A 57457-nucleotide genomic window follows, 5' to 3' on the forward strand; every position below is an offset into this window, starting at 1 on the left:
GCACGTTCGCGTCCGAGGTTACCCGCGTGGCGCGTGAAGTAGGAACGGACGGACGCCTTGGCGGACAAGCCCAGGTTAAAGGCGTTGCCGGAACGTGGAAGGACCTCACGGAAAGCGTAAACGACATGGCGAGCAACTTGACCGATCAGGTACGGAATATCGCCGACGTGACGACGGCGGTTGCGAAGGGTGATCTGTCCCTCAAGATTACCGTTGACGTTAAAGGTGAGATGCTGCAGCTCAAGAGCACGATCAATACGATGGTGGATCAGCTCAGCAACTTCGCTTCCGAAGTGACGCGCGTGGCGCGCGAGGTCGGAACGGAAGGGAAGCTCGGCGGCCAGGCGGATGTAAAAGGAGTTTCCGGTACGTGGAAGGATCTTACCGACACGGTGAACTACATGACCGGCAACTTGACCAGCCAGGTGCGGAACATCGCGGCCGTTACGACCGCCGTCGCCAACGGCGATTTGTCGAAGAAGATTACGATCGACGTTAAAGGCGAGCTTCTGGAGCTCAAGGAAACGATCAACACGATGGTGGATCAGCTCAGTTCGTTCGCCTCGGAGGTTACTCGGGTAGCCCGCGAGGTAGGAACGGACGGCAAGCTGGGCGGCCAGGCGCATGTGAACGGGGTCGGCGGAATCTGGAAAGATTTGACCGACAACGTTAACATTATGGCGACGAACCTGACCAACCAGGTGCGGGGCATCGCGAAAGTCGTGACGGCCGTCGCCAACGGTAACTTGAAGCAGAAGCTGATGGTGGATGCGGCGGGCGAGATCTACGATCTGAGCGAAACGATCAATAACATGATCGACACGCTCGATACGTTTGCCGACCAGGTTACGACCGTGGCCCGCGAAGTAGGGGCCGAAGGAAAGCTGGGCGGCCAGGCGCATGTGCCGGGGGCCGCCGGAACGTGGCGTGACTTAACCGATAACGTAAATTACATGGCGTCCACGCTGACGACTCAGGTGCGCCAGATTACAAACGTCGCGACAGCGGTGACGAAGGGCGACTTGTCGCGGACTATCGATGTCATCGCGGCGGGCGAAGTCGGAACACTCAAAGATAACATCAACGAGATGATCCGCAACCTCAAGGAAACGACGCGGATCAATACCGAGCAGGATTGGCTCAAGACCAACCTGGCCCGGTTCAGCCGTCTCCTCCAGGGTCAGCGCGACCTGTACGAAGTGTGCCGCATGATTATGTCGGAGCTGGCTCCGCTTGTTTCCATGCAGCACGGCGTGTTCTACATGAACGAAGCGAACGGCGAGGAGCAGGTGCTGCGCATGTTCTCCAGCTATGCTTACCAGCAGCGCAAGCACTTGTCGAACGAGTTCCGTATTGGCGAGGGCCTTGTCGGCCAGTGCCTCATCGAGAAGCAGCGGATTCTGCTGACGAACGTGCCGGAAGATTACGTGATGATCGGCTCGGGACTCGGCGAAGCCGCGCCGCTTAACATCGTGCTGCTGCCGATCATGTTCGAGGATCAGGTGCTGGCCGTGATGGAGCTGGCGTCCTTCCGCCGATTTACCGAAATCGACATCGCGTTCCTCGACCAGTTGACCGAGAGTATCGGAATCGTGCTGAACACGATGCAGGCAAATATGAGAACCGAAGAGCTGTTGTCGCAGTCGCAGTCTCTCGCGGAAGAGCTCAAGAAGCAGCAGGAAGAGCTGCAGAACACCAACGACGAGCTGGAAGACAAAGCGAAGCTGCTTGTCATTCAGAAAGCGGAAGTCGAAAGCAAGAACAACGAAGTCGAGCAGGCGAAGCGCTTCCTCGAAGAGAAAGCGGAGCAGCTTGCGCTGACGTCCCGGTACAAATCGGAGTTCCTGGCGAATATGTCTCACGAGCTGCGGACACCGCTGAACAGCCTGCTTCTGCTGGCCGAGCAGCTTTCCGAGAATCCGGACCATAACCTGACCGACGATCAGGTGAAATTCGCGCGTACCATCCATGATTCGGGTCTTGACCTGCTCAACTTGATTAATGACATTCTCGATTTGAGCAAAATCGAATCCGGTACGATTACACCGGACTTCACCGAAATGAAGCTTACCGAAATTACCGATAATATGGAGCGGACTTTCCGCCATATTGCTCAAGATAAGAAGATTGATTTCAAAATCAAGGCGGAAAAAGCGCTGCCGGAATTCATTATTTCCGATTCCAAGCGTCTTCAGCAGATCTTGAAAAACCTGCTCTCCAACGCCTTCAAGTTCACCGAGAAAGGCGAAGTCGTTCTCCTCATGCGCCGGGCGAGCAGCGGCTGGAGCCAGGACAACGAATCGCTGAACCGTGCCCGTATGGTGCTGGCCTTCTCCGTCGGAGACACGGGGATCGGCATCTCCGAGGACAAGCAGCAGATTATTTTCGAAGCGTTCCAGCAGGCGGACGGCAGCACGAACCGCGAATACGGCGGAACGGGCCTGGGCCTTGCCATTTCCCGCGAAATCGCGGGCATGCTCGGCGGGGAGATTACGCTGTTCAGCGTAGTCAACGTCGGCAGCACCTTCACGCTCTTCCTGCCGGTCGACCTCGATCCGGCTATGCTGGAAGCGGCCGCCGCTTATGTGCCGGAAGTGATCGATGTACCGGCTGCGCAGCCTAAAAAGCACGAATACGACCGGTTCGATACGACACAGCTCGTAGATGATCGGGCGAACATTGAAGCGGGCGACCGTGTATTCCTGATCGTGGAAGACGATATGAAATTCAATGAGATTCTGCTGGATATGCTTCACAGGAAAGGCTTGAAGGCGATTATTACGCCGAAAGGCAACAAGGCGGTTGCCCTCGCCAAGAGGTATAATCCGGTTGCGATTACGCTTGACCTGCGTCTGGAGGACATGAACGGGTCCTCCGTTCTGGATCAGCTTAAGGACGACATCGAGCTGCGTCATATCCCCGTAACGGTGATGACGATCGAAGACGATGCGACCGAGCTTCTGCAGAAGGGCGTGTTCGATTTCCTCTGCAAGCCGATCAAGAACGAAGATCTGGAGAACGCGATCGACAAGCTGAATGCTTTCGGCACTAAGCCGTTCCAGCAGCTTCTGGTCGGCATGTCCGATTCGGAGCGCCGCAGACAGACGGTGGATCTCGTGAAGAACAGCGACATTAAGGTCAGCGCGACCGATACCGGCCGCAAGGCGCTGAACCAATTGAAATCCAAGGATTTCGACTGTGTACTCGTCGATACGGACCTGCCGGACATGGGCCCGGCCCAGTTCGTGAGAGAGATGCAGAAGAACGCCAAAAACAAATACAAGCCGGTTCTGATCAACCGGACCGAGAAACTGACCAAAGAGGAAGAGGACGACCTGGAGGAGCTGCGTTCCATCGCGGTCATCAAGGAAGTGAAATCTCCGATTCAGATTGTGGACGAAACGATGCTGTTCCTTCACCGCAAGCTGGAAAACCTCAATGACAGCCAGAGAGATATTCTGATTAAAAAGCACCAGTCCAACGAGATGATCGATTCGAAAAAGGTGCTGATCGTCGACGACGATATTCGTAATATTTTCGCTCTGACGACCATCCTGGAACGCCAGAACATGAAGGTTATATCCGCCGAGAACGGCCATGACGCCATCGAGATTCTTGAACAAATGCCGGATATCAATATCGTTCTGATGGATATTATGATGCCGGTTATGGACGGATACGAAACGATGCGGGAAATCCGCCGCAGACCCCAGTTCCAAGACCTGCCGATCATTGCGCTTACGGCGAAAGCGATGAAAGGGGACCGCGAACAGTGCTTGGAAGCGGGAGCTTCGGATTATATCACCAAGCCGGTGAACAGCGCCCAGCTTCTCGCTATGCTGCGGGACTGGTTCCTGGCCCAGGACGGACTTCAGCCGAGTCCGGCCGAGCTTCCGGGATCCGAGCCTTTCGGATGGATGAAAGGGCAATAACGTCATTTTAAGCCTTGTGCGTAAGCACAGGGCTTTTTTTATGACCGGGATACTTCCGGATGGAACTCTGCATAAAGCCGCTTCTCAGCCAGGCGAAAAGTCAAAAAAATGCGGAATAGGTAACTTTTTGTTGGAAATATGTGTCTATAAAAGTGAACAGGTATAGAGCCGGGAGCACGGAGAGGAATCACGAGGAATTAAAAATAAAGAAAATTTACTCCAAAATTATGTTGAATTACGGATAATTACTTCATATAATAAAGTGACGGGTTCTCTTTGAAATGCCGGCAGCGGTGCCGGACGGTTATAACTAACGGAGGTACAACTATGGATAAACACAGCCTATTGGAAGCAGTCAAGGGAGGAATTATCGTGTCCTGCCAGGCGTTGCCGGATGAACCTTTGTTCGGAAGCGAGATGATGGTCAGGATGGCGCTGGCCGCTGAGGCCGGGGGAGCTGTCGGCATAAGGGCCAATACACCGGTCGATATCGCCGCGATTAAGTCGAGAGTAAAGCTGCCGCTTGTCGGGCTCTGGAAACGTGACTATGAAGGCAGCGATGTATATATCACTCCTACCTTGGAAGAGGTAGAAGCCGTGTGGCGGGCGGGAGCCGATATAGTCGCGCTGGATGCGACGATGCGGCCGCGTCCCAAAGGAGAAACGCTGAAGGAAATCGTGTCCGGAATCAAAAAGCGGGCCGGCGTTCTCCTCATGGCGGATATCTCTACCGTCGAAGAAGGGCTTCATGCCCAGGAAGCCGGTTTCGATATCCTGTCTACGACGATGTCCGGGTATACGCCGTACAGTCCTCAGCAGGAAGGGCCGGATTTCACGCTGGTCCGTGAGATGGCGGCGCAGGCCGATATTCCGGTATTCGCCGAAGGGCGTATTCATACCCGGGAAGATGCGATTGAATGCTTCCGCAGCGGTGCGCATACCGTCGTTATCGGGGGCGCTATCACAAGGCCTCAGCAGATTACCAAACGTTTTGTCGACTTCGTGCGTATACACGTTTAATCCGGCGCCTGCCGGACGATTGGCGCAATTATCACTTTTTCTGTTCAGGGGAGATCAATGGGATGACGAAAATCGTATTTGTACCGCTCGACGAGCGGCCGTGTAATCTGGAATATCCGCAGCGCCTGGCCGAAATGACCGATTTAGAGCTTACCGCTCCGCCTATGTCCATTCTGGGCCGCAAGAAAACACCGGGAGATACGGAGGCGCTTGGAAACTGGCTGCTGCGGGAAGCGCAAGGGGCGGACTATGCTCTGGTGTCGTTGGATATGCTCGTTTACGGAGGCATCGTACCTTCCCGGCTGCACTATTTGACCCGTGAGGAAGCGCTTAAGCGCCTTGAGGTGCTGCGCGAACTCAAAAGAAATAAACCGGACCTGCGGATCCATGCGTTTAATCTGATTATGAGGGTGCCCGCCTATTCCAGCAGCGAAGAGGAGCCGGATTATTACGCGGATTACGGCCGCGAGCTGTTCCTGTACGGCTGGTATACGGATAAGAAGGAGCAGGAAGCGCTGACGGACGAAGAAGAGCGGATTTTCGCCGGCATTCTGGACAAAATCCCGCAGGATGTGCTGGAGGATTTTACCGGACGGCGCGAAATCAACGCTTTTATCAACCGGACGGCGCTGGAGCTTGCGGAAGAAGGCATTATCGACTATTTGATCATCCCCCTCGACGATAATTCCCAGTACGGCTTCTCTCCGCTGGAGCAGAGGGCGCTTGCGATTCTCTCGGAAGAGCTGGACTTGACGGACCGCGTTGCGATATACCCGGGGGCGGACGAAATCGGCTGTACGTTGTTTGCCCGGATTTTCTGCGAAAGCAAAGGATTCCTTCCAAAGCTGTTTGTGCGGTATTCCTCCACGAGGGGACCTTTCTGCATTCCGAAGTACGAAGACCGCAGCTTGAACGAAAGCATCAAGGCGCACCTGACGAGTGCAGGCGCTTTTATGGCGGACAGCTCGCAGGGGGCGGACGCCGTGCTGATGGTCAATTCGCCGGCCGTGGGCGAATCGGACATGGCGGAAACGTCGCAGGCGTGGAGCCAGCGGCACCGGTCCTACTTCTCCGAGGTGAATTTGCGCGAGTTCGCCCAGGCGATGCGCGTGTATCTCGGAGAAGGACGGACCGTAGCCCTGGCCGACGTGGCGGTCTGCAACGGCGGCGACACGGTGCTGCTCAAGCTGCTTGCCCGCCAGGGCCAGCTTAAAGGGCTGTCCGCGTATGCCGGGTGGAACACCTCCGGCAATACGCTGGGCACCGTCATCGCGCACGCCGTCATTGAGGCGTACTACGCGGGCGCGCGGGAATCCGCCGGCGGCACCGGGGCTGAAGCGTCGCCGGAAGGCCGCTTGCGGAGCGAAGCCCAGGAGCGGAGCAGCAGGGCCTTCTACTTCTACCGGCTCGTAGAAGACTGGGGCTACCAGGCCCTCGTCCGCAAGGATGTGAAGGCGAACGTGCTTCCGGCGTTCGGAGCGGGGTATTTTGAGCTGGCCGGCAAGCAGCCTGAAATCGAAGCCGTTATCGCGGAGAAGCTGCGCTCGTTTGCCAGTGAACGCCTCGCCGGGCTGACGTCCGGGCAGATCCGGCTCACCAACGTTCATCTGCCGTGGAACCGGATGTTCGAGGTCGGTTTTGATCTGGATCTGGTCGATGGAAACAGCCCTCGGCCCTGAACCCTGAACCGTCTCGCGAAAGTAAAGAGACCGCCCGGAGCTGATTGGGAGCGGGCTTGTTTTGCAGATATCTCTGTGTATTACATACCGGATTCGAGGATGGGATCTCGGGATGCCGCAAGCGCCTCGGCCTTTAAGGGCCGGGGCGCTTTTTTGTACAAGGGAAAGCGAGGAGGGGGCGCGATAAGCTTTGCAAAAGAATAGCCGTCCGGGGGCCTTATTCTCGAGAGAATGCGGTTCATCTGCCTATGCGGATTTTCCGCCGTCCGGTTGACGGCCTGACCCACCGGCGGCAGCGCTCCCCCCTGCAAATCGCTTCCCAATTGGACTGGGAAATTTGGCGGATTTCGTTCATTTCCGGGGCAAGTTCAGGGTAAGCCGGAATTGGGTGTCCTTTTTTCCGGAAAGGTCCCATACACTATAACGGAGGCTACATTAGCGCATCCAGCGGGAAACGGGTATAATGGGGGTATTATAAAAGTCAGATTGTGCCCATGCAATCTTAACATCAAGGAGGTACCCTATGTCCGGATTTATCGGGAAGATTAAACAGGGCGCAGCCGAAGCGGGGAAAAAAGCGCAGCAGACGATCGAAGTTAACCGGCTGAAACTGCAAATTGCGGCGAAGCAGAGAGATATGCAGAAACTGTACACGCAGATCGGCGAATTCGTCTACGAAGCGGGCAAGCAGAAGCAGCCTTACCCGGAGACGCAGGTCGCGGCCGTAACGGCTGAGCTTCAAGCCATCGAAGATGAAATCAAGGCGATGCAGAACCGGATCTACAGCCTGTACGACGAGAAATCGTGCGAATGCGGTCACGTGGTCGCGGTGGATACCCGGTTTTGTCCGAACTGCGGGCGGAAATTCGAACCGATTCAAGAGCAGGCGGATTTTACGGCCATCATGGAATTGAAGCCTTTCTGCCCCCAGTGCAAAGAAGACATAGAACCCGGTATGCAGTTCTGCACGACCTGCGGATACCGGCTGACGGAAGAAGAAAGCTAGACTGCGGCCAACCTGCGGAAGGCGTTATACATGCCATAGGATAAAGACGATTATACGGGCGACATGCCAAAAAGGATGAAGGGATTCTTCGCGAATGCCCCATCCTTTTTTTGTGCCCGACTACTTCTCGTCTTCGCAATCGTCAGCGGGTTCCTTCGGCTGAGCGTTTCCCGTCCTACGGGTATCCGAACTGTTGCCGTATTCTTCTACCGTCTTCCAGGCGTCCGTATCATCGATTTCGGTGCGGCCCCTATCGTCATCGTTCGGAGACTCAAGAATAGGTTCGAGAATTTCTTCTTCTACCGGCCGGTCTACGGGATCGCCCTCGGTACGTGTCTGCGAATGTTCAACACAGGTAGAAGCCCACGGAATCGCTTCGAGGCGCTCGAACGGAATCGGCTCCTTGCATACTTCGCATACGCCGTAAGAACCGGATTCAAGCCGTCCGATCGCATGTTTAACGTCTGTAAGCTGCTGTTCCATATTTTCATCCACCGCCTGATCCCGGCCTCGTTCGAACGCTTCGGTTGCGATGTCGGCAGGGTGATTGTCGTATGAGGATAGTTCTCCGGTAGAGTCTCTTAGGGAATCTTCTTCCCGATCGGACTCAAGCACGTGCTCCAGCTCGTCTTTTTCCTTGTAAAGCCGCCGCTCCAGCTTGTTTCTTTCTTCTTCGGTCAGCGCTGTCATCGGACATTCCTCCCCTTCGGATACGTGGTTGGGACGGTTTCTCCTGAAGAGAGGAGCACCGCCCGATTCGTATTTTTTTATTACCCGAAGATCCCTTTCTTTGACGCAAAAGCGAAGAGTGGAAACATGCGGAAGCGGGTGGTTAGGGCTTGACGGAAGTAGACGAATTCGGTTTCGGGCGCATTTTACGGGAAAATTTAGCTTGTAATTGGAAAAAGGATAAGGTAAGGTTAAGTTAAGATAACCTTATATGTTTCGGGAGCTGGATGAAGTCCGGCTGAGAGTGTGACCGCGAATGTCACTAACCGTATCTGATCTGGGTAATGCCAGCGTAGAGAGAATAACCCTGCCGACCAAGGCCGCACGGTATATTCCGTTCGGTCTTTTTTAGTTCATTGCAAGCCTGAGGCTCCTGCCGGTTGTTCCGGAAAATCTTGTCCGCTTACGAACCGCCCGGCGGCCGTAGGTGCGAGAAGACCGGAATTGGAGAGATGCCGGTAAGACCGGCCGTTTCCGCCATTCGGCGGAGCGGCGTCCAGGCTCGCGTGCAACGGTGTACGGGAAAACCACTTTCTGCGGGAAGTGGTTTTTTTGCGTTTATTGCCGTCTAGTCCGTCAGAAAGCGGGCTCTGCCCGAGGATAGATGGTAAGCCGCTCTATACATACCGAGAGGAGAAGAACGAGATGACCCCTTATCCCGCCGGACCGGAACTTCACGCCATCTCAACCGGAAGGCAGAAACCCGAGGAGCTTATACGGATTGCCTCCGCCATCCATCCTTACGTAACGGCCATTCATGTGCGTGAAAAAAAGCAGTCTCCGCGGGAGCTGTGGGCGCTGCTCTCGGAGCTTGCCGCCTGCGGGGTCCCGCCGGGCAAGCTTGTCGTCAACGATCGCGCCGATGCGGCCCGGCTATCCGGAGCGGCTGGAGTGCAGCTTCCGGGAAGCGGTCTGCCTGCCTCCGCCGTGAAAAAGGGGTTTCCCGGCCTGCGCGTGGGCGTATCCGTTCACGAGCCGGAGGAAGGTGGCCGTGCCGCGAAGGAGGGGGCCGATTATGTGATATTCGGCCATGTATTCGCCACAGGCTCCAAACCCGGAGCGGCCCCGCGTGGCACGGAAGCGCTGCGGGAGACAGTGCTGGCTTGCGGAGGCCTCCCGGTGATCGCGATCGGAGGGATTCTCCCGGAGAACTGCGCCAAGGTAATCCGCGCGGGAGCGGCGGGCGTGGCCGTAATGAGCGGCATATGGGAAGCGGAGAATCCCGCGGAGGCTGCGGAGCATTACCGGCTCGAATTGGAAATTGCCCTGCAGCCGGAGAAAACAGGAGGAGAGCTGAGATGAATCGGGATACGGATATTGTCGTGATCGGAGGAGGCGTTATCGGCTGCTCGATCGCCTATCAACTGGCGAAGCGGGGAGTCCGAGTGACTCTGCTGGAAAAAGACCGTATTGCCGGGCAGGCGTCCGGAGCGGCAGCCGGGATGCTCGGGGCCCAGTCCGAAATGCACGAGGCGGGGCCGATGTTTGATTTTGCCCGCAGGAGCCGGGATCTGTTCCCGGATCTGGCGGAAGAGCTCAAGGAGCTGACGGGCCTGGACATCGGCCTGACCCGCAGGGGGATGCTTAAAGCCGCTTGGACCGATGCCGAAGCGGCGGCGCTCAGAGCGGACGGCCGTTTCCATCAGGAGGCCGGAGGCCGGGCCGAATGGCTCAGTCCGTGCGAGACAGGCTGGCTGGAGCCCGGGCTGAGCAAGGAGCTCCGCGGGGCGCTTCACCTGCCTGACGAGGGGCACGTGCTGGCGCCGGAGCTGTCGGCCGCTCTGGCCGCCGGCGCCGCGCGGCTTGGCGCGCGGATCATGGAGCACGCCGACGTGACCGGACTCCTGACGGAGGCGGGCCGGGTGATCGGCGTGCAGACCCGCGAAGGGAAGATCCGCTGCGCCGGTACGGTGCTGGCGTCCTCGCTTTGGAGCGCCCAGATTCTGGCGCCTCTGGGCGTGGAGCTGCCCCTGTATCCGGTGAAGGGAGAATGCTTCTCCGTCACCGTACGGCAGCCTCTTCTCGCGAAGACGATCGCTTCGGGCGGCTGCTACATCGTGCCCAAGCCGGGCGGGCGGATCATCGTGGGAGCCACGGCCCAGCCCGGCTCCTTCGACCGCAGTCCGCGTCTTGGCAGCCTGCTTTCGCTGGCCGCGCAGGCGCAGCGTCTTGTCCCGGCGCTTGCGGATGCCGAGTGGGAGCGCGCCTGGGCGGGGCTGCGGCCTCAGACGCCCGACGGGATGCCTTACATCGGCGAGATAACCGCCTGCAAAGGACTTTTCGCGGCGCTCGGGCATTACCGCAACGGCATCTTGCTGTCGCAGGCGACCGGTGTGCTTGCCGCTGCGGTGCTCACGGGCGGGGCTGCCGCTGCCGAAGCGGCTCTGCCGGGGGCGGGCGAGCTGCTCGAAGCGTTCCGGCCGGACAGAAAGGCGGCAGCCGCGGCTGTAAGGCAGTAGGCTCCGCCGGCTGGGGAGCATCGCTCTGTGCAGCAGCCGAGGCTGCATTTTGCAAGTGAAGGAGGCATTTGACGAAAATGAAGCTGCATGTAAACGGAGACGACATTACGGTGCCGGAGACGGTACATACCGTAGAAGGGCTGATCCGGCACCTTGGATTAAAACGCAATCTGCTTATCGTGGAGACCAACGGGCATATTTTGCAGGCGGAAGAGCATGCGGATGCCCCGGTGGCGGAAGGCGACCGGATCGAAATCGTTCATTTTGTAGGAGGAGGCTGACGATATGCTGAAAATCGGACCTTACGAATTCAACTCCCGGCTGCTGCTGGGAACGGGGAAATTCCCGGATTTTACGATTCAGAAAAAGGCGGTCGAGGTTTCCGAGGCGCAGATTTTAACTTTTGCCGTGCGGAGGATGAATATTTACGACCCGGAACAGCCGAACTTTTTGTCCATGCTCGATGTAAGCAAGTTCAAGCTGCTGCCGAATACGGCGGGAGCCAAGACGGCAGAAGAAGCGGTGCGCATCGCCAAGCTGGCGAAAGCATCCGGACTCTGCGACATGATCAAGGTGGAAGTGATCGGCTGTGACAAGACTTTGCTGCCCGATCCGGTAGAAACGCTGAAGGCCACCGAAATGCTGTTGGCCGAAGGATTTCTTGTCCTGCCGTATACGTCGGATGATGTGGTGCTTGCGCGCCGTTTGCAGGAAATGGGCGTTCATGCGATCATGCCGGGAGCATCGCCGATCGGTACCGGTCAGGGTATTATCAATCCGCTGAATCTCAGCTTCATTATTGAAGAAGCGCGCGTACCCGTCATCGTGGATGCAGGCATCGGGGCTCCTTCGGACGCCGCGCTGGCCATGGAAATGGGAGCGGACGGAGTGCTGCTGAACACGGCGGTTTCCGGCGCAGCCGATCCTGTGCGGATGGCGTATGCCATGAAGCTGGCCTTGGAGGCCGGAAGGGCCGGGTATGAAGCCGGACGAATCCCGCGCAAGCGTTATGCGACCGCGAGCAGTCCTTTGGAAGGAGTCAGCGTAGGTTGACAGGTATGGTGTGGGGGCGGCGGGAACTAGCCTTAAAGGCAACGAGTAAGAATGAGCTGAACAGGCGAGAATCACGCAACCCCATCGAAAGCCCGTGATCAAACGTAACAGTCTGCTTCAAGAATTTTAAGAACCTGCTGCTGACTGTGTGACTACTTATATCTGTATAGTCGTGTAGACCTATGCGAAAAAGAGGAATTATGTCGGCCACTGCAAGTTAATGGAGGTGCAACCTGATGAACATGTCCTTAAACAAACAGCAGCATCCGCCGGAGTCTTCCCGCCAAGCCCCGCTCGTTCCTGCGGCGGCCACGATTGCCGGTTCCGACAGCGGAGGTGGGGCGGGCATCCAGGCCGATCTCAAAACGTTCCAGGAGCTCGGCGTATTCGGAGCAAGCGCTTTGACGGCCGTAACGGCACAGAACACGCTTGGCGTTCACGGAGTGCATCCGATCCCTCCTTCTATGGTGACGGCTCAGATCGACGCGATTGCCGGAGATATCGGGCCAGCCGCCTGGAAGACGGGCATGCTTTTCAGCGCGGAGATCATTGAAGCCGTAGCAGACCGCGCGTCTTTCTACAAATGGTCCCGTCTGGTCGTGGACCCCGTTATGATCGCCAAAGGCGGAGCAAGCCTGCTGCAGGAGGATGCCGTGCAGGCGCTTAGGAGCCTGCTGCTTCCGCTGGCGCAAGTCGTGACGCCGAATATCCCGGAGGCGGAAGCGCTGACGGGAATGCGGATCGAAGCTATGGCAGACCGCAAAGAAGCCGCCCGCCGGATTCATGCGTGGGGAGTGAAATACGTGGTGCTGAAAGGCGGTCACGGAGGGAACCGCGCCCAATCGCTGGACCTGCTGTACGACGGCCGCGTGTTTACGGAATTTGCGGCTCCCTGGGTAGAGACGCGGCATACTCACGGCACCGGCTGCACCTTCGCCGCCGCTTTGACGGCGGGGCTTGCCTCCGGATTTCCTATGGACGAAGCGGTGCTGCTTGCCAAACGCTTTATCCAGGCGGCTCTTGCGAACCCTCTGAACCTGGGAGCGGGGCACGGTCCGACCAATCATTGGGGGTACAACAGACCGGAGACGGCAGGCGCTGTCTTCCAAACGGCGCCTGCCGCGGCCGGAGAAGGCGAGGGATGGCTGCGATGACCAAAACGGATGCCGGCAATCTCATGGAAATGTTAAAGGTTTATCTCGTGATGGGAAGCCCCAACTGCGGGGGCAGAGACCCCGCTGCCGTATTGCAGGCGGCCATAGAAGGCGGCATTACGCTGTTCCAGTTCAGAGAGAAAGGCTCAGGCGCCCTGCAGGGCCAGGAACGGACGGAGCTGGGGCATCGGCTCCTCGGCGTCTGCCGTCAGGCGGGAATCCCGTTCATCGTGAACGACGATCTCCGCCTGGCGGAAGAGCTGGAGGCCGACGGAATTCACGTCGGCCAGGAAGATCTGGCGCAGTGGGACCGGGAGGGACTGCGCCAAAGATTTAAAGGGCGGATACTCGGTATATCCGCCCATGACCCCGCCGAGGCGCGGGAGGCGGTCCGCTGCGGCGCCGATTACCTCGGCGCGGGCCCGATGTACGCCACGGCGACGAAGCCGGATGCCCGGGCCGTACAGGGCCCGGGCGTGATTGCCGCCATGCGGGCGGGCGGCATTTCGCTGCCGCTGGTGGGCATAGGCGGCATCACGCCGGAGGGCGCGGCCGCCGTATTGGCGGCCGGAGCCGACGGCGTGGCGGTCATCTCGGCCATCAGCGGTGCCGACGACCCCCGCGAAGCGGCTCGGCGGTTCTCCCGCCCGTTTCGGGGATAAGCCGGCTGCCGGCAGTTATTTTACCGGTCGGCTGTAAGCAGTCTATCCGCTAGTTCATATACGCGTTCGAAACGGTGCGTCAAACCGCCGTTTAAGCCACAAACGTCCATTAATTCAGCTTTCAAAACGAGCCAATAAAGTTCGGGAGGGATTTTTAAAATGACCAAGAGTACAGAAATCCAAGAGCCTAACGTATCCGCTTTTCCGGGAAGCCGCAAAGTTTATGTGGAGGGCTCCCGTCCGGACGTGCGCGTAGCGATGAGGGAAATTCAATTGAGCCCGTCTTCCGGGCGTTTTGGCGAAGAAGAGAATGCCCCGGTCCGTGTCTACGACACGAGCGGTTTGTATACCGATACCGAAGAAGCAACCGATATCCGCCGGGGTCTGCCTGCGAACCGGTACGGCTGGATTACGGAGCGGGGCGACGTGGAGGCTTACGAAGGCCGCACGGTGAAGCCGGAGGACAACGGGCTCCGCAGCGAGGAAGCGCTGGCGAATACGGAAGTGTTTCCCGGCCTTGACCGGAAACCGCTTCGTGCCAAGCCGGGCGGCAATGTGACCCAGATGCACTATGCGCGCAAAGGGATCGTGACGCCGGAGATGGAGTACATCGCCATCCGCGAAAATGTGGCGCCCGAATTTGTCCGCGATGAAGTGGCCCGGGGCCGTGCCGTTATCCCTTCGAACATCAATCACCCCGAAAGCGAGCCGATGATTATCGGGCGCAATTTCCTGGTAAAGGTGAATGCGAACATCGGCAACTCGGCCGTAGCTTCTTCGATTGAGGAAGAGGTGGAGAAAATGACTTGGGCGACCCGCTGGGGAGCCGATACGGTCATGGATCTGTCCACGGGCAAAAACATCCACACGACGCGCGAATGGATCGTGCGGAATTCACCGGTGCCGATCGGAACGGTGCCGATTTATCAAGCGTTGGAAAAAGTGGGAGGCAAGGCCGAGGAACTCACGTGGGAGATCTACCGCGATACGCTTATTGAACAGGCCGAGCAAGGGGTCGATTACTTCACGATTCACGCGGGCGTGCTCCTCCGCTATATTCCTTTGACGGCCAAAAGAACGACGGGAATCGTTTCCCGCGGAGGCTCGATTATGGCCGCCTGGTGCCTGGCGCATCATAAGGAAAACTTCCTCTACACCCATTTCGAAGATATCTGCGAAATTATGAAAGCTTACGATATTTCGTTCTCGCTCGGAGACGGCCTGCGTCCCGGTTCGATTGCGGATGCGAACGACGAAGCGCAGTTCGCCGAACTGGATACGCTCGGAGAGCTGACCCGGATTGCCTGGAAGCATGACGTCCAGGTCATCATCGAAGGCCCCGGACACGTTCCGATGCATCTCATCAAGGAGAACGTCGACCGGCAAATGGAAGTTTGCCAGGAGGCGCCGTTCTACACTCTCGGTCCGCTGACAACGGACATCGCGCCGGGTTACGATCATATCACGTCCGCAATCGGTGCGGCGATGATCGGCTCGTTCGGCACGGCGATGCTCTGCTATGTAACGCCGAAGGAACATTTGGGTCTGCCGAATAAAAACGACGTGCGCGAAGGCGTAATCGCCTATAAAATCGCTGCGCATGCGGCAGACCTGGCCAAAGGCCATCCGGGAGCGCAGGACCGGGATAACGCCCTTTCCAAAGCGCGGTTCGAGTTCCGCTGGCGCGATCAGTTCAACCTTTCGCTTGATCCGGAACGGGCGATGGAGTACCACGACGAAACGCTCCCTGCGGAAGGGGCCAAAACCGCCCATTTCTGCTCCATGTGCGGTCCGAAGTTCTGCTCCATGAGGATTACGCAGGACATCCGCGAATATGCCCGCGAGAACGGACTCGGCGAACAGGAAGCGGCGGAAGCGGGCATGGCCGATAAAGCCGCCGAATTCCGGCGTGAAGGCAGCGTGATTTATAAGTAGGCCTGCGCGCATAACAGCGAGTGACGGTGCATGGCAGTGCATGGAAGTGCATGAGAGTGCGTGAAAGCGAATGACAGTGCATGACAGCCTGTCCGTTTGTCCGCAAAGCTTGCAGTGCAATGTGCGGCCGTAAAAACAAAAACCGTATTCCTCCTTTTTATTGGAGGAATACGGTTTTTCTTATGAGCGAAATTTCGAGAGAATGATCATGCTGCGGGAAGCCCGGCAACCCGTCCGAAGCGGGCTGAAACGAACTAAAGCGAGCGCTAGCCGTTTGGCTGCTTCTGCTCCGAAGCGGCTTCCGAACCGGCACGCAATTGAACAGGCTGCCGGCTGTGTATTCCATCCGTTCGGGCGCTACCTACTTCTGCAGTCGCCCATTCCTTGACGGAGGCGCTGTCCGGCCCCGGTTCCGCCATCCACTCATGATGGGCTGCGGACGTGTGCTCTTCCTCTTCGTAATCAAAGGATGACACGCCGTATTGGTCCCGGGCGCCTTGGATACTTTTTATGAAAACGGTTACAACTAAAAAGCCGAAAATGAGCAATGTTAATGTTCCCCATAAGGCTGTCATTTGAGCTGCCTCCTTGAACGTACGAATCGACTGCGGAAGAAAAGAGCCTTCCTACCATATGTACGCGTGAGATCCGTAGAAGTTTCTGCTTATAACCAGGAAATATAATGTTTTTTTAGAGCATATTTGTGTGAGGGAAAAAAGAATGAAAATTATTTAAAGTTTTTATATCGAAAAAAAGCTGAGGACCGAATGACGGCGGCCAGCTTCCCTGCAAAGCTCTCTGCGGTCTCCCCGAAAAACGGAAGAAGCCTCCTCCGCCCGGGGAAGAGGCTTTTTCCGTTTTTCTTAGTTCGTGTGTTGCGAGATTCCGAAATCCTACATCGTATAGTGCTGCTGTGCTTGTCCCGCCTGAGTATAAGAAGGCTGTATGTAAGAGTAGCCTTGGTGCCGGCCTCCGAAAGACAGGTAGGGAGCAACGAGCTGCTGGGTTTGTTGTCCCGATTGCTGGGAATGCTGAATTTGTTTGTCGATGTCCTGACGCAGAGCGGGAGAGGGAGCGGAGTACATGTTGTGTTGTTTCATAAACGTGTACAGTTCCCCTTGCAGGTGCAGGGTATCCAGCGTGAGCTGGTTAAACAACTGGCGGATCGCCGGGCAGTTGGATTCCGTCGCAGCCGTTGCATATTCTCTGACCACGCGCTTATGATCGGCAAGAATTGTGTTGAGGAGATCCTTGTCGCTTAAGATGGAGCCGCTTTGGAGGTTGTGCTGCTGGTTCTGATGTTGATTTTGCTGGAAACCTTGGGAGTACGGATATGCGGACTGCTGCTGGAAAAGCTGCTCCAGCTGCTGCTGGCGCTGGTTATGTTGCTGCTGCTGTTGGTAGGACAGCTGCCGGTTTTGGTTGTTCGGTTGCTGGTTCACAGGAATCCCTCCTTTTGTCGGGTTTAAATCAAGTTATTGCTGCTGCGGTTGGTTCGGGGCAACCTGAGCGTGCTGCTGAAGAGCGGACAAAATTTGTGCGTACTGCTGCTGATGACTCTGGATCAGATGCTCCGCGATCTGCCGGATAGCCGGGTTTTGAGCATGGGTGATGGCGTTCGCCGCCTGTTTGACCAGCAGATCCTCATTGGTCAGGGAATCGGCCAGGTAGTCCAATTCTTTACTGGTTATCGGTTGCATGGAAAATCCTCCTTTCCGTTCCTTAGTAATGTAACCTGATTTTATGGAATTATTCGGAAAAATGTTTGGCGGAAAATTCCGGAACGAGCAGCCGGTCCCGCGCAGCAAAAAAAGAACCCCGCTTCTGCGAAGGGGGCCGGGAAAGTAGGAATGTTTACTTGCGTGGAGGCCGTTTGGCGATTTCCTCCGTCACCACAAAGGCAAGCTCTTCATTGCCGAACATGGAGAGCACGCCGAGAAGAGTGTCGTCGGGAATTTCTCCGGCTTCATCCTTGGAAACCGTAAGCTCCAGCGCCTGTTGAAGCTCCGTGTTGTTCCCCTGCTGGGGATAGGCCTGCGCATACAGAACGGCCGGGTCGAGTCCGTGATTGATGCACCACTGGGCAAAAATCAGAATCATCATTTTTTCGTCGCGCTGATAGTTCTCGATGATGCGTTGTTCCATTTCCTGCTGATTCCTGTTCATAACGTAATGCCTGCTCCCTTCGATCGTCTGAATTAAAGTACTTGAAGTTTAAAAGCTGCCGGGGAGTCTCATCGCCCGGTTATGCGATTTGCCGAGAAGAAGCAGAGAAAGGACGGCGCCGATCAGAGCGCACATCATGTCCCATTGGGTGTCCCACACATCGCCTTGAGTGCCGAGGAAAGATTCCGCCGCCGTTCCGGTCAGCTTGGCTACAGCGAACTCCAGGAGTTCATAGAAGGCGCTGAATCCCAGGCAAACGCTGAGTGTCAGAAAAACAAGCCAGCCTCCGGGCTGTAAGGGAACTTTGCGGATTAAAATTTCGCGTGTGAGAATGGCGGGTACAAAGCCCTGCATAAAATGACCGAGCCGGTCGTAATAATTCCGCTCCAGATCGAAGGTATCCCGAAGCCAGTTGAAGAGGGGAACCTCCGCATACGTGTAGTGCCCGCCTACAAACAAAAGGATGACGTGAGCCCACACCAGCGTATACGTGAGAAGGGTAAGCGGAGTCCGCCGGTAAATGCCGATTAATACGGCTATCAGAATCAGACCCGGCGTCACTTCCAGCAGCCAGGTGAAATAATCGTGAGGCCGTATGCCGGACCAGATGAAGACGGCCGCCAGGCTGCCCAGCAGAGCGTAATAGCTCCGGACGGGAACACGGGAAGATTTCATGGGATGGAAGAACCTCCTGTAATTATTGTGCGCGCTTCCTGCGTTTCGTCCAATCTTTGCGTCTGAGTTCGTGCGGTATCCTCTATGCGGAACCGGGGCGGTAAGCTATACTGACTCTATCCTACCATGAAAGCGGGAAAGGGAGGTAGACCATGTCATCTGTGAACCGAAAAATACGCTGGGGCATCCTTGGATGCGCTTCCATCGCTCTCCGGGCAATCGTGCCTGCCATTCAGGCATCGTCTACGGGGGAGCTTGCCGCTATTGCCAGCCGCGATGGGTCCAAAGCACGGGAAGCGGCCCGGCGTCACGGAATACCGGCCGCCTACGGAAGCTATGAAGAATTGCTTGCCGATCCGACCCTGGAAGCGGTGTACATTCCGCTTCCGAATCATCTGCATTTCGAATGGACGATTAAGGCCGCAAGAGCGGGAAAGCACGTGCTCTGCGAAAAACCGCTTGCTCTTACGGCCGCCCAGGCGCAAGAAATGGTCGCGGCGTGCAGGGAAGCGGGCGCCCTCCTTGCGGAAGCTTTTATGTACCGGCACCATCCCCGGTACGACCGAATCCGCGAGATTCTCGCGGCCGGGGAGCTGGGCGTTATACGCGCGATGCGCGCTTCTTTCACGTTCGACAACTCCGCGGATACGGGAAATGTCCGCTGCCGCAAAGAGTGGGGCGGCGGTTCGCTTTACGATATCGGCTGCTATACGCTTAACGCGGCCCGTTATTTGCTTGGCGGAGAGCCGGAAGCCGTTACGGTGCAAGCGTTCTTCTCGCCCGGGCACGGCGGGGTAGATATGATGGCGTCCGGGCTTGCGGAGTTTCCGGGCGGCGTTGCCTTGACGTTCGACTGCGGCATGTGGGCCGCCTCCCGCAATACGATCGAAATCGTCGGGACGGCGGGCACGATTGAAGTGCCGAGTGCTTTTGTCGCACCGGAGGGAAGAGAAGCCGACTTTACCGTCACGGTAAACGGCACATGCCGGAAGGAGCCCGCGCCCCCCGTAAACCAGTACGCCGTGCAGATCGACGACTTCGGGCGGGCCGTTCTGGGCCGGGAGCCCTACCGTTTTCCGGCCGAAGATGCCATTAACGGCATGAAGGTCCTGGAGGCCTGCCTTCTTTCTGCGGAAACCCGGGCAAGAATAAGCCTCTAGCTAGCAAAAAAAGGATGGCGCCCGGAAACGTTTTGTACTATGATGGTACTAACAGGGACTTGGAGACTAGTCGGCTAGTCTTACATCCCGAAAACCAAGCCAGGCGCCTATCTTCGGAATAGCGGCGCACAGTGGAGCGAGGAAGTCACATGGGGTCTGTGGCCGCGACACTGCTATGAGCTTGGTTTTTTTGCGTTTTTTTGCGCGCGGCTGCTGCTGCTCGTACAATAGGAGATAAAGGAAAATGGAGCGGCCGGATCGCTGGGCTGCGGGCAATCGGAGGAGGAGCATACGATGAGCAGGAAAAGATATACGAACATGGACCCCGCCGCGGGGCTGAGCACATTCTCGGATCTCCGCAAATGGCGTAAGGAAAGAAGCGGCAAAGTGAAGGATCTTTCCTTCGTTGTAAAAACGAGTCCGGATAAAGATCCCGGCTACTTGAAGGCGAACCGGAGCGAGACGACGATCACGTGGATCGGCCATTCCACCTTTCTGCTTCAGAAAAACGGCATAAACCTGGTCACGGACCCGGTATGGGCGAGCCGTATGGGGTTCGACAAGCGGCTGGCGGAACCTGGACTTGCGCTCGGCGAACTGCCCTCGGTGGATGCGGTTTTGCTCTCGCACGGACACTACGACCACCTTCATATCGGCTCCCTGCGAGCCCTTCCCGGAAATCCCAAGCTGCTGGTCCCGGAAGGACTGGGAAAGACGCTTCGACGCAAAGGCTTTAAGGATATAGAAGAGCTTTCCTGGTGGGGAAGCTATGAGTTCGCCGGCCTGCTCTTTCATTTCGTTCCGGCGCAGCACTGGACCCGCCGTTCGCTGACGGATACGAACACCTCCCACTGGGGAGGCTGGATCGTAGAGGATGCCGGCAAACCGGGGGCGGACCCGGACAGTCTCTATTTCGCGGGCGACAGCGGGTATTTCCAAGGCTTCCGGATGATCGGGGAACGATTTCGCATCGGCTACGCCCTGATGCCTATAGGTGCTTACGAGCCCGAGTGGTTTATGTCCACTCAGCACGTTTCCCCGGAAGAAGCCGTGCAGGCTTTTCTGGACACTCAAGCGGAGATCTTCGTGCCTATGCATTACGGCGCGTTCCGCCTTGCCGACGATACACCGCAGGAAGCGCTGGACAGACTGCGGCTGAATTGGGAACATCGGAAACTCGATCCTCAGCGTCTGCAAGTGCTGCTGCACGGACAAACATTGAAAACCGCTTTAGGCGGAACAGCCAATAAAATTTCCCGCTGAATAAGGACAAACCCGTCTTTTTCCGCTTCCGGACGGCATATACATCATGAAGGACCCTGAAGACAAGATGCGGTCCGAACGAATACCGAGGAAGCGGGGGAGGAAGATGAAGAACTGGAAAGTCGTGCTGATCCTCGGGTTTGCCGTTTATGCGGCTGCGGTAGGATTTTATTTCGGCAGGGGGGACATCTACAGTCTGCCGTCAGGCTCGGCGGGCACCAGTATAGATCCGCACACATTTATGAGCGAAGGAGAGATTGGCCGTGCAGAAGTGTTGTCGCGCATCCGCTCGATTGTGTACTTTTTGCAGACTCCCTTGCAGCTTGTTCTGCTGATTTTGCTTGTGGGCACGGCTATCCGGTTCAGAGACCGCATTGAAGGCTGGACCCGGCGCTATCTGCTGCGGACAGGCTTGTTCGTTTTTCTGTTTCTACTGGTCGTGTATGTCCTTATGCTGCCGTTCGACTACTTTATGCTTAGTGTGGAGAGACATTACGGAGTTTCCAATGTCAGCTTAGGCACCTGGCTGGTTGACCATGCGAAGAACCTCGGGATCGAATGGCTGACCACAACGTTCGTTCTCCTGCTTGTCCTTGCCTTGATGAAACGAAGCCCCCGGAAATGGTGGCTGTGGCTGTGGGCTTTTTCCGTACCGCTCCTGCTGTTTCTCCAGTTTATCCAGCCGGTGATTATCGAACCCCTATACAATGAATTTGCGCCGCTGCGGGCGGGGGAACTGAAAAAAGAACTGCTGCATCTGGCCTCGCAGGCCGGAATCGCGGCGGATGACGTATACGAGGTCAACATGTCCGAGAGGACGAATCAGCTCAACGCCTATGTGTCCGGAATCGGGTCCAATGCCAGAGTCGTTCTATGGGATACGCTTTTGCAAAAAATGGACACCCGTGAAATTCTGGTCGTCATGGCGCACGAGATGGGGCATTATGCGGAGCGGCACGTCTTCTGGGGAAGCGGACTGGGGCTTGTCATGAGCTTCGGCCTCCTTTGGGGCGGGAGCCGAATTTACGAGATAGCGGTGCGCAATTGGGGCAGAGCGAAAGGACTTCGCGGTCCGCGGGACATGGCCGGACTGCCGCTGCTGCTCGCCATTGTCACTCTGCTGACCCTTGCGGTAACTCCTATAGACAACGCCGCTTCGCGGCTGATGGAATCCAGGGCCGATTCGTATGCGATGAAAATGACCGGAGACGGCCAGGCAGGCGTGAGCGCTTTTCAGAAACTCGCCGCGGCGAATTTGAGTCCGGTCACGCAGCCGGCGCTTCTGCAGTGGTTTCTCGGTTCCCATCCCACCATAGAGGAACGGATCCGGTATTTCGGCGAATTTGCCGCGCAAAAAGCCCGTTAAACTAAAAAAGCGTGCCGTTTTCCGCTTCGCAAACAAGTTTTGCGAAGCGCGGAAAGGCACGCTTTTATCATATAGGGAGAGCTATAGGGCCCCCTCGTCCAAGCAGAGTGATCTTCACAATGGGGTAAGAGACCGCTTTAGTCCTGCTTAGGCGCGTCGGTTCCCTGGCGGCTGCGCGTCATTTGCTGCCAGACCGAGCCTTCCGCGGCATGTCCGCCCTCGATACGGGCAATAGCCATCTGGACCTGCATGCTGATCTCGAATTCCGGATCGTCCGCCGCTTCGCGCAAAGCCTCCAGGCAGGAATCGTCACCGACTTCATACAGAAAACGGGCGGCACGCCAGCGGACCAGCTTGTTGGAATCTTTCAAGGCTTTCGACATGGCCGGGATGGCTGCCGGATCGCCGAGATCGGACAACGTGTCTCCCGCGGTACGGCGGACGGCCGGGGTACGGTCCTCCAGAGCTTGGAAAAGATAAGGAAGCACTTCCGGCTCCTTGATATCGCCTAGATAAACCGTCGCAAGTCTGCGGACGGACGTTTTCTCATCTCCGAGCGCTTTGGCGAGCAAAGGCAGCGTCTGGGGAGTGGCTTTGACGCTTTGCAAAGCGGCGTACCGTTTTTTCCAATCGGGATCGTCCAGGAGCCGGCCGATTTCCTCTTCGGTCAATTCGGCCGGACGCTGGGCTTCGGAATAGTCCGCTTCCGACAGTCCTTTAGCGGCCTGTTCCGTCAGAAGGTTCAGTCTATTATCGTCGTAAGACGCATCCACTTCCTGCACAACCTCGTTCAGCACATCCTGAAGCTCTCCGTATCGGACATCCAGCTCTTGCAGTTTCCGCTCTTTGAGCAGGTGTGGTGAATTTTCGGTCGCTTTCATCGCAGCTTGTGTAAAACGTTCCGGAAGAGCCGCACGCGCTTCTTCGCCGCCTGCGTTTACCCGGATTTGCATGGGGATGCCGCGGAAAGTCTGGAGCAGCACCTTAACCCCGCCGAAACCGGACCCCGCTTCGTCTTCGCCGGGAAGAGAGGCTTGGGATCCGCCGCTGCCCAGCAGTTCCCGGGCCTGTGTAAGAATCTGCTTCCAGTCTCCTTTGGGGGAGCGGTCAAGCGCGATAAAATCGGCTACCTGAAAAACGCTTGTTACTCCGGGGATATCCAGGAGCTGTTGAATATAACCGGGAGCATTATCGCGCTGTTTCCGGGTAAAAGTCAGGCTGCGGCCCTTAGGCAGCTCCTTATCTAAGTTAAGCTTCATGGTATTGGGACTCGGGGTTGGTTCAATCGATACTAAATTCACTGGATCACCCTCCTTTGTTCCTCTTTATGATACCACATTTTTGCTAAAAGACCTTTCGGACCGAATTTCTGTGAGGAAAGTCACTGCGTGCGTATAGAAATTACCTATAATTAACTAAAATGGAATTTAAGTCGTCTCCGCTTCGTTGAGTTTCTTCTATATAATAAGCTGCTTCTGAACCCCAATGAACCCAGGTAAAAAAGAAAACCGGAACATGAAGTTCCGGTTCCTTGCAAAACATTTCCGATCAGCCTCTTTCCGCAAGGCGGAGGGTCTATCCGAGGCGAAACTTAAAACGTGGGTACTCTGCCGTTAGCCAGCCGCTGATAAAAATGCCGGCTCAACTCGCGTCGCTGACTACCTGCCGCGCTTGGAACCGCCCCGCGGAGCAGGTCCGCCGCTTCGCGAACCGCCACTGCGCGGGCCTGCTCCGCGGCCGTTAGAGCCGCCGCTGCGTGATCCGCGTCCGGCGCCGCCACCGCTTCGCGAGCCGCCGAAGTCGCCGCGGCCCGAACCGCCTCCGCGTGGTCCGCGGGAATCGGCACCGCCGCGTCCGCGGCTGTTGCGGGCTTCCGCCTCTTCACGCTGCCTGGAGCTTACGCCCCAGCCGGCCTCGCCGAACGGGCCCGCCACGCTGTCGCGGTCGCGTGCCCCGCGTCCGCTGTCGCGCGTGCTCTCGCTGCGCGGTCCGCGCCCGGCGCTGCCGCCGCGTGCGCCGCCGAAGTCGTCGCGGCCCGAGCCGCCACGTGGGGCGCCGAAGCCGCCGCGCTCCGCTCCGCTGCGTCCGCGTCCGCCGCGGTCCGCGCTCTCGCGACGCTCCGCGCTATCGCCGCGGAAGCCGCCGTCGCCGCGTGTGCCGCGTCCAGCGCCGCCGCTGCGAGGTCCGCCCGCGTCGCGAGCATCCGCACGGCCGCGGCCCCGGCCGCCCGAACCGCCGCGCGGTCCGTCGGCGCGGTGTTCCCAGCGGCCTTCGGAGCGTCCCGCTCCGTCGCCGCCGCGGGAGCGCCCGCCGCCTTTGCCCGCAGGCTTCGCTCTGTCGCCGCCGCCGAAGCTCCGCTCGCCGCGAGGGCTGCGTCCTCCGCGTTCGCGGCGCTCGTCGGTCTCCTCGCCGCGTTCACGGCGTGGAGCGTCCTGCCGCCGGAGCTGCTGGCGGATGCCCTGCTCGATCTGGTCGACATAGACCTGATCGCGGGGGCTGGCGAACGTGACGGCGACACCGGTCTGGCCCGCCCGTCCCGTCCGTCCGATACGGTGGATGTAGCTTTGCGCGTCGTGCGGGATGTCATAGTTGAAGACGTGTGTTACGCCTTCCACGTCGATCCCGCGCGCAGCCACATCCGTGGCGACCAGCAGCTGAATGCTGGCGTCGCGGAACCGTTTCATGACCTGCTCGCGCTTGGCTTGCGACAGATCGCCGTGAAGCTCGTCCGACTTGTAGCCGCGCTCCTGCAGGTCGGCGTTCAAGGAAGCCGCTCTCCGTTTCGTGCGGCAGAATATCATCGCAAGGTAAGGCTTATCCGTATCGATGGCTCTGCACAAGGCGTCAAGCTTGCCGCGATCCGTTACGCGCACCACGGACTGGTCGATCTCCGTAAGTGTAACTTGCTTCGCTTTTACCCGGATTTCTTCCGGATTGACCATGTACCGCTTGGCCAGGTTTCGGATCGGGTCCGGCATCGTTGCGGAGAACAGCATCGTCTGCCGTCTCTGGGGAGTTTGGGCAATGATTTCCTCGACTTCATTCAAGAATCCCATATGAAGCATTTGATCGGCCTCGTCGAGGACCAGCATGGAAATCTTGTACAGAGCGACGGATCCTCTGCGCAGGTGGTCGAGCAGACGTCCAGGGGTCGCGACGATCAGATGGACACCGCCTGTCGAGGAAAGCTTGCGCAGCTGTTTCTCGACATCCTGTCCGCCGTATGCGGCCAGTACGTTAATGCCGAGGGCAGGTGCCAGCTTGGCGGCCTCCGCGGCGATCTGTATGGCAAGCTCCCGTGTGGGAGTCAGAATAAGTCCCTGCACTTCCGCGCGTGTGGGATTGGTCCGCTCCAGCATGGGAAGCAGGAAGGCGAGCGTCTTGCCGGTTCCGGTCTGCGCCTGAGCAATCACATCGCCGCCGCGGAAAACGACGGGCAGCGCCTGCTGCTGGATGGGAGTCGGTTCGGATACGCCGCTTCGAGCCAGCAGTTTGGCCAGCTCCGGACGAACGCCGAGGTCTATAAATGGAAAAGACATATTGGTGTAAGCTCCTTCGAATGTAGGGATGCTTCCCATTCTACCCTAACGGCCGCGCGATGGAAAGCTATGGCTTGGTTTCCTCTGTCTGCTTGTTAATAGGAAGGGGGCCTACGCATGACTTTCTTCCTATAAAAAGGAGTTTTTCTGACATGAAACTCCTTCTGCGATTACGGCTGGGGTTTCGTGCCGAATATCCGTGTCACTCCTTGATTAAACTCGTTCACATAAGGTTTAAGCGAAGCGCCTGACAGGGCGGCCAATTTATAATGGTTGAGCTGGTTAATGAACTCACGGTTAGCCGAGATGTACACGTCATGCACGGTCGGATCGAGCTGTCTGATTTTAAGAGCTATTTCCTGTTTAAAGGTATGGGATAAATTTTTATGATCCTGGACCGTCACGTAGCCGATAAAGTCCGAAGCGAGTTCGTTCGTATACAGGTTCTCGTAGTAAGGCTGGGGAAGTTGGTTTTTCTGGTCCCCGGGTCCGTGCGTTTTCGTTTCGCTGCGCCCCGCCTTGGTTCCGGATGCGGAGTTATCCACCATGACGGCGGCATAGGCATTTCGGTCTGTTCTCATCACGATGGCTCCCATCACCCCGTGCATGGCCGCCACTTGCGTGGACAGCTCATGATCATACGCGAAGAAAGTATTGTTGTGGGAAACGGCGCTGACCTGCTGCTGGGTCTGGTAAGCCCGGCTCTGGCCTTGACCCTCAATCCGCTGTTTGGGGTGTCCGTAGCTGGTTTCTTTCGGATACGTATTAGAGCATCCAGATACAGTTACAATAATGAAGCCGGCCGCGGAAAGGGCAGGGATGAAACGGCGCATGATCTTTTTCATGATTGCTCCTCCTTGTTGAAGACTGATATAAATTTAGGATGAAGCGGGGAGGTGTGAATTATACGGGACGCAATGATGCATCCTAATGCTAAAAACCGAGCAGGAAGGAAATCAATGCAAGACAAATCAACAAAAAAAACGCAAAATGTAACAGCTTTTAGAACAATTTGTGAACTTTCCAAGAAGAATTGACAAAAAAGTTTTACCTAATTATAGTTAATTAAGTGATAAGGTTGATTGACATAGGCCTGTCGTTCGTGGTAAAAATATTGGTTTACAAAGTGGGGTTGATAAGCAATGAGTCGATGGAAAAAGAATTGGCGTCTAGTCCCCCTATTTGCGGTGATGACGTTCCTCCTTGCGGGTTGTGGAGACCCGACGCTTTCCGCTTTGCGACCTAGAGGGCCGGTGGCATCAGAACAGCTGTTTCTGATGAAGATCTCGATCGCCATCATGCTTCTGGTTGTAGTAGTGGTATTTGCATTGTATTTGTTCGTAATCATCCGTTTCCGTAAACGGAAGGGACAAGAAGGCATTCCGAAGCAAGTGGAAGGTAACCATGTGCTGGAGATTGTCTGGACGGTTATTCCGATTCTGCTGCTCATCGTGCTGGCCGTACCGACGGTTTACTATACGTTCAAGCACACTACGAACTATGTGCAGGATAAGGATGCTATCCACGTTAAAGTAACCGCTCACCAATTCTGGTGGCAGTTCGAGTATCCCGAGCTCGGCATTTCGACCGCTCAGGATCTTGTAATCCCTACAGGAAAGAACATCGCGCTTGAGCTTACATCCGCGGATGTTACTCACTCCTTCTGGGTTCCGTCTCTCGGCGGTAAAATGGATACGAACACTAACATGACGAACGTGTACTATTTGAAAGCTGACGAAGTCGATGTCTTCAAAGGTAAATGTGCGGAGCTTTGCGGCGCGTCCCACTCCTTGATGGACTTTAAAGTGAAATCGCTCGCACAAGGTGATTTTGACGCTTGGGTGACGAATATGCAAACTCCTGCCGCTGTTCCTGCAGATGCGAAGCAAGGCGAAGAGCTGTTCAAACAGAAATGCCTGCAGTGCCATGCGATCGATCCGAAAGGACTCGGTTTCGGTCCTAACTTGAACGGTTATGCGGATCGTGAAATGCTCGCCGGTGTTCTGGAACACAACGACGAGAATTTGAAGAAATGGATCAAAGATCCGCAAGCCGAAAAGCCGGGAACTTTAATGCCTAAAGTACCGCTTGAAGATAATCAGGTTAACGAGATTGTTAAATATCTGAACAGCTTGAAGTAAGACTTCTCAGGAAAAAGGAGGTTAATACGTTGGCACAAGCACACGCCCACGCGAATGCGCACGCACACCATCAAGTGAAGCGTTACACCGGCTTGATGGATTGGCTGACCACCGTGGATCATAAGAAGATCGGTATTTTGTACTACATGGCCGGCGGACTGTTCTTCCTGATCGGTGGACTGGAAGCCATTCTCATCCGGATTCAGCTCATGAATCCAGAGTTGAAAATTTTTATCGGTGATACGTTCAACCAACTGACAACCATGCACGGTACGACGATGATCTTCTTCGCGGCCATGCCTATGATTTTCGGATTTATGAACGCGATAATCCCCTTGCAGATAGGGGCCCGAGACGTTGCGTTTCCGTTTCTGAACTCCCTTGGATTCTGGCTATTCTTATTCGGGGGCATCCTTCTGAACCTGTCCTGGTTCATGGGGGGCGGAGCCAATGCCGGTTGGACGGCATACGCTCCACTTTCATCTATAGTAGATAGTACGAAAGCCGTTACGATTGGTGGCAATATTACCGGGGTCGATTTCTATGTTCTCGGTCTGCAGATTGCCGGTCTTGGAACCCTCCTCGGGGGGATTAACTTCCTCGTAACGATCATTAACATGCGTGCACCCGGCATGACCTACATGCGTATGCCGATGTTTACCTGGGCGTCGTTTATCACGTCCGCACTGATCTTGTTCGCTTTCCCTGCGATTACCGTAGGTCTGGTTGAACTGATGTTTGACCGTATCTTCGACGGAGCCTTCTTCGATCCGGCCCGCGGCGGCAGCACCGTCCTTTGGGAGCATCTCTTCTGGATCTTCGGGCACCCCGAAGTTTACATTCTGATTCTTCCTGCATTCGGTATCATTTCCGAGATCGTAAGTACCTTCTCCAGCAAACGCCTTTTCGGTTACAGCTCGATGGTATTCGCGACGGCTCTGATCGGTTTCCTGGGCTTCATGGTTTGGGTTCACCATATGTTTACCGTAGGCTTGGGCCCAGTCGCCAACTCGATTTTCTCCATCGCAACGATGGCGATCGCCGTACCGACAGGGATCAAAATTTTCAACTGGCTGTTCACCCTTTGGGGCGGACAAATCCGCTTTACGACGTCCAGCCTTTTCGCAACGGCTTTCATTCCGACGTTCGTAATGGGCGGGGTAACCGGGGTTATGCTTTCCGTACCGGCTGCCGACTTCCAGTATCATGATACTTATTTCGTTGTCGCTCACTTCCACTACGTTATCGTAGGCGGTCTGATTCTTGGCTTGTTCGCCGGTTCTTACTACTGGTGGCCCAAAATGTTCGGCCGCGTGCTGAACGAAACTTTGGGTAAAATACATTTCTGGACCTTCTTTATCGGGTTCCACCTGACCTTCTTCCCGCAGCATTTCCTCGGTCTGATGGGTATGCCACGCCGCGTATTCACTTACGATCCGGGCCTTACTGCAGGTAACCTTGTCAGTACGGTAGGAGCATTCCTGATGGGTATCGGTACTATCGTGTTCATCATCAACATGATCGCGACGAACAGAAAACCTCAAGATGCACCGGATGACCCGTGGGACGGCCGTACGCTGGAATGGACGATTCCTTCTCCGGCACCGGAATACAACTTTAAACAAACTCCGCTTGTTCGCGGTCTTGACGCTCTGTGGAAAGAAAAAATGGCTGGCAACAAAGAGATGACTCCGGCTGAACCGGTTGGTTCGATTCATATGCCGTCTCCATCGATTTTGCCGCTGTTCATGGCTCTCGGGCTGTTTATCTCCGCATTCGGTTTCATGTACCATATCTATGCGATTTGTATCGCGGGCATCGGCATTACACTCCTTTGCATGCTGCTTCGTTCCGTCTTTGACGACCACGGTTGGCATATCGAACCGGAGGAGCTTAACGATAAGGGGGTTAAACGATGAGCGCGCATACGCATGACACGGGTACGCTGCCACTGGAGCCCGAGAAGGCGACGCTGGAAGGCAAGAATAAGGTTCTTGGCTTCTGGCTCTTCCTCGGCGGCGAGATGGTTTTGTTCGGTACGCTGTTTGCCACCTATATCGCTCTCCGGAACCAGATTCCGGATGGGCCGACTCCGATGGAACTGTTTAAGCTTTCTACGGTCGCCTGGGCAACGTTCATCCTGTTGACCTCCAGTTTGACCAGTGTATTCGCCATCATGGCGATGCACAAAAACAATGTAAAAGGCTTGCTGTTTTGGTTAGCCATTACGGTGTTGCTCGGTCTTGGCTTCCTTGGGCTTGAGGTGTATGAGTTCTACGAATATGTCCATGAAGGACACGGGTTTACGACCAGTGCGTTCTCAACCTCCTTCTATACGCTCGTAGGCTTCCACGGCGGCCACGTTGCTTTCGGGGTTCTGTGGATTACTCTGCTGATCATCCAGGGAACACGCAAAGGTCTTACGGTCGTTACCGCACCGAAGTTCTATGTCGCCAGCTTGTACTGGCACTTTATCGACGTAGTATGGGTATTTATCTTTACGGTCGTTTATCTGATGGGGAAGGTAGGTCCTTAAGATGAGCACAAACGAAACGACTTCACCAAGTAAACGTTACAAGAAGGAAAGCCCGGCTAACCATTACTTTTCGTATATTGCTTCAATTCTCCTGACCATGATTGCTTTCGCGCTTGTCATGTACGGAGGATTGGATAAGTCTTTCCTGTACGCATTCCTGATTTTCATGGCGCTGATCCAAATAGCCCTTCAACTTGCTTATTGGATGCACATGAAGGAAAAAGGCCATTTGTTCCCGATCGTGGGAATTATCTTTGGAGGCATAGTCGCCTTAACGGCCGTAGCTGCCGGGGTTTACTGGACCTGGTGGTAAGATAAAAAGAAGAAGAGCGGCTTCGTTGGCTATTGTTGCAACAGGCCGCTCCTTTTTTTCATCCGGGTAAGAAAATAAAAGGTAAAGGAGCTGACACAGCGATGGGTTTTTTTGAGTTGTGGAACCCTGTTGTTCTGCTGTTCGTTGTCGTTGTCGGTCTCGTCTATCGCAGTTTGACTTCTCCTTCCAGGGCAGCGGCCGCGGGAGAAGAACCTGTAAGTTCCAAGGTCAAGCTCTCGTTCTACACCGGAATTGCCTTGTTCTACATCGGGCAGGGAAGCCCGATCAACTATCTGGGTCATCACTATCTGTTCAGCGTTCATATGCTGCAGCAGTCTCTCTTGTATCTGATCATGCCGATCTTTATCTTGAACGGACTGCCGGCCTGGTTGATCCGTCCTCTTTTCAAGGGGACTGTCATGAACCGTCTGCTTCGGTTCTTCACCCATCCGCTGATTTCGGTTTTGGCGTTTAACCTGCTTTTCTCGATTTACCATCTGCCGCTTATTATGGATACCCTGATGGAAAACGAATGGATGCTGCTCGGTTACCACGGGATTCTGCTGTTTACGGCTTTCGCCATGTGGTTCCCGGTCTTCACACCGCTGCCGGAGCATGAAAAGCTGTCCAGCCTGATGAAATTGGCTTATATCGCGGTGAACGGAATTTTGCTCACTCCGGCCTGTGCGCTCATTATTTTCGCGAGCGAACCGATCTATGCGATGTATGCGAATGTCGTAATCCCGTTCAATGCGCTGCCTTTGCTTGACGACCAACAGCTTGGCGGAGTCCTGATGAAAGTTATTCAAGAAATTGTTTACGGTTCTGCCCTTGCTATGATTTTCTTCAAGTGGTATCGTACGGAGAGGGCACAAGAGGACGAATTGTCGGACGACCCGCAGGAAAACAGCGGTCTGACGACGGCTTAAGCATTTGGCCACTGACTCTGCGTCTTAATATAGGGAATGGATGGGATTTAAATCATGCATGTACTGCCGACGATCAGCACGATGTTCATCGTGATCAGCGCCATCTTCGTCGCTTTCGGTTGGTATCAGATTCGTAAGGGCAACCGGGAGACTCATACGAAATTGATGATTGCGGGGGCAATCTCAGCGCTGATCTTCTTCACCATTTATATGTCGCGTACCATCTTTCAAGGCAATACTTCATTTGACGGGCCGGAAAGTCTTAAGCTTGCGTACCATATCTTTTTATTTTTCCATATTACGCTCGCTACGGTGGGAGCCGTGTTCGGTATCGTCACCTTGATTCTGGCTTTCAAAAAGAACTGGATACGCCACCGGAAAGTAGGCCCTATTACGGCAACCATTTGGATGTTCGTGGCACCTACGGGCGTAGTGGTTTACATTCTGCTCTATATTCTGTTTCCTGGCGGGGAAACGAAACCTCTTATCGATGCGATTTTTGGCTTGTAAATGTGCTAGAGTTTTACACATAGCCGCGTAGGCAAGATTAAACAGCCTTTTGTTTTCTAATGAAAACAAGGGGCTGTTTTTTTGTTTTGTGACAAAAGAGTGATAAGGGGAGAGTGGATATGGGGAGAGAGATGAATATGAGAAGCGAGTATGAGGAAGTGAGCAGCAGGCAGAGGGATAAGGGACTTATATGGCAAGGTATTGAACAAGAGAAGTGAGCGGGAGCAAGTCTGTATGTGATGAAGAATGGAGGTAAAGAAAAAAGTGGGAAAAAGGGGTTGCCGAAGTGTGTGCTTACTGTTAATATAAATATACACAGTAATCACAGCAAGCACAGTGAATACAGTAAACACGGTGAGGTGTTCGCATGAGCGTCTGGAGCAATGTATGGTGGCTAGCCAAGCAAGATCTTAAGATGGTCCGTTATGGATATATCTGGAGCCTGCTTTATTATTTGAATGCCATGTTTGTGCTGTTTGTTTTCATGAAGCCGGAAATTTCGATGCATGGCGAAGTGAACGGATTTTTGACCGTGGTGTTTAACTTGTTTGTTCTATCGATCATTCAAGTGGTCGGGTACCCGATTGATACAAGAAATATGAATTATTGGAAAAACGACGCCTATACGAAGCGAATTCTGCAGTTGAAAATGCTGCCTGTCACAAACAAGGAAATCGTGACAAGCCGGTTTTTGGTTTACATCCTGTACTCAAGTTTTTTTATTCTGCTTCTACATGTGGGAATCCGCGTGATGATGTCCTTACAATGGGTTGATCCGGTAGGATGGGGGACGTGGCTCGGCATGATCTTCTTCTGGTGGGGAACGGTGCTGGCCGTCGGTTCATTTTACCTGTATGGAGAATTGTCGATGCGCGGAAAAGTCTTCTTCCGTTTCAGTCTGCTGATGCTCTTGGCCGCTCTGACCCTTTCCATTCTGCTATGGTGGACCGGGAATTACATGGTATGGCCTCTTGCGATAAGCAGTATTGAACAATACGGGGCGATTGTACCGGCTTGTTCGGTCATAATCGGTGCGACTGCGTTGGGGTTCTCGTGGAAGATCCTCGGGAGAAAGATCGGACACCGGGATCTGTTTGCATCATGAGTGACATACCTTTTGCCGAAAATGACGAAAGCTTGAAAGCAGGTGATGCAGTTGCATATTCCGATCCAAATTTCACCGGATAATCCGGAGCCGTTATATCATCAGATTCAAGTTCAGCTCAAAGAACTGATCCTCAGCGGGCATTTGCCCGAAGGGACACTGCTGCCTTCAATCCGCGAATTTGCGAAAGATTTGTCCTGCAGCGTCATCACGATCCGGCGTGTATACCAGGACTTGGAGAACGAAGGGATTCTGAGGACCCGTCAGGGAACCGGCACTTTTGTCGCCAAAGTGGGAACAGTGACCCGAGAGCAATACCGGAAGGAAGCGGTGGTGGAAGCGATGAAAGATGCTCTGCGCAGCGGACTGCGTGTCGGCTGTACCATTGAGGAACTCAAGCAGCTGTTTGAAGAGGCTTTGCTGGAAATTACGAATGAGGGACAGGGAACACCGATGAATCGTCAGCGGGGCACGGACAACCCGGAAATGAAAGGCTCGAATACGGAAGTCCCTGGTTTGGCCAAAGCTGCCGTCGAACCGGAAGAAGGGGGGAGCGGAAATGAATAGGGAGGCCGCGCGTTACGAAGATTGTGCCATCCGGCTGTCCGGAGTGGAAAAGATGCTGGGCGATATGCGCCTCGGACCGCTCGAACTGGAGGTGGAAACCGGAACAGTGGTGGCTCTGGTCGGACAAAACGGTTCCGGTAAAAGCACGCTTTTCCGCTTGCTCATGAATTTGACCAAAGCGGACAGCGGTAGGGTGGAGCTGTTTGGCAGGCCTTACGGAGAGGACAATACGGAAGCCGACATCAAGAGACGTATCGGTTATGTGCCGGAGGAATCGAACTGGGAAGATCTCGGCTGCACGACGATAGGAGAGCTTCACGATTTCGTCTGCCGCTGGTATCCGACATGGAACGAAACGCTCTACCGCAGCATGACGGAAGAGTTTGAGCTTAGCGGCAAGCTGAAGCTGAAGACGCTGTCCAAGGGAATGAAGCGCAAACTGAGCTATATTCTGGCAGCCGCCTACGAGCCTGAGCTGCTGCTGCTGGACGAAGCGACATCCGGTCTGGATCCCTTCGCCACCAAGCGGATGATAGAGCATCTCGCCAAGTTTATGGAGCGGGAAGGCCGGAGTATTTTCTTCTCGACCCATGTGATGGAGGAGGTCCGGCGGCTTGCGGACTACATCGTGTATATTAACCGGGGCCGTCTTATCGGTGTCTATGAGAAGGATCAACTGCTGGATGACTGGAAGCGCGTATGGGTCCGCGAAACACCGCAACCGGCTTCAGGTCCCCTGCCCGGTGTAGTGTCGGTGGGCACGGGAGAGCACGGAGGTTTGATCCCGATTATATCCCGGTCCTCCAGCGCAACGGAAGCGGCGCTTGCCTCGCAGGGGAACGCACCGGTGCGGACGACCGCTATGGATCTTGAAGATATTTTGGAGCTTTTGGCTCAGGAGAAGATAGAGAAAAAGGCAGAAAACAAAGAGCGATAGAGAAAAATTAACCATTCGATCGAGAAGGGAGCAATCACTATGTTGCCGCTGGAACTGGAACACGTGACGAAACAATATGGAGAGAAAACGGCCGTCAACGGAATTTCTCTGCAAGTGAAGCCGGGAGAGATTTACGGCTTGCTCGGAGGAAACGGCGCGGGAAAAACGACGACGATGCGTATGTCGCTCGGACTTATCTATCCCGACGGAGGAACCATCCGCTGGAACGGCAAGGGGTACGGCGACGAGCTGCGCAGATTGATGGGATATCTTCCCGAGGAACGGGGGCTGTACCCGAAATACAAAGTATCGGAGCAGCTCATTTACTTGGCGGAACTCCGGGGCATTAAGCGGAAGCAGGCGGATCGGACGCTGAAGGAATGGCTGGCCAAATTCGAAGTGCCCGAATACTACGATAAGCGGGTAGAGGAGCTGTCCAAAGGAAACCAGCAGAAAATCCAGTTTATCGCGTCCGTTCTGCACGACCCGTCGATCATTATCATGGACGAAACGTTCAGCGGCCTGGACCCGGTTAACGTCGAGCTTCTGAAAGGAACGGTCAAAGAGCTTAGGGACAACGGAAAAGCGATTCTGTTTTCCAGCCACCGGATGGATCATGTCGAAGAGCTTTGCGAAAATATTTGCATCCTGCATAAATCTAATACGGTGCTGCAGGGCAACTTGCGCGAGATCAAGCAGTCGTTCCCGAAAGAGCGCGTTCTTCTGGAAACGAAGGAGGCGGTCTCCGGATTGGAGACGATCGAAGGAGTCACTTCCGTGGAAAAGCATCTGAACGGCTACGAGATCCGTATCCGGGAAGCCGGCGCCGCACAGCGTATTTTGGCCCACGCGGCCGCAGTGACGGATATTTACCGCTACCAGCTCATGGAGCCTACGTTGAACGAAATCTTTATCGCAAAGGTGGGAACGTCTCATGAATAGCATGCTGACCGTGATCCGGTTTACCCTCTTGAACCGGTTAAAAACGAAGTCGTTCAAAATCACGACGCTTATTTTTGTGCTGCTGATCTCGGCCGTCGTGAATCTCCCGGCTATTATCCAGCAATTTTCCAAAGATGACGGCAAGGAAGCCGTCAAAATAGGGGTGATGGCTAACGGTACGGATATTCAGCAGAAGCTGACCGAGTATTTTGCCGCTGCCAAAGTAGGCGCCAGTACCATTGAAATTGTACCGATGGAAAGCAAGGGCGGTGCGGAGGCGGATGCTACATTGATCCGTGAAAAACTGAAAAACAAGGATGTCAAAGGGGTTCTGACCGCTAAACCGGCAGGCGCGGGAGAATTCCCGCAGCTTCTCTATCAGACGGGAGCAAGCGGATTCTCGATGAATCCGGGCACCGATGAGACGGCCGGCCTTCTGAAAACGGCTCTCCAGACGATCAAGACGAACAGCGCGATTGCTCAAGCAGGTATAGAGCCTGCCGTGCTGGCGAAGATCCAAGAGCCCGTTAATCTGACGACGGAAACGGTAGCCTTGAAAGAAGCGGAAACGCCCGCTAAATCCAAGGAAGAGCTTGGAATTGCCTTTATCCTGGTCTATGCTTTGCTGTTCCTGCTTTACATGAGCGTAATCGGCTACGGAAGCATGGTGTCCACCGAAATTACCGCGGAAAAAAGCTCACGTGTAATGGAGATTCTGATCTCCAGCGGTTCGCCGCTTAAGCAGATGTTCGGCAAAATCATCGGCATCTGCCTGATGGGACTGTTGCAAAATGTGGTGTTCGGCGTAGTGGTAGCCGTAAACCTGATGCTTCCCTGGAACGGGGCGGCGCTGCAGTCGATGGATCTGGACCTATCCTTGATCCCGTATGGTTTGCTCGGTTACTTCCTTCTGTTTTACTTGGGCGGGTTTTTTATCTACGCGACTATTTTCGCGGCGATCGGTTCGCTTGTCAGCCGCAGCGAGGAAGTGCAGCAGGCCGTTATGCCGGTCACGCTGCTTATCATCATCGCCTTTATGACGGCTATGTTCGGGCTGCAGAATCCCGAAGCTCCGTTCGTCATCGCGATGTCGTATGTCCCGTTCTTCTCGCCGCTCATTATGTTCCTGCGTATCGGTCTCGGAAGCCCGGCTTGGTGGGAAATCGTGATTTCGATCGCGATTATGCTCGGTTCGATCTTCGTGCTGGGCTGGCTGTCGGCGAAAATTTACCGCACCGGCGTGCTGATGTACGGGAAACGCCCGTCCTGGAAGGAACTGCGGAAAGCGATGAAAGCTTTTCAGGCGTAAGACGCATCCGCACAGCCGTTTCGTTCCGTAGGTAGTAGTAACGGGTTAACACCCGATTTGAAGCTTTTTCTCATCTAAGTTTAGGAGGCATGTTTGAACATGAAAAGTCATCTATGGAGCAAGTGGAGCCGCAAGACGGCAGCCGGTTTATTAGGGGTTACGATGCTGCTCGGGGGAACAAATTTAACCGTAAGGGCGGAGCAACCTCCCGCTCCAACCCCATCTATCAGCACGTGGTCCCTCTCCACTCTTAACGAGGGAGAGAAATACGGGATTTACCCGGTAGGCTGGTACTATGACGGCAAGTTTCAAGAAGCGATTGACGCCGTAAAGTTTAAATCGTTAATCGAAAGCACGGGGGCCAAACTCGATCAGCTCGGTTTCAGTAAAAAAGATCTCCCTCTGCCGGCATCGGAAAATAAAGTGATCACCAGAGACACGGTTATGCGTGCCATGCACGGGTTGCTGGCCCGCTACGAGCTGCCGGCCGCCTTCGGGATCGGGTCTTCTTCTCCGATCGAGTACCTTCAGCAGAAAGGCATCGTGCAGGGATCGAGCGAAGGACTGGAGCTCGACCAGCCTTGTACGGCCGAACAGGCCGCTGTACTCGCTTCGAGATTGGTGGAATTCAGTTACGATACGGCCGGACAGGGAGCGAAAGGCGTATTCTGGAAGGTGAAGCATAACAATAACACCCTGTACCTGCTTGGGTCGGTCCACCTGGGAATTCCTGAGATGTATCCGCTCCAGAAAAACATAAGAGAAGCCTTCGAAGCTTCGGATGATCTGTGGGTGGAAGCCGATACTTTAACCGGGGATATGAGCTATTTCGCCAATCTGATGGTGTATGACGACGGCTCGAAGATTCAGGATCATGTATCGAAAGAAACGTACGAGAAGCTGCAAAAAGTACTTAAAAAAATGGAGATTCCGGAGCAGGCGATCGAAGGGTATAAGCCCTTTGCCGTCTCCAGCAACTTATCCATGCTTTCCCTGTTCGACCAACCCGAACAAATTACAGCGGCATCGGCGTCCGGCATTGATCACTATTTTCTCACTAAAGCGCTGCTGACGGGCAAACCGGTCCATGAACTGGAAGGCATCAAGCTGCAGGCGGATGTGTTCAACTCCTTGAGTCCCGAAGCGCAGGAGAAGGATCTGAACAGTCTGCTGGATACTCTGCTTGCGGACGGAGGCAAGGAAGGGGCCGCCTCCTTCAAACAGCTTCAACTGGATTGGAGCAAGGGCGATGCAAAAGGCGTTGCGGACGGACTTGTCCGGGGCGGCTTGATGGAAGGCGAGCTTAACAAGAATCTGATCGGTGAGCGCGACAAAAACATGGCCAAGAAGATTGCGGAACTTCTGGAGCAAGACGGGGAAAGAACCTCTTTCGTAGTCGTCGGCTCCGCGCATTATGTGGTGAAAGATATGGTCATCGACCAGTTGAAGGCGAAAGGTTATGACGTTCAGCCGGTTAAATAAGCGGAAATCGGAAGCGTAAAACGTCATGAACATGGGGAGTATATCTGCTTTCGTGTGTTTCAGAGATCTTCACATTGAGTGTTTAGCAAAGATTCAAGTTGTACTTCGATACGATATAGGGATAAAAACGTAACCAGTCATCTTAGATGGCTGGTTATTCTATTTTCGTAAATTAATTAAAGCCCAGAGCATTAAGCTAACGGGCAGATTAGCGTGGTGAATTTAAAACTATTTCCACTTATTTCCGTCTATAATTAAGTAGTCCAAATATATTGTGTAAGGAGGGGACACAATGCCGTATATAAATCTCCAAATAACGAATGGTGCTAGTAGGGAGCAAAAGGCGCAAATCGTTAAAGAATTTACTCAGACCCTTGTCAATGTACTTGGCAAGAAACCTGAACATACCCATATTGTTATTCAAGAAATTGATGAAGAAAATTGGGGGTTCAGCGGTGTTTTGACAGACGATTTTCGAAGGAGTAAGTCTTAAGTTATTACGTTAACGAAGACGTTAGTTCAAATTAGAATACAACGGCGGCCGGCCAGAAGATCGGCTGCCGTTTTCTCAACTAACTGGCAGTTATGCGACAAAACACAGCATGTACAACATAAAGCAAACATTAGCCCTCAACAGCGCGGTTCCTCTTAGGCCGCGTCTTTTGCATTTATTCCCTCCATAACGAACGAAAAATGAATTATATCCGGGTAATATTGATTTTTTATTTTTACCCGGGTATAATTGGTGTGGCATTCAGAGGAGGAGGTGCAGCATGAGAAACGACCTAACGAGTTTTAACTGCACGGCATTTTTGGGTGTGAGAGTCGTTGCCAGTGGTTCGTTACAGCGCGTTGTTTCTACAGTGAAGGATGTTCTGGATGACAGAGACCTCACACAGCTGCTAATATTTGACGATATCACGGGAAAGCAAATAGATGTTGATTTTCGTGGGAAGACCGATGGCGTGCTTAAACGATTAGGAGAACCGTCTGGTGACTTACCTGGTACGGAAGTGAATCACCAGTCTCCACGGCGGGCCGGTCGACCCAAGCTGGGGGTTGTATCCGGTGAGGTTACGTTATTGCCACGGCATTGGGAATGGCTCAAGGGTCAACCTGGAGGGGCGTCGGTAACATTACGAAAACTCATTGATGAGGCTCGCCGAGCTGGAGAAAAACAGAGCAATCTCCGTGAGTCACAAGAAGCAACATATAACTTTATGACTGCTGTTGCCGGAAACTTCCATCAATACGAAGAAGCTCTGCGGGCACTGTATGCTGGTGATTTGGATCGTTTTTACCATTTCATCGATGACTGGGCACCTGATATCAGAAACCACATCAAAAGATTAGCCGCTAATGCATTCTCAGAAGGGAACTTATGAATGAAAGCATGTGGAGGCGTAAAAAAATAAAAAGGGAACTACGAAAGGAGTCGCTATGGCAGCGTTTGAATCTATTCGTTACATCGAACCATCGCAACGCGCTGGCATGAGGTTCATGCAGCGAGGCATTGAGGGCAGCATCGTTATGTTGAACCTGCTGCGTTTTCGTGACATTGCCGATTACACAGCCAATCCTGAACTAACACCGGAGGTCCCGATCAGCGGTGCCGAAGCTTTCAACCGCTATATTGAGCACACCCTCCCATTTCTCCGTGAAAGCGGAGGTGAAGTCATGTTTCTTGGCGATGGCGGAGAGTTTCTTATCGGACCCGAAGACGAAAGATGGGATCTTGTCATGCTGATCCGCCAGAGCAGCGCGCAGTCGTTTCTTGCTTTTTCAAGTCATCAAGACTACCTGGCCGGTATCGGGCATCGGACTGCAGCGATCGAAGATTCACGCCTTCTGCCTATGGCAGAACTTCCGGTACCGAATTAATTGAAGGAGAACATGATCATGAACATCCAGAAAGTCAACGGCGTTGATTTGGCCTATGACAGTTTCGGTAACGAAAATGACGAGGCTATTATCCTAATCGCCGGGCTTGGAACCCAGATGATCCGATGGACGGTTCCGTTTTGTGAAATATTGGCAGCGCGGGGTTTTCGGGTGATCCGCTTTGACAATCGGGACGCAGGTTGCTCGACACACTTTAGCCATTATCGGGCGCTGGATTTTGACGCACTGGCGACTGCTCTCATATCGGGACAGCGACCGGATATCCCTTACACTCTCGATGATATGGCAGGCGACGCTATCGGACTGCTCGACGCCCTTTCAATTGATCGGGCACATTTCGTTGGCAGGTCGATGGGCGGAATGATCGCCCAGATTGCAGCCAGTGAGTACCCTGAACAGGTTTTATCACTCACCTCCATTATGTCCAGTTCCGGTAATCCCGCCCTTCCGCAAACTTTCCCGGATGTCATGGCGATGATAACTAAACCGGCGCCGAACCCATTTGAGGATGAAGCAAGGTTTTTGGCGCACAGCCTCTCTTTTGCCAAACGCATCGCCGGCACCGGCTATCCGTTTGAAGAGGACGCTTATCGGGCGCTCATTCTGGACGAAGTCCAGCGAGCCTACGATCCAGGCAGTGTCGGACGACAAATTGCTGCGATCGCTGTCTCCGGTGACCGTCGTCCGCGGCTGGCGACTATAAAAGTACCAGCGCTTGTCATTCATGGGGTGGACGACCCCCTGTTCGTCCCGGCGTGTGGCGAGGACACGGCTTCTGCCATCCCGGGCGCCGAGCTAATGTTGGTTGACGGCATGGGACACGACCTGCCGCACCAACTGTACAAAGTAACCGCTGATGGCATAGAGCGAACGGCTCGTCGCAATTGACACGGGCTTCCCGAATAGCAGCCGGCCGGAGTCCCGCGGTGCCCAATGGGGCTGAGTAGGCCCAGGAGCGCAGCGCTGATCAATTTGCACCCTTGGCGCCTACGACCCGGGTGGAAGCGGCGGTGCTCTTGGAACGGTTGTTAAAGCAGCTCCATATCATCAATTTTAAGTAAATGGAACGATAATGCAGAAAAATGTTATAAAATATCTTCCGTATTACTCTGAAAGCTGGAGATTTGATAGCAAAAGAAAAGAGCGAGGTTCGCGGCCAGTTTTCCACGAGCGTTCGCTCTTTTTGCTATGCTGTTATCCAATTGAACAGTTTGCAGGCACAATTTGGACAAACGTGAAGCCAGAAGTGCTGGAATGGTAATTTTTCACCCTTTAACCTCGTCTGCCAATTCGACAAGCCTTTGGATGCCTTCTCTTAATAGCTGCTCATTCAGATAGGAATAGCTGAGGCGTATCCATGATTTGTACTCCTTGAGCGGATCGCAAATCGCTCCGGGCACAAAGGTAATGGATTGCTTGATGCATGTACTGAGTAAACGTTCAATCTCCACCGTTTCTGGAATCTTCACCCATAAGTTGAATCCGCCTGCAGGGGAGGTCCACTGCCAGTCGGTAGCGGACAATTCCTGTTCTACGATATCCTTGCGGACCGCAAGCGCAATGCGAAGCTTCTCCATATGCTGCTGCAGCCGCTCGCTGAAAAAATAATGCAGAAAAATTTTCTGATTCACCAAAGGCGTCCCGCTGTCCGACAACAATTTGGCTTTTATCAGGTAGTTCATGATGGAAGGGCGGCACGCAACGATGGCGATGCCGAGGCCGGGAGCGATATATTTGCTGAAGCTGCGAAGATAAATGACCCACCCTGCCGTATCGTAAGCAAAAAGAGGCCGAGGCGGCTCTTCACCAAAATATATGTCGCGATAAGGATCGTCCTCTAACAGCAGACATTGATACCTCTCCGCAAGCTCAACGAGCCTTTTCCTTTGTTCGGCGGGTACGACATAGCCTGTTGGACTTTGAAAGGTGGGATTTAGATAAAACAGCCGCGGCTTGTAGGTTTGTATCAGCTTCTCCACCTGCTCCAAATCGTAGCCGTACGGGTGGATCTCGACCGGAACGATAACCGCGCCTTGTCTTCTGAAAATATCAATCGCCGTACTGTAAGTAGGACGCTCCAACATAACGGCATCTCTCGGTTTGACCAGTGCTCTGGCAACCAAATCCATAGCCTCCTGAGATCCGCATGTGATCAATAATTCGTCTGCAGACAAGTGAAACCGGTGGTAATCAGTAAAGTAACGGCATAACGCATCTCGCAGCTCCTGGTCTCCTTGCACGGTAAAGTAGGTGCCGAGCATTTTGGGATACAAATCGAACACTTGCTTCACATATTCCGAAAAATAAAGATTAGGGAGCAGATTCGGGTCGAGCAGCGATTTTGACAGTACATATGTAGCTTGCACCTGATGAATTTCAGAAAGATGGCTTTCATGCACGTAAGCAGAAATGATCGGATCATGCAGCGAATCCGCAGGAAGACTACTACCGTTCGGTCTCACATAATAGCCGGATTTGTCCTTCGCTTCAACGATCCGATTTTCCTTTAGCAGCTGATAGGCTTTATAGACCGTTAGTCGATGCACATTGAATTCCGTCGCCAGCGAGCGGATGGAGGGAAGCTTCTCATGCGGCTTCCATTCTCCGCGACGGATTCGATCCAGAATATAATCATAGATTTGTTCAAACAGTTTGCCTGCATATCTGCTTGAAAGAACTGTTTTTTTCATATGTTTTGCCCCCAGACCCATTCCCCCAAAATACGCACTAGTGTGTGTGCCTCTATTATACAGGAAGTTCTTTCCTTCTGTTCTGGTCCTATAGATCTGTTCTATTCACCTTCGTTTATGATGGAAAAAAGGGGAGGCTGATCCATTCTGCCGGAAAATCCACATCGCTCATGAAAGAAGGTTTTAGGAATGAACAGAAACACTTTATTAAGAGGCGTCACCTATTGTTTGATTCCTGCGCTGGCGTGGGGAGGCATGTTTCCCGTCATGCAAGTCGCCTTGAAGGTTCTCGACCCGTTCTATTTCACGACGATTCGCTACATTTGGGCAGGCCTCATTCTTTTGGGAATGCTGATCGTTTTCGAAGGGAAGAACGTTCTCCGATTGGAGGGAGAATCATGGAAATTACTGTTTTTTGGTGCTGTAGGTTTTTCGGGATTCGGCTTTCTTACCTTTGTCGGACAAAAGCTCAGCGGACCGTCAGGCGCAATCATTGCCTCCGTTATCATGGCATTAATGCCGCTAATGACGACATGCGTAAATTGGGCTCTGCATAAAAGTAAACCCAATTTATCTACTTTTATTTCAATTTTCATTGCGCTTTTAGGCGCAATGCTGGTCATAACGAATGGAGATCCCTCCCTAATCGTTCAAATTAAAGAGCACATTGGCGCCAGTCTGCTGATTATGCTCGGCGCTCTATGCTGGGTCATTTATACGATGGGTGGCAATCAATTTGCAGGCTGGTCGCCGCTTCGCTACACCGCTCTGACAACATGCTTCGGATCCTTGATGAATATTTTAATCGTGCTGTCGGCAACGGTTTTCGGAGCCTTGACGATACCAAGTGCGGAAAGGATCGGAAGCGCAGGGGCAGAACTACTGTATATGATCCTGATTGCAGGTGTACTTGCCGTGTTCACATGGAACGTCGGCAATAAAATGTTGAAGCCGGAGAACGGCATGCTATTTATGAACATCGTCCCTGTTACGACAGTCACGATCAGTGCCCTCCAGGGCGTTGAAGTCGGAAGGTTACAGTTGGCAGGGACCTTCATCGTGATCATCGCGCTGGTGATTAATAATTTGACTCAGAGACGAGGAAAGATGCAGGTGAATATGCAAAATGAGCATTCTTGATCATTATCGGAACGTACTGAACGGAGAATCGGAGCCGTCTCCCGTTGAGCTCCTTATGGGACTGAAGCTAATTAGCGTAGAAGAGGGCGAGGCCACGTATGAAATGCAGGCTTCGGAACAACATGCGAATCCCCAAGGCACATGCAACGGCGGCATCATCGGCATTCTTGCCGACATGGCCATGGGAATTGCCTACGGATCTACCTTGCAAAAAGACGAAACCTTCACCACGATCGAGATGAAAGTAAACTTTTTTAGACCTGTGTGGAACGCCAAAATAAAGGCCCATGCTACGCTGTATAAGCGGGGACAAACAATTGGGTTCATCCAATGCGATATTACTGACGAGAACGGTAAACTCATCGCTCATGCCTCAAGCACTTGTATGACATTAAGGGGCGATAAAGCACAAGGCAGGTAGACCCGCAAGACATACCCATGAAACGAGCGGCGATGGCTTCAATGATTCGCTGTTTATTTGATGACAGGACTGATCCTGTAGGCGACGATGTAATGAAATACTAATAATAAACGGCAGGGGTAACAAGAGGAGGAAACATAGCATGCATGAAACAGTGCTCACGATCACTTCGATGCAGACGCCCGAAGAAGCTCTGGCCTTCAAAACACTTAACGAGGAATGGATCGCCCGAATCTTCACCATCGAAGAGGCGGACAGGGTCATCCTCGATAACCCGGTGGAGAACATCAAGAACAGAGGAGGAGACGTACTCATCGCACGCGATGGCGATTCGATCGTCGGATGCGTTGCACTCGTGCCGACTGGGGCCGGCGTGTTCGAGCTCTCGAAGATGAGCGTTACACCTGAGTTGCGGGGGCGCGGATACGGACGGAAGATCATTCATGCCGCCATTAACCACGCACGTGGGCTTGGCGCAACATCGCTGTTTTTGGGCAGCAGCACCAAGCTGCCAAACGCCGTTCATCTTTATGAATCGGTTGGATTCAAACACGTTCCCGTCGAGCGGATCGGGCCCATGCCCTATGTAAGAGCGGATGTGTTCATGGGTATGGAACTAGTGAATACGAAGACAATTTTATCGACGTAGACGTTCTGGTTTTAACGGGAGAAGGTTTGCGATGAGAGAATCTTAAACGAATAAACCAGACAGCGGTCCGCTGCCTGGTTTATTCGTTATCTCGTTTTATTTAGTTTTCAAATCAATTTTGAATACATCGCCCGCATGACCGCCGAAAACGATCAGCCCGCCCTCAAGCAGTACGGTCGAATAATTTTTGCTTATCTTGGAGAAGTTCACAAGCTTTCCCTTCGCGTCATAAACGGCGAATCCCCCGCTTGCCGGAGCCTTAACGGTCAACACCCGGCCGGCTGATTGTTTATCAATTTTATACCATACGGCCTGACCATTGGATGATATGCTGCGAATTGCGGAGCTTCCTTGGGAGAAGGGCTGTACACCATCTTCATGGATATACGATTGTCCGGCGATGGTTAAATACTCCGTGTGATTCTTTTTATAAAAATTCAAGTCAAACGAGTCTCTGCCGTTCATGACTGGAATAGCAATTGCGTTGACGGCTTTATTCGGGTTCACGATTTTAGTGCCGGAGGCGTATCCGTAATCGGCATTAACGGTTATTTCTTGGGTTAAAAGAGCTTGGTTCCCATAACCGACGGAAGTTATTTTTTCATCCAAGGCGTAGTATTTCTTTCCGTTTCTTTGTTCCCATGCCTTTTTAGTTGTTTGGTCCAGACGGTTGGCATCCAGTTTTTGATATTCATAGGTGACCATAACCGTTTGACCTAATCCCGGAAGATTCAAATAAGCGTTAAGTTTTAAATAGGTGTTTCCATTTTTCGCTTGGTCAAAGCCAAGGGTTAAATTTCCATCTCTATTTTTGAATTGTCGGTTGCCCGTATAGACATATTTTTGAGCCGGTACCAATCCGCCGAACAGAGCAGGGAAATCAACCTCTCCGTTCTTGAACTCCAGATTTACCGTTTTACCCGTGGAACCGTACAATCCGGAGTAAGCCCGCAGCTCCGACGGCATATCCACTTTTACGGCCGGTTGGAATGTCTTTGCAGGCAAAATCTCTTTAATGATGCCTTTGGTTTTTAAATATTCGAGTAAAATATTCGAGCTCATAATACTATTGAAAGTAGAGGACCCTCCTGATGAAAGCACCGCTACAGAAATATCATGTTCAGGCAGGGTGGTCAGATTTGCATGATACATTTGCGTATCCCCGCCTTTGGATAGCGCCGTGATTCCGTAATCATCGAACGGAGCGAGCTTGACGGCGTCCCAACCGAGGCCGTAATTAATGGTGTTGGTCTCTTCCGGTACCCACACCCCTTTTCGATACTCATGACTTTGCATAGCCTTGGCCGACTTCTCGGATAAAATATCCGTCCGGTTACCGATTAGGACATCGCCGAACTTGCTTACATCTTCAGCCGTGGAGTAAATGCCTCCCGTCCCGATGAGATTGACATTTTCTACAGGCAAAGCCTGATCGATCTCAGGCGCATACGTTTTTGCAAGCTTGGTTCTATCAAATGTATCGCGCGGTGTTTTAGTAGAGCTTAAATCGAGAGGCTTGCTAAAATGGGTTTTAAGAAAATCGCTGTAACTTAATCCGCTTATACGTTCAACCAAGATTTCAAGCAGTTGAAAACCATCGTTGCAATAGACCGAAAATTCACCGGGGTCTGCCTTTAAGTGTTCGGAACGTAATTTGGCCAATAATTCATCATGCGTTTTCGTATCATTGTCCTCGAACAAAAAGCCGTTCTCATAATGACTGCCGTAAAGGCCCGAAGAATGATTCATCAACATGCGCGGTGTGATCTTCTTATACCGTTCGTCGGCCATCTTAAAGTCTTTCAAATACGTGATCAGCGGTTTATCGAGTTCAATCCGATTGGTTTCCGCCAGTTTCAATGCTGCAGCCGTTACATACACTTTACTTATAGAACCTATTCCGAACATCGTGTCGCTTGTTACCGGGCTGTCGGCAGCTTTATCTTTTACACCCGCACTGCCGGATAAAACAACGGAGCCGTGATCCCTGATCGCATACTGTATCCCGCTGACCCCATAGTCGGACACAATCTTCGAAGCCAGTACTTTTGCCTTTTCCTTAACAGGATCCTGAGTCGTTTGAGCAAATGCAGAGGTGACCGGTACCGTTAAAAGCATGGCGGTCATCAATACGGAAACCATCTTCTTCATGAATAATTCCTCCTTGCGGTTCAGTTTTGAATTTACTTGCTGAATTAATCATATATGGAAAATGGTAGAGAGATGGAAAAAGGCCCTGAAACGAAAAAAACAATCCCTAAACAGCATGTTGTCTAGGGATTGTTCGTTAGGAAGGGCAGGAGCACCATATTATTAAACTGTTTGTGTTTCGTTTCAAGGGTCATATGACCGCCGTACTTGTCGCAAATTCTGGCGATATTGGTTAATCCGATCCCATGAAATTCCGGGTTTGGTTTCCGGCTGTGCAAGCGGGCATCTTCCTTCTCCATATGATTCAAGATGTGAATGAGAAGGGCAGACTCGGTCGCATGTATTTTGATCAGAATATACCTGTCTTCCGCGATCTTGATATGTTTGGAAGCTTCAATCGCGTTATCCAGCATATTTCCCATAACGACACACAAATCGTAGCGGTCTATAGGAATTTCATGCGAGCGCAGGTTAAGCCTGGTATCGATTCGGATCCCATTGGCTTGTCCGATATCCAGTGTATTGGTGACAAGGGCGTCAATCACCAGATTTCCCGTATTCACCCTATGATAGGCTCCCTCGACTTTGTTTAAGGTCGTTTTAATATGTTCCACTGCCGCCGCCGGCTCATTTCGCTTAATACACTCTTCGATATATAAAAACTGCTGGTTCGTATCGTGAATGATTCGTTTGATGGATTTGAAGCTGTGAACGACTTTCTCGTAATTCGCATCCTGATAGTCCATTTGCTGCTGGAGCTGGGCGTTCTCGTGCATGAATTGAAATTTATCCATAATCGTATCAAAAATATAGATAATCATCACGTTCAAGAAAAGAAAGCCGATGGCGGAAAGGAAAGAATAGAAGCTCTTATACGTTAAAATATTCAGGTGATAGAAACTTAGGAGCGGAATTACCAAGAATAGGACGTAGTAACGATAAGGCAAAGAGAAGCTTCTGCGTTTGGCAATGAGCCGTATAATCTGAATGACGACGAACATGATCATGCAGCTGAGGAAAGTAAGTTTCGTGTAGGAAGTTTGAGCGGCGGGCTGAGTGACAAGGTCAAGGGTGTCAAATTCAACATGATCCAGCGTATATAAAATATAAAGGGAGATTGTATTAGAGATAGACATCAAAACGCCGTAAAGCATGGAAAAAATGAGTTTCATTCTAAATTCCACTTGATAAGAGAGCGCGATAGTAAAGATGAGAAATAAGGATACAATCGAAGATAATGCAGGCGATAAGGAAGTAACGAGGTACATGTAACCGAGCAGCCCGAAGATAAGGAAGTAAATGAAACGGCTGCGTTTTTGCATGGTTTTATCGAAAACCGAGTTGAAGAAAAAATTAATTTGGACGGCCATTACAACGACCATGCTAAAGAAAATGGGCAAATTAGTTAGAATCATAGCCATCGACCTTCATGATCATAAATTTGGTGTATACATCTTTAACCTCTTTAACTTTAGAACGGCCTATGGGTAATTCCGTGCCATTGGACATGAGGACAACTCCCTTGGCAAACTTTCTCACATGCAGCAGGTTAATAATAATGGATCGGTGGATTTGCAGAAATTTATGATCTTTTAAGGCAAGCGCATAATCTGAAATCGTTCCTTTGCTTTCATAGGTTTGATTAACGGTCGTAAAATGAAGCTTGCTTTTTATCGTTAAGCTTTTGGCGGCTTCGATACTAATGAGGTCGTCGTATTTGATCACGATTTCGTCATAGGCCGACTTGATGACCATAAATTTTTTGTCAAGGGCTTGGAAGTATTGGCACAGCTTAATGATTTTCTCCTCCAAGATTGAGGGGGCGACGGGTTTGATCAGATACTGGAATGTCATGACGTCAAAACTTTCTATCATATATTCGGGGTAGCCGGTCAGAAAAATAATTTGTTCATCCAGGTTGTTTAATTCTCTTATTCTCCGGGCGGTTTGAATGCCGTTAATCCCGCCCATTTCAACATCCAGCAGTAAAATATGGAACGGGGTTTCCTGGCGCTCATAATAGGCTGTGAGCTGCTCGCCCGAGCCGAATAATTCGATTTCGAATTCTATATTGGTTTTTATCGAGAGAGTGATCAGAATATTTTTAACAAGCTCTCTTTGTTTTTCCTCATCGTCGCAAATAGCCACTCTGTACATAAGAATCGCCTCTCAGTCGCGTTCCATTATTTGGTACCCCATCTAAGCATGATATAATTTTTTGCTTTTGCATAGATCTTTTTTGGAAGAAACGCACTTTTGAATCCCTTAAATCCCTTCTGAAGGTGCGGCCGGTTCGGAAGCCGGGGCGAAGTCGCAGCCTGATACGAAAAATCCGCCGGGAAGCAGAGTTCCGGGCGGATCTTTTATATACGCTTATGGCAGCGCCCGATACAGGCGGCAGTCGGACGGATCTATCTGTTCTTCGCGTACTCCAGAAGGGAGCGGGTATCCGTATAGACGCCGCTTGAGCTCGAATGAAGCACGACGCCGATAAATTTCTTTCCGTTCAAAGTTGCCGAGGATACGAGACAATAACCGGCTTCATCCGTAAAGCCCGTCTTCACCCCGTTTACACCCTGCACATAAAATTCGCTTTCTTCCTGAAGAAGCTGATTGCGGTTTACGTAAGTAAGGGAACCGGACGATACGGCGACGGCCTGTTTCGGTTCGCTGACGATGGAGCTGAACACTTTGTTCTTCATGGCTTCGCGGCTTAGTAGAGCCATATCGCCCGCAGTCGTGTAATGTCCCGGATCGTGCAGCCCGTGCGGATTCGTAAAATGGCTCTTTTTGGCGCCAAGCTTGGAGGCTTTCGCGTTCATCAGACCGGCAAAATAATCGATGCTCTTCTGCGCGGAGAGCTTGCGGCCGCTGTCTTTCTCCGCAATATAGCGGGCGACCGTCCTGGCCGCATCGTTGCCCGAGGGCAGCATCATGGCAACGATCAGGTCCCGGAGCGTAAGGGTTTGGCCCTCCCGCAAGCCCGCCGTGCTCTCTCCCTTAGTAGTTAAACGGACTTCATCACCGACGGTGACCGGGTCCTGGAGTCCGCCTTTTTCGAGAGCAACCAGCGCCGTTACGATTTTGGTCGTGCTTGCGGGATAGAGGCGAAGGTCTTTATTTTTCCCGAACAATAGTTTTCCGGTTTCGGCATCCATCAGAACGGCGGCTTCCCCTTCTATGGACTCGTTAACAAGCTGATTTTTCCCCGATTTGCCGGCAGCCGGTTCGGATATAAAGGGTTCGGATACTGACGGCTCCGGTACGGGGGATGCCGAACGATGCCGGGTAAGATCCAAGGAATTCCAGGCCAAAACCAGTATAATAGCAGCGGCGGTTCCACCCAGCAGGATCGTTTTCAAGTTCATAAATAACGTTTCTCCTCTCAATTCTCACGAGGGCTTCAGCTGTCTAGTATTATGAAGCCTAACAGTTAACTTCTTCCTAAGAAAAACTTTCGAAATTATTACGATTCTCTATGAATTCATCGCCGGGATAATAACAGCCTGTCCTTACGGCAAAAAATGAGTATGATAAAGGGACAGAGAGATTCGAATAATCGTGAAATCGAAGGAGAGGATCGCATGAAGCGTATCACCATACTGATCGCCGATGATGAAGTGGAAATTGCGGATTTAATAGAGATGCATCTGACTAAAGAAGGATATGACTGCGTAAAAGCACATAACGGGCACGACGCTCTGCAAGCGGTTCAGACCCATTCGGTAGATTTGGCAATTTTGGATATTATGATGCCGAAAATGGACGGTTACGAAGTGACGCACCAAATTCGGGAGAAACACAATATGCCGATCATTTTTTTGAGCGCTAAAGCGACGGATCTCGATAAAATTTCGGGTCTCGTAAGAGGTGCGGACGACTATATCACGAAGCCGTTCAACCCGATGGAACTGGTCGCCCGAGTGAATGCCCACCTGCGCCGGTTTCTGCAGATGAATCAGGCGGCTGCAGCAGACAAGCCGATCCTGGAGTCGGGAGGATTGGTGATATATCCGGAGCAGCGCACCGTCAGCCTGTACGGAAATTTGGTCGAGCTAACCCCGAAGGAATTCGATATTTTGTATCTTTTGGCGAGATATCCGAAGAAAGTGTTCAGCGTCGAAAACATCTTCCAGCAGGTGTGGGGAGGCGCGTACTATGAGGGAGGGAACACGGTCATGGTTCATATCCGCACTCTCCGCAAAAAGCTCGGGGAAGATGTAAATAAGAACAAATTGATTAAAACGATATGGGGAGTAGGGTACACGTTCAATGCCTAACATGATACGGAGCTTCCGGACCAAAATGATTCTGCTGCTGGGAATAAGCATGCTTCTGGCCGGCCTGATTACTTATCTGATCTATAAAGTTCTTCAGATCTATTACCGTTCCCAGGTCAAATTTGAAGACCCGCTCGCTTATTTCCGCCTGTTTCTGCACAAGATCGGGGATATCAACTTTTTTCTGCTGTTTTTTATCCCGATGGTAATTTTGTTTTTCTTCTTCTTTACGAGATCCTACGCGGTCTATTTCCGGGAAATATCGGACGGAATCCACCGTCTTGCCAGCGGCGACTTCAACAGTCGGGTTCACGTGGCTTCCAACGATGAATTCGAAGCTATCGCCAAAGACATTAATCTTGCAAGCGAGAAGCTGCAGGAAGCCGTAAACCGGGGCGATTTTGCGGAAAGCAGCAAAGATCAGCTGGTGCTCAATTTGGCGCACGATTTGCGGACCCCGCTTACTTCCGTGCTGGGCTATCTGGATTTTATATTGCGGGACAAGGAGTTATCCTCCGAACAGGTCAGGCATTTTACCCAGATCGCGTTTACCAAGTCGCAGAGACTGGAGAAGCTTGTGGATGAACTGTTTGAAATTACCCGGATGAATTACGGCATGCTCAAGGTCGAGAGAAACCGGATCGATCTCGGCGAGCTGCTTATCCAGCTGAACGAGGAATTGTACCCGATGTTCGAGAAAAATCAGCTCACGCTGAGATTAAACGCGGATCAGCCGCTGCATCTGTGGGGAGACGGGGAGCTGCTTGCCCGCGTGTTTGAAAACCTTCTGACGAACGCCATCCGCTACGGCAGCGACGGGCAGTATGTCGACGTTATCGCGGCGTCCGAAGGAGAAGAGGCGGTTGTTCAGGTCGTCAACTACGGGGACAGCATTCCGCCGGAGGAGCTTCCGCGTATCTTCGATATGTTTTATACGGCGGATCAAGCGCGTAATCATCGGACGGGGAGTACGGGACTCGGCTTGTTCATCACGAAGAACATTGTGGAACGCCATAACGGTACGGTTTCGGTTCAAAGCAATCCGGTCCGGACGCTGTTTGAAGTTCGGCTGCCAAAAAATCATTCGGACCAGGGGACGTCGGCGCCTACTGAGCGAACGATTTAAGAAAAATTTTATTTTTACCCTACTTGTTACTTAAAGATTATTCCCTATTCTGGAACTAGCAAGGAACAGTCCCTGCTTATCCGAAAAATAGGGAAAGGATCGGTCCATGTATGCAACCACGACAGTTCGTGTACCGGGTTGAAGCCGGGGATGTTTAGACGCGCCCGTACGGATACGGCGGCCGTTCTGATGTTCCTGGCGCCGAGCGCGCTGGGATTCATGATGTTCTATCTCATCCCGTTTGTCATGGGCGTGTATGATTCATTCGTGGAGAGTACGGCCGACAACCGGTTCGTCGGCTTCGAGCATTACCGTGAGCTTCTGGCGAGCGAATCGTTCCGCAAGGCTGCCCGGAATACCGCTTTTTTTACGCTGGTCAGTGTTCCGCTGATGATTCTTCTGTCGTTAATTCTAGCGGTGCTGCTTAATCAAAACATCTATATCCGGAGATGGATCCGGACCGCTTTCGTGCTGCCCCTAGTCGTTCCCGCGGCTTCCGTTGTTCTCGTGTGGCAGATTCTGCTGGACTGGAACGGATCGGTTAACGCTTGGCTGGGCTATTTCGAGCGGGCGCGTGTGGATTGGATGAAGACGGATGCCGCCCGAAGCGTCGTGATCGCTGTCTATCTGTGGAAGAACATCGGCTACAACATGATTTTGTTCCTGGCGGGGCTTCAGCAAATCCCCAAAGATTATTACGAGACAGCCAGGATCGAAGGCGCGGGCCCGTTTCGCCAATTCCGCAGCATTACGCTGGTCTATTTAACCTCGACGCTATTTTTCGTCACGATTATGTCCGTCATCAACTCGTTCAAGGTGTTCCGGGAAACCTACCTGATAGCGGGGGATTATCCGCACGACAGCATCTACATGCTGCAGCATTATATGAACAACATGTTCATGTCCCTGGATATTCCCAAATTGACGGCAGCCGCAACGCTGATGACGGGCTGTATTTTGCTTCTGGTTTTAGTACTGTTTGCGCTGGAACGCCGTTTCCGGAGTTTTCTTGAATAGCGGGGGAGAGAAGATTGCAAGGGTTTAAGCTGCTGAAAAAAGGAGCGGTGACGGCCATACTGGCGGTTATCGCGGGAATCATATTAGTACCTATTGTGATAACTTTCACAAATTCTCTCATGACCGAACGGGAAATCGGGATCAACTATGGGCTCATCGGCAAAATGAACGATACGGCGGGCTCGGAAGCGAACGCGTTCGTTAATTTGAAGCTGCTGCCCGATCTGGTAACGCTGGGACAGTACGGCGAAGTGCTGATTCACAGTCCGAGATTTCTGATGATGTTCTGGAACTCGGTCTTCCTGGTAGTCCCCATTATTGCCGGTCAGACGGTCGTGGCCGCATTGGCGGCTTACGCGTTCTCCAAGCTCCGTTTCCGGGGCAGGGAGACCTTGTTTCTCGTTTATGTTCTGACGATGCTAATGCCGTTCCAAGTGACGCTGGTGCCCAATTACATCATGGCGGATAAAATGGGGCTGCTCCACAGTCCCGGCGCCATCATACTGCCCGGAATTTTCGCGGCTTTCGGCGTGTTCATGCTCCGGCAATACATGCTGCACATCCCGTACGCTTATATCGAAGCGGCCAAGATGGACGGAGCCGGACATTGGCGGATTTTCTCCACCATCATTATTCCGATGGTCAAACCGGGCGTATCCGCTCTGGCGGTCCTGTTGTTCGTCGATTACTGGAACATGGTGGAGCAGCCGCTTATTTTTCTGGACGATCCGTTCAAGCAGCCGCTCTCCGTTTACTTATCGAGGGTGAATCAGGGAGAGCAGGGGATCGCCTTCGCCGCATCCATGCTTTATATGACGCCGATGGTGCTGCTGTTTCTGTACGCGGAGACGAATTTTATTGAAGGCATTCAATTGTCCGGCATCAAAGGGTAGGTTCTGCAAGGGGAGGAAAGCTCGGGAATGGAGCAGGAAGCGAGTAAAGATCTTAAGCGCAAAAGAAATATCCGGATCATTGCCGGTTTATTCATCGGGGCACTGATTCTCTTCACCTTATTCAGCAACACGCTGCAGGCGCTGACACTACCCAAAGTGAGAACAGAGAGTGCGGTGTATGGAAGTCTGGTGCATACGCTCGAAGGAACCGGGGTTCTGCGGCCGCTTGCGGAAGAGAAACTGAGCAATCCCGCGGGCCTGAAGGTCAAAGCGGTCCTTGTGAAAGAGGGAGACCGTGTGAAGAAAGGGCAGAAGCTGGTTAGCTATGACAGCAAGTCCGCCGAACGGGAGCTGCAGGATGAGACCACGCAGCTGGAAAAGCTGAGGATCGAGCTGCAAAACGCGCAGGACCAGTTCATTGCGGCGTCCACGGAGGGCGATGAACTAAAGGTCCGGAGCGTCACCCGGGAGATGGAGACACGCAAGCTCGATATCAGCATGCAGGAGCGCAAAGTCGCCGGTTTGCGGGAAGCGCTGGCAGATCAGAAGGATCTGTCCGCTCCCTTCGAGGGCGTGATCACGAAAGTGAATGCCGTCGCGGGAACCAAACCGGCGGGAGAGCCCGAGATCATCATCGCGGACAGCGCCAAGGGGTACCGGTTCGAATTTGCGGCCGATGCGGCTCTGCTGACCAGCCTTGGAATTACCGCCGGGACGAAGATCGAGGTAGGGTTCGGCACGCCGGAACAGCAGCCCCGCCTCATCGAGGGCACCGTTGAAGAGACGGCGGAGGCCGAACCGCTTGCGGCCGGTTCCTCCGGTGCGGAGGCGGGGGAGAGCGGGGGCCGCACGGCTGCGCGGAAGTCGCTGCGCATTAAAGTGGAAGGCCCGGAGCTGAAAGGCGGCGAGCGTGCCGCTGTCAAGCTCACGAAGCGTTCCGTGCAGCAAGGGTTTAAGGTTTCAAGCGACGCGGTTCATCAGGAGCGCGACGGCAAGTTCATTTATAAGATCGAAGAACAGAAGGGCGCGCTGGGCAACGTTTTCGTAGTCCGCAGAGTCCCCGTCCGTTCCAGCGAAACCAATGAGTCGGAGACGGTGATTCAATCCGATAGCCTGAACGAAAAAGACCTCATTATTCTCAAAAGCAGCGAGCCTTTACAGGATAACAACCGGGTTCGCCTGCAGTAGCAAGGAAGATAGCTGTACCAAACGATCATGAAAACGATAGACCATAATCGGTTAGGAGAGGATTTCAGATGATGAGAAAACAGGTAGGGGTCGTGTTAATTTGTGCGGCGCTTGCAACTAGTGCTTGCGGAGCCGGGGGAAGCGGGGAAGCCGGAGGGACTTCGAATAAAGAGAAACCGAAAAGCAAAGAAGGGAAAACCGTCGTAACCTTGTCCTTAAGAAATCCCGATCCGTTCTTCCAGGTGATCGAGAAGAAATTCGAGGAGAAGTATCCGGACATCGATCTACAAATTCAGTCTCTCAAACAGGCGGGCGAAAAATGGGAACCCGGCGATTTCGAGAAGTATGTGAAGACGACGAATACGGCCCTATTGTCGGGTAAGGGCCCGGATATTGTGGAATTAAGCGATCTACCCGTCGACAAATATGTCAAAGGCAAGCTTCTTGCAAATTTGAACGATATGTTCGAACAGGATAAAACCTTAAAGAAGGACGACATACACCTGAATATTTTGAACGGGTTGAAGAAAAAGGACGGCGGGTTATATACGCTCCCCTCCTCCTTCTACTTAAGGACTTACATAGGAGACGGCGATTCGATCAAGAAGGCGAACGTCCAAATCGACGATGCCAAATGGACGTGGAACCAGTTTGAAGCGGCGGCGAAAAAAATCCGGGAGAAAGAAGGAGAGGGCGGCAAAGCGAAACGGCCCGTTTTTGCGGACGACCCGGGAGTAATCCTGCAGGAGATCATCATGGATCGTTACGGAGAGCTTGTCGATCCGGCCACTATGAAAGCGAAGTTTGATTCGACGTCCTTTACAGATTTGCTGAAATCCATCAAAAAAACATTCGATGAGAAAATAATGACAAGCGAAATCGGAGAAGGAGAAACCGCCTTGTTCTATTCGGAGGCCTTCCTTAAGCCCCGGGAACTGATCGAAAAGCCGTACGAGTATTTCTCCAATCCGAAGCTGCTTCAGAAGCCGCATGAGGAGGGCAGTAAGGGAGGAATCCGGATTATACCGACCGACGAGTTTGGCGTGACAGCAAATTCCCCCGTCAAGGCGGAAGCGTGGACATTCCTTGCCTTTCTTTACTCTAAAGACGTGCAGTCCTTACAAGATCTGAAAGGATTCTCCCTGCTTAAAGAAGTGAACGACAAAAAGCTCGATGAGATTCAGAAGCAGGTGAAAGCCGGAACGTTTAAGCTCCCGACAGGAAAGCCTGTGAAAAGCATACCCGACGAACAATTTAACCGGTACAAAGAGTTTATTCAAAAAGCCGGCAGCTACTCGGCTTATGATATGAAGGTGCTGTCCATTATCGGCGAGGAAGCGGGAGCCTATTTCAGCGGGCAGAAGCCGGCGGAAGAAGTGGCGAAACTGATTCAGAACAAAGCGACTACTTATTTGAACGAGTAGATGAGCA

At 53.1% G+C, this 57457-nt stretch carries 53 protein-coding genes (1 of these 53 only partly in view); 39 read left to right on the forward strand and 14 right to left on the reverse strand.

The features are described from left to right. The 4 genes from KVT34_RS21875 to KVT34_RS21890 all read left to right on the forward strand — a co-directional run. Positions 1–3932: the 3' portion of a hybrid sensor histidine kinase/response regulator gene (locus KVT34_RS21875; RefSeq protein ID WP_217561067.1), read on the forward strand. The gene continues 1846 nt to the left of window position 1, outside the view; 3932 of the gene's 5778 nt are visible here — the last part of the coding sequence; its start codon lies beyond the left edge, outside the window; its stop codon occupies positions 3930–3932. A gap of 327 nt (positions 3933–4259) precedes the next feature. Further along, complete coding sequence (locus KVT34_RS21880) at positions 4260–4952, forward strand: N-acetylmannosamine-6-phosphate 2-epimerase (RefSeq protein ID WP_217561069.1); 693 nt, start codon at positions 4260–4262, stop codon at positions 4950–4952. A 62-nt stretch (positions 4953–5014) separates the two neighbouring features. Then, on the forward strand, positions 5015–6631 hold the full coding sequence (locus KVT34_RS21885) for a DUF4127 family protein (protein WP_217561071.1): 1617 nt from the start codon (positions 5015–5017) through the stop codon (positions 6629–6631). 523 nt (positions 6632–7154) lie between these two features. After that, positions 7155–7637, forward strand: coding sequence for a zinc ribbon domain-containing protein (locus tag KVT34_RS21890; protein WP_042234277.1), 483 nt, complete (start codon positions 7155–7157; stop codon positions 7635–7637). A gap of 120 nt (positions 7638–7757) precedes the next feature. Here the strand turns inward: KVT34_RS21890 and KVT34_RS21895 are convergent, their stop codons facing one another. Then, positions 7758–8327 carry a TraR/DksA C4-type zinc finger protein gene (locus tag KVT34_RS21895; protein ID WP_217561073.1) on the reverse strand — a complete coding sequence of 190 codons (570 nt, stop codon included), beginning with the start codon at positions 8325–8327 and terminating at the stop codon, positions 7758–7760. Between the two features lie 684 nt (positions 8328–9011). On the opposite strand from KVT34_RS21895, the gene KVT34_RS21900 reads away from it, so the two are divergent. The 7 genes from KVT34_RS21900 (at position 9012) to thiC (ending at position 15629) form a co-directional block, all read left to right on the forward strand. After that, entirely contained in the window at positions 9012–9668 is a 657-nt protein-coding gene (locus KVT34_RS21900; RefSeq protein ID WP_217561075.1) for a thiamine phosphate synthase, read from the forward strand. Next, positions 9665–10825, forward strand: coding sequence for a glycine oxidase ThiO (gene thiO / locus KVT34_RS21905; RefSeq protein ID WP_217561077.1), 1161 nt, complete (start codon positions 9665–9667; stop codon positions 10823–10825). The genes KVT34_RS21900 and thiO overlap by 4 nt, the downstream gene beginning before the upstream one ends. Before the next feature lie 77 nt (positions 10826–10902). Next, entirely contained in the window at positions 10903–11106 is a 204-nt protein-coding gene (gene thiS / locus KVT34_RS21910) for a sulfur carrier protein ThiS (protein ID WP_217561079.1), read from the forward strand. Positions 11107–11110: 4 nt separating this feature from the next. Beyond that, positions 11111–11878 (forward strand): thiazole synthase, encoded by a 768-nt coding sequence (locus KVT34_RS21915; protein ID WP_009672289.1) that lies wholly within the window; start codon positions 11111–11113, stop codon positions 11876–11878. Positions 11879–12114: 236 nt separating this feature from the next. Beyond that, the gene (gene thiD / locus KVT34_RS21920) at positions 12115–13032 is read left to right on the forward strand and encodes a bifunctional hydroxymethylpyrimidine kinase/phosphomethylpyrimidine kinase (protein ID WP_217561081.1); all 918 of its coding nucleotides are present in this window, start codon (positions 12115–12117) and stop codon (positions 13030–13032) included. Continuing rightward, positions 13029–13694, forward strand: coding sequence for a thiamine phosphate synthase (gene thiE, locus KVT34_RS21925; RefSeq protein ID WP_217561455.1), 666 nt, complete (start codon positions 13029–13031; stop codon positions 13692–13694). The genes thiD and thiE overlap by 4 nt, the downstream gene beginning before the upstream one ends. 159 nt (positions 13695–13853) lie before the next feature. Beyond that, the gene (thiC, locus tag KVT34_RS21930; protein ID WP_217561083.1) at positions 13854–15629 is read left to right on the forward strand and encodes a phosphomethylpyrimidine synthase ThiC; all 1776 of its coding nucleotides are present in this window, start codon (positions 13854–13856) and stop codon (positions 15627–15629) included. A gap of 266 nt (positions 15630–15895) precedes the next feature. Here the strand turns inward: thiC and KVT34_RS21935 are convergent, their stop codons facing one another. The 5 genes from KVT34_RS21935 to KVT34_RS21955 form a co-directional block, all read right to left on the reverse strand. Beyond that, a complete protein-coding gene (locus tag KVT34_RS21935) occupies positions 15896–16204 on the reverse strand; it encodes a hypothetical protein (protein WP_217561085.1) in 309 nt (102 codons plus the stop codon). Positions 16205–16522: 318 nt separating this feature from the next. Further along, positions 16523–17071: a spore coat protein gene (locus KVT34_RS21940; protein ID WP_217561087.1), complete on the reverse strand. Its 549-nt coding sequence runs from the start codon at positions 17069–17071 to the stop codon at positions 16523–16525. Positions 17072–17104: 33 nt separating this feature from the next. Then, on the reverse strand, positions 17105–17329 hold the full coding sequence (locus KVT34_RS21945; protein ID WP_217561089.1) for a spore coat protein: 225 nt from the start codon (positions 17327–17329) through the stop codon (positions 17105–17107). Between the two features lie 154 nt (positions 17330–17483). Then, the gene (locus KVT34_RS21950) at positions 17484–17795 is read right to left on the reverse strand and encodes a hypothetical protein (protein ID WP_217561091.1); all 312 of its coding nucleotides are present in this window, start codon (positions 17793–17795) and stop codon (positions 17484–17486) included. A 48-nt stretch (positions 17796–17843) separates the two neighbouring features. Next, entirely contained in the window at positions 17844–18470 is a 627-nt protein-coding gene (locus tag KVT34_RS21955) for a DUF2238 domain-containing protein (protein WP_217561093.1), read from the reverse strand. 152 nt (positions 18471–18622) lie between these two features. On the opposite strand from KVT34_RS21955, the gene KVT34_RS21960 reads away from it, so the two are divergent. The 3 genes from KVT34_RS21960 to KVT34_RS21970 all read left to right on the forward strand — a co-directional run bounded on the left by KVT34_RS21960 (position 18623) and on the right by KVT34_RS21970 (position 22259). Then, positions 18623–19630 carry a Gfo/Idh/MocA family protein gene (locus tag KVT34_RS21960; protein WP_217561095.1) on the forward strand — a complete coding sequence of 336 codons (1008 nt, stop codon included), beginning with the start codon at positions 18623–18625 and terminating at the stop codon, positions 19628–19630. 294 nt (positions 19631–19924) lie between these two features. Further along, on the forward strand, positions 19925–20893 hold the full coding sequence (locus KVT34_RS21965) for an MBL fold metallo-hydrolase (RefSeq protein WP_217561097.1): 969 nt from the start codon (positions 19925–19927) through the stop codon (positions 20891–20893). Between the two features lie 106 nt (positions 20894–20999). Next, positions 21000–22259, forward strand: a complete 1260-nt coding sequence (locus KVT34_RS21970; RefSeq protein WP_217561099.1) for a M48 family metallopeptidase — start codon at positions 21000–21002, stop codon at positions 22257–22259. A gap of 137 nt (positions 22260–22396) precedes the next feature. On the opposite strand, the gene KVT34_RS21975 is transcribed toward KVT34_RS21970, so the two are convergent. The 3 genes from KVT34_RS21975 to KVT34_RS21985 form a co-directional block, all read right to left on the reverse strand. Continuing rightward, a complete protein-coding gene (locus tag KVT34_RS21975; protein ID WP_217561100.1) occupies positions 22397–23560 on the reverse strand; it encodes a conserved virulence factor C family protein in 1164 nt (387 codons plus the stop codon). Between the two features lie 357 nt (positions 23561–23917). Beyond that, the gene (locus KVT34_RS21980; RefSeq protein ID WP_217561103.1) at positions 23918–25798 is read right to left on the reverse strand and encodes a DEAD/DEAH box helicase; all 1881 of its coding nucleotides are present in this window, start codon (positions 25796–25798) and stop codon (positions 23918–23920) included. Positions 25799–25968: 170 nt separating this feature from the next. Then, positions 25969–26643, reverse strand: a complete 675-nt coding sequence (locus KVT34_RS21985) for a hypothetical protein (RefSeq protein ID WP_217561105.1) — start codon at positions 26641–26643, stop codon at positions 25969–25971. Between the two features lie 297 nt (positions 26644–26940). On the opposite strand from KVT34_RS21985, the gene coxB reads away from it, so the two are divergent. From coxB to KVT34_RS22065, 16 genes are all read left to right on the forward strand, one after another. After that, positions 26941–27939, forward strand: coding sequence for a cytochrome c oxidase subunit II (coxB, locus tag KVT34_RS21990; RefSeq protein ID WP_042235110.1), 999 nt, complete (start codon positions 26941–26943; stop codon positions 27937–27939). 95 nt (positions 27940–28034) lie between these two features. After that, a complete protein-coding gene (gene ctaD / locus KVT34_RS21995) occupies positions 28035–29858 on the forward strand; it encodes a cytochrome c oxidase subunit I (RefSeq protein WP_217561457.1) in 1824 nt (607 codons plus the stop codon). Continuing rightward, a complete protein-coding gene (locus KVT34_RS22000; protein ID WP_217561107.1) occupies positions 29855–30475 on the forward strand; it encodes a cytochrome (ubi)quinol oxidase subunit III in 621 nt (206 codons plus the stop codon). The genes ctaD and KVT34_RS22000 overlap by 4 nt, the downstream gene beginning before the upstream one ends. A 1-nt stretch (position 30476) precedes the next feature. Then, on the forward strand, positions 30477–30788 hold the full coding sequence (locus KVT34_RS22005) for a cytochrome C oxidase subunit IV family protein (protein ID WP_009671683.1): 312 nt from the start codon (positions 30477–30479) through the stop codon (positions 30786–30788). 101 nt (positions 30789–30889) lie between these two features. After that, positions 30890–31717 (forward strand): cytochrome c oxidase assembly protein, encoded by an 828-nt coding sequence (locus KVT34_RS22010; RefSeq protein ID WP_217561109.1) that lies wholly within the window; start codon positions 30890–30892, stop codon positions 31715–31717. Between the two features lie 54 nt (positions 31718–31771). Then, complete coding sequence (locus KVT34_RS22015) at positions 31772–32227, forward strand: DUF420 domain-containing protein (protein WP_009671726.1); 456 nt, start codon at positions 31772–31774, stop codon at positions 32225–32227. A gap of 367 nt (positions 32228–32594) precedes the next feature. Next, entirely contained in the window at positions 32595–33332 is a 738-nt protein-coding gene (locus tag KVT34_RS22020) for an ABC-2 transporter permease (protein WP_217561111.1), read from the forward strand. Between the two features lie 45 nt (positions 33333–33377). Then, entirely contained in the window at positions 33378–33899 is a 522-nt protein-coding gene (locus KVT34_RS22025) for a GntR family transcriptional regulator (protein WP_309244124.1), read from the forward strand. Continuing rightward, entirely contained in the window at positions 33892–34836 is a 945-nt protein-coding gene (locus KVT34_RS22030) for an ABC transporter ATP-binding protein (RefSeq protein WP_217561115.1), read from the forward strand. The genes KVT34_RS22025 and KVT34_RS22030 overlap by 8 nt, the downstream gene beginning before the upstream one ends. Positions 34837–34875: 39 nt before the next feature. Further along, entirely contained in the window at positions 34876–35778 is a 903-nt protein-coding gene (locus tag KVT34_RS22035; RefSeq protein ID WP_217561117.1) for an ABC transporter ATP-binding protein, read from the forward strand. Then, on the forward strand, positions 35771–37087 hold the full coding sequence (locus KVT34_RS22040) for an ABC transporter permease (RefSeq protein WP_217561119.1): 1317 nt from the start codon (positions 35771–35773) through the stop codon (positions 37085–37087). Before KVT34_RS22035 ends, KVT34_RS22040 begins: the two co-directional genes overlap by 8 nt. A 99-nt stretch (positions 37088–37186) precedes the next feature. Further along, on the forward strand, positions 37187–38569 hold the full coding sequence (locus KVT34_RS22045) for a TraB/GumN family protein (RefSeq protein ID WP_217561121.1): 1383 nt from the start codon (positions 37187–37189) through the stop codon (positions 38567–38569). A 292-nt stretch (positions 38570–38861) separates the two neighbouring features. After that, positions 38862–39062, forward strand: a complete 201-nt coding sequence (locus KVT34_RS22050) for a tautomerase family protein (protein WP_217561123.1) — start codon at positions 38862–38864, stop codon at positions 39060–39062. A gap of 280 nt (positions 39063–39342) precedes the next feature. Next, the gene (locus tag KVT34_RS22055) at positions 39343–39954 is read left to right on the forward strand and encodes a DUF2239 family protein (RefSeq protein ID WP_217561125.1); all 612 of its coding nucleotides are present in this window, start codon (positions 39343–39345) and stop codon (positions 39952–39954) included. A 55-nt stretch (positions 39955–40009) separates the two neighbouring features. Further along, positions 40010–40450: a DUF1330 domain-containing protein gene (locus KVT34_RS22060; protein ID WP_217561127.1), complete on the forward strand. Its 441-nt coding sequence runs from the start codon at positions 40010–40012 to the stop codon at positions 40448–40450. Between the two features lie 18 nt (positions 40451–40468). Further along, complete coding sequence (locus tag KVT34_RS22065) at positions 40469–41359, forward strand: alpha/beta hydrolase (RefSeq protein ID WP_217561129.1); 891 nt, start codon at positions 40469–40471, stop codon at positions 41357–41359. A gap of 377 nt (positions 41360–41736) precedes the next feature. Here the strand turns inward: KVT34_RS22065 and KVT34_RS22070 are convergent, their stop codons facing one another. Continuing rightward, positions 41737–43161, reverse strand: coding sequence for an aminotransferase-like domain-containing protein (locus KVT34_RS22070; protein ID WP_217561131.1), 1425 nt, complete (start codon positions 43159–43161; stop codon positions 41737–41739). A 189-nt stretch (positions 43162–43350) separates the two neighbouring features. Between KVT34_RS22070 and KVT34_RS22075 the strand changes: the two genes are divergently transcribed. From KVT34_RS22075 to KVT34_RS22085, 3 genes are all read left to right on the forward strand, one after another. Beyond that, positions 43351–44301 (forward strand): DMT family transporter, encoded by a 951-nt coding sequence (locus KVT34_RS22075; protein ID WP_217561133.1) that lies wholly within the window; start codon positions 43351–43353, stop codon positions 44299–44301. After that, entirely contained in the window at positions 44288–44722 is a 435-nt protein-coding gene (locus KVT34_RS22080; protein WP_217561135.1) for a PaaI family thioesterase, read from the forward strand. The genes KVT34_RS22075 and KVT34_RS22080 overlap by 14 nt, the downstream gene beginning before the upstream one ends. Positions 44723–44864: 142 nt before the next feature. Beyond that, on the forward strand, positions 44865–45371 hold the full coding sequence (locus KVT34_RS22085) for a GNAT family N-acetyltransferase (protein ID WP_217561137.1): 507 nt from the start codon (positions 44865–44867) through the stop codon (positions 45369–45371). A gap of 96 nt (positions 45372–45467) precedes the next feature. On the opposite strand, the gene KVT34_RS22090 is transcribed toward KVT34_RS22085, so the two are convergent. From KVT34_RS22090 to KVT34_RS22105, 4 genes are all read right to left on the reverse strand, one after another. Beyond that, positions 45468–47522: a serine hydrolase domain-containing protein gene (locus KVT34_RS22090; protein WP_217561139.1), complete on the reverse strand. Its 2055-nt coding sequence runs from the start codon at positions 47520–47522 to the stop codon at positions 45468–45470. A gap of 122 nt (positions 47523–47644) precedes the next feature. Continuing rightward, on the reverse strand, positions 47645–48937 hold the full coding sequence (locus KVT34_RS22095) for an ATP-binding protein (protein ID WP_217561141.1): 1293 nt from the start codon (positions 48935–48937) through the stop codon (positions 47645–47647). Next, positions 48924–49679, reverse strand: a complete 756-nt coding sequence (locus KVT34_RS22100) for a LytR/AlgR family response regulator transcription factor (RefSeq protein ID WP_217561143.1) — start codon at positions 49677–49679, stop codon at positions 48924–48926. The genes KVT34_RS22095 and KVT34_RS22100 overlap by 14 nt, the downstream gene beginning before the upstream one ends. Before the next feature lie 254 nt (positions 49680–49933). After that, complete coding sequence (locus KVT34_RS22105) at positions 49934–50890, reverse strand: D-alanyl-D-alanine carboxypeptidase family protein (RefSeq protein ID WP_217561146.1); 957 nt, start codon at positions 50888–50890, stop codon at positions 49934–49936. 216 nt (positions 50891–51106) lie between these two features. Between KVT34_RS22105 and KVT34_RS22110 the strand changes: the two genes are divergently transcribed. From KVT34_RS22110 to KVT34_RS22135, 6 genes are all read left to right on the forward strand, one after another. Continuing rightward, positions 51107–51802: a response regulator transcription factor gene (locus KVT34_RS22110; protein WP_217561148.1), complete on the forward strand. Its 696-nt coding sequence runs from the start codon at positions 51107–51109 to the stop codon at positions 51800–51802. Beyond that, complete coding sequence (locus KVT34_RS22115; protein WP_217561150.1) at positions 51795–52928, forward strand: sensor histidine kinase; 1134 nt, start codon at positions 51795–51797, stop codon at positions 52926–52928. The genes KVT34_RS22110 and KVT34_RS22115 overlap by 8 nt, the downstream gene beginning before the upstream one ends. 150 nt (positions 52929–53078) lie before the next feature. Then, positions 53079–53945 (forward strand): carbohydrate ABC transporter permease, encoded by an 867-nt coding sequence (locus KVT34_RS22120; protein ID WP_217561152.1) that lies wholly within the window; start codon positions 53079–53081, stop codon positions 53943–53945. A gap of 14 nt (positions 53946–53959) precedes the next feature. Continuing rightward, on the forward strand, positions 53960–54838 hold the full coding sequence (locus KVT34_RS22125; RefSeq protein ID WP_217561154.1) for a carbohydrate ABC transporter permease: 879 nt from the start codon (positions 53960–53962) through the stop codon (positions 54836–54838). 27 nt (positions 54839–54865) lie between these two features. Further along, positions 54866–56026: an efflux RND transporter periplasmic adaptor subunit gene (locus tag KVT34_RS22130; RefSeq protein ID WP_217561156.1), complete on the forward strand. Its 1161-nt coding sequence runs from the start codon at positions 54866–54868 to the stop codon at positions 56024–56026. Positions 56027–56094: 68 nt separating this feature from the next. Beyond that, positions 56095–57450, forward strand: a complete 1356-nt coding sequence (locus KVT34_RS22135; RefSeq protein ID WP_254635060.1) for an ABC transporter substrate-binding protein — start codon at positions 56095–56097, stop codon at positions 57448–57450. Positions 57451–57457: the final 7 nt, after the last annotated feature.

The organism is Paenibacillus sp. GbtcB18, assembly GCF_019091125.1.
Classification (GTDB): domain Bacteria; phylum Bacillota; class Bacilli; order Paenibacillales; family NBRC-103111; genus Paenibacillus_F; species Paenibacillus_F chitinolyticus.

Excerpts from the sequence above, each read along its gene's own strand:
- KVT34_RS21880 (WP_217561069.1), top strand. The coding sequence starts at position 4,260 with ATGGATAAACACAGCCTATTGGAAGCAGTCAAGGGAGGAATTATCGTG.
- KVT34_RS21885 (WP_217561071.1), top strand. The coding sequence starts at position 5,015 with ATGACGAAAATCGTATTTGTACCGCTCGACGAGCGGCCGTGTAATCTG.
- KVT34_RS21890 (WP_042234277.1), top strand. The coding sequence starts at position 7,155 with ATGTCCGGATTTATCGGGAAGATTAAACAGGGCGCAGCCGAAGCGGGG.
- KVT34_RS21895 (WP_217561073.1), bottom strand. The coding sequence starts at position 8,327 with ATGACAGCGCTGACCGAAGAAGAAAGAAACAAGCTGGAGCGGCGGCTT.
- KVT34_RS21900 (WP_217561075.1), top strand. The coding sequence starts at position 9,012 with ATGACCCCTTATCCCGCCGGACCGGAACTTCACGCCATCTCAACCGGA.
- thiO (WP_217561077.1), top strand. The coding sequence starts at position 9,665 with ATGAATCGGGATACGGATATTGTCGTGATCGGAGGAGGCGTTATCGGC.
- thiS (WP_217561079.1), top strand. The coding sequence starts at position 10,903 with ATGAAGCTGCATGTAAACGGAGACGACATTACGGTGCCGGAGACGGTA.
- KVT34_RS21915 (WP_009672289.1), top strand. The coding sequence starts at position 11,111 with ATGCTGAAAATCGGACCTTACGAATTCAACTCCCGGCTGCTGCTGGGA.
- thiD (WP_217561081.1), top strand. The coding sequence starts at position 12,115 with ATGAACATGTCCTTAAACAAACAGCAGCATCCGCCGGAGTCTTCCCGC.
- thiE (WP_217561455.1), top strand. The coding sequence starts at position 13,029 with ATGACCAAAACGGATGCCGGCAATCTCATGGAAATGTTAAAGGTTTAT.
- thiC (WP_217561083.1), top strand. The coding sequence starts at position 13,854 with ATGACCAAGAGTACAGAAATCCAAGAGCCTAACGTATCCGCTTTTCCG.
- KVT34_RS21935 (WP_217561085.1), bottom strand. The coding sequence starts at position 16,204 with ATGACAGCCTTATGGGGAACATTAACATTGCTCATTTTCGGCTTTTTA.
- KVT34_RS21945 (WP_217561089.1), bottom strand. The coding sequence starts at position 17,329 with ATGCAACCGATAACCAGTAAAGAATTGGACTACCTGGCCGATTCCCTG.
- KVT34_RS21950 (WP_217561091.1), bottom strand. The coding sequence starts at position 17,795 with ATGAACAGGAATCAGCAGGAAATGGAACAACGCATCATCGAGAACTAT.
- KVT34_RS21955 (WP_217561093.1), bottom strand. The coding sequence starts at position 18,470 with ATGAAATCTTCCCGTGTTCCCGTCCGGAGCTATTACGCTCTGCTGGGC.
- KVT34_RS21960 (WP_217561095.1), top strand. The coding sequence starts at position 18,623 with ATGTCATCTGTGAACCGAAAAATACGCTGGGGCATCCTTGGATGCGCT.
- KVT34_RS21965 (WP_217561097.1), top strand. The coding sequence starts at position 19,925 with ATGAGCAGGAAAAGATATACGAACATGGACCCCGCCGCGGGGCTGAGC.
- KVT34_RS21970 (WP_217561099.1), top strand. The coding sequence starts at position 21,000 with ATGAAGAACTGGAAAGTCGTGCTGATCCTCGGGTTTGCCGTTTATGCG.
- KVT34_RS21980 (WP_217561103.1), bottom strand. The coding sequence starts at position 25,798 with ATGTCTTTTCCATTTATAGACCTCGGCGTTCGTCCGGAGCTGGCCAAA.
- KVT34_RS21985 (WP_217561105.1), bottom strand. The coding sequence starts at position 26,643 with ATGAAAAAGATCATGCGCCGTTTCATCCCTGCCCTTTCCGCGGCCGGC.
- coxB (WP_042235110.1), top strand. The coding sequence starts at position 26,941 with ATGAGTCGATGGAAAAAGAATTGGCGTCTAGTCCCCCTATTTGCGGTG.
- ctaD (WP_217561457.1), top strand. The coding sequence starts at position 28,035 with ATGGATTGGCTGACCACCGTGGATCATAAGAAGATCGGTATTTTGTAC.
- KVT34_RS22000 (WP_217561107.1), top strand. The coding sequence starts at position 29,855 with ATGAGCGCGCATACGCATGACACGGGTACGCTGCCACTGGAGCCCGAG.
- KVT34_RS22005 (WP_009671683.1), top strand. The coding sequence starts at position 30,477 with ATGAGCACAAACGAAACGACTTCACCAAGTAAACGTTACAAGAAGGAA.
- KVT34_RS22010 (WP_217561109.1), top strand. The coding sequence starts at position 30,890 with ATGGGTTTTTTTGAGTTGTGGAACCCTGTTGTTCTGCTGTTCGTTGTC.
- KVT34_RS22015 (WP_009671726.1), top strand. The coding sequence starts at position 31,772 with ATGCATGTACTGCCGACGATCAGCACGATGTTCATCGTGATCAGCGCC.
- KVT34_RS22020 (WP_217561111.1), top strand. The coding sequence starts at position 32,595 with ATGAGCGTCTGGAGCAATGTATGGTGGCTAGCCAAGCAAGATCTTAAG.
- KVT34_RS22025 (WP_309244124.1), top strand. The coding sequence starts at position 33,378 with ATGCAGTTGCATATTCCGATCCAAATTTCACCGGATAATCCGGAGCCG.
- KVT34_RS22030 (WP_217561115.1), top strand. The coding sequence starts at position 33,892 with ATGAATAGGGAGGCCGCGCGTTACGAAGATTGTGCCATCCGGCTGTCC.
- KVT34_RS22035 (WP_217561117.1), top strand. The coding sequence starts at position 34,876 with ATGTTGCCGCTGGAACTGGAACACGTGACGAAACAATATGGAGAGAAA.
- KVT34_RS22040 (WP_217561119.1), top strand. The coding sequence starts at position 35,771 with ATGAATAGCATGCTGACCGTGATCCGGTTTACCCTCTTGAACCGGTTA.
- KVT34_RS22045 (WP_217561121.1), top strand. The coding sequence starts at position 37,187 with ATGAAAAGTCATCTATGGAGCAAGTGGAGCCGCAAGACGGCAGCCGGT.
- KVT34_RS22050 (WP_217561123.1), top strand. The coding sequence starts at position 38,862 with ATGCCGTATATAAATCTCCAAATAACGAATGGTGCTAGTAGGGAGCAA.
- KVT34_RS22055 (WP_217561125.1), top strand. The coding sequence starts at position 39,343 with ATGAGAAACGACCTAACGAGTTTTAACTGCACGGCATTTTTGGGTGTG.
- KVT34_RS22060 (WP_217561127.1), top strand. The coding sequence starts at position 40,010 with ATGGCAGCGTTTGAATCTATTCGTTACATCGAACCATCGCAACGCGCT.
- KVT34_RS22065 (WP_217561129.1), top strand. The coding sequence starts at position 40,469 with ATGAACATCCAGAAAGTCAACGGCGTTGATTTGGCCTATGACAGTTTC.
- KVT34_RS22070 (WP_217561131.1), bottom strand. The coding sequence starts at position 43,161 with ATGAAAAAAACAGTTCTTTCAAGCAGATATGCAGGCAAACTGTTTGAA.
- KVT34_RS22075 (WP_217561133.1), top strand. The coding sequence starts at position 43,351 with ATGAACAGAAACACTTTATTAAGAGGCGTCACCTATTGTTTGATTCCT.
- KVT34_RS22080 (WP_217561135.1), top strand. The coding sequence starts at position 44,288 with ATGAGCATTCTTGATCATTATCGGAACGTACTGAACGGAGAATCGGAG.
- KVT34_RS22085 (WP_217561137.1), top strand. The coding sequence starts at position 44,865 with ATGCATGAAACAGTGCTCACGATCACTTCGATGCAGACGCCCGAAGAA.
- KVT34_RS22090 (WP_217561139.1), bottom strand. The coding sequence starts at position 47,522 with ATGAAGAAGATGGTTTCCGTATTGATGACCGCCATGCTTTTAACGGTA.
- KVT34_RS22095 (WP_217561141.1), bottom strand. The coding sequence starts at position 48,937 with ATGATTCTAACTAATTTGCCCATTTTCTTTAGCATGGTCGTTGTAATG.
- KVT34_RS22100 (WP_217561143.1), bottom strand. The coding sequence starts at position 49,679 with ATGTACAGAGTGGCTATTTGCGACGATGAGGAAAAACAAAGAGAGCTT.
- KVT34_RS22105 (WP_217561146.1), bottom strand. The coding sequence starts at position 50,890 with ATGAACTTGAAAACGATCCTGCTGGGTGGAACCGCCGCTGCTATTATA.
- KVT34_RS22110 (WP_217561148.1), top strand. The coding sequence starts at position 51,107 with ATGAAGCGTATCACCATACTGATCGCCGATGATGAAGTGGAAATTGCG.
- KVT34_RS22115 (WP_217561150.1), top strand. The coding sequence starts at position 51,795 with ATGCCTAACATGATACGGAGCTTCCGGACCAAAATGATTCTGCTGCTG.
- KVT34_RS22120 (WP_217561152.1), top strand. The coding sequence starts at position 53,079 with ATGTTTAGACGCGCCCGTACGGATACGGCGGCCGTTCTGATGTTCCTG.
- KVT34_RS22130 (WP_217561156.1), top strand. The coding sequence starts at position 54,866 with ATGGAGCAGGAAGCGAGTAAAGATCTTAAGCGCAAAAGAAATATCCGG.
- KVT34_RS22135 (WP_254635060.1), top strand. The coding sequence starts at position 56,095 with ATGATGAGAAAACAGGTAGGGGTCGTGTTAATTTGTGCGGCGCTTGCA.